Genomic DNA, 57,671 nt, shown 5'->3' with positions numbered 1-57,671 from the left:
CACAGGCGTTTCACAGCAGTCGCCACAGCAGGAGCACGTCCGTGTGCTGCTTCTTGCCAGTCAATATCGAGATAGTTATAGGCAAACACTGCACATCCCACCGGAGAAATTCCCACAGTTTTATCTTCCATACCCATTTCCTCAATGACTTCGGCAATGAGTTTGTGTACCACACCGTGACTGCAACCCGGGCAGTAGTGCATGGCGTTATCGTTCATCAGAGTCGGTTTTTTGTAAACCAGATTCTCGGGTTTGATTATTTCTTCTTTAGTCATAACTTCATCTCCTTATCTGTTGGTGAACCGTATAAAAAACTCCATCAGCTTGACAAAGATTGCCGCGCCGCATACGTAGATAAACATTTTGAAATCATCTTTTGCTACAAAGTAGGTGATGATGGCTGCAACAGCCAATATCATAAATAGGATGTTCAGTACGTTTCTTATTTTATCGGGATTCATTGTTTCGTTATTTGATTATTTTTTCTTTCAAGGCAGTTACAATTTCATCCGGATCGGGAACGATGCCACCTAGACGTCCGAAATGTTCTACCTTTACTTTACCGTTAACAGCGAGACGGACATCTTCAATCATCTGTCCGGCATTTAGTTCCGTAACGAGCATACCTTTTACTTTATCAGCGTATGCAGCAATCGCTTTGGTTGGGAACGGCCACAGTGTAATCGGGCGAAGGATACCTACTTTAATTCCTTTTTCACGGGCTAGTTCCATTGCTTTCTGGCCAATACGTGCCATTGAACCGAAAGCGATAATCAAATACTCTGCATCTTCGCAGTTGATCTCTTCGAAGCGTACTTCATTTTCTTCAATTTCACGATATTTAGCTTGAAAACGGAGGTTGTTGATTTCCATGGCTTCCGGTTTCAATTCGAGGGAAGTGATAATATTCGGTTTGCGGTCTTTTGCTTTTCCGGTAGCAGCCCATGGACATTGTTCAATTACTTCTGCTTCCGTGCGGCGTGGCTTTTGTGCAGGAAGAACAACCTTTTCCATCATCTGACCGATCACACCGTCGGCAAGGATAATAGCCGGATTACGGTATTTGAAGGCCAGTTCGAATCCTAATGCTACGAAATCCGCCATTTCCTGTACGGATGCCGGAGCGAGGGCAATCAGTTTGTAGTCTCCATGACCACCACCTTTCACTGTCTGGAAGTAGTCAGCCTGGCTGGGTTGGATAGTTCCCAATCCGGGACCGCCACGCATTACATTCACAATCAGACAAGGAAGTTCGGCACCGGCCAAATAAGAGATTCCTTCTTGTTTCAAGCTCACACCCGGACTTGAAGATGAGGTCATAACCTTCTTTCCGCTACCTGCACCTCCATATACCATATTGATAGCTGCCACTTCACTTTCCGCCTGGAGTACTACCATGCCGGTTGTTTCCCACGGTTTCAGTTCGGCAAGCGTTTCCAACACTTCCGATTGGGGAGTAATAGGATAACCGAAGTAACCGTCGGCACCGCAACGGATAGCTGCGTGGGCGATGGCTTCGTTTCCTTTCATTAATACAACTTCTTCTGCCATATTCTTTTCTTTTATTCTACTTTTACTTTATACACTGAAATACATCCGTCCGGACAAACCGTTGCACACGAGCTGCATCCGTTACAGGTATCTTCCTTCACTTGCCAGGCATAGTTATAGCCTTTCATGTTTACCTCTTTATTGAGGGCGATTACATCGAGCGGACACGCCACTACACACAGGTTGCATCCTTTGCAACGCTCCGTGTCGACTACGATTGCTCCTTTGATTTTTGCCATAATCTTTATTTTATTACGTTATCTTTGAGTACGGTTATTGATTATACATCTCTTTTATTGATTGAACATATCCTTGTGGTAGAAGTTGAGGATATCTATTACCATCTTCCTGGCCTGAACGGCAGGACTGTCCGGATTGAGCTCGATGGCATACTGGTAGTTGTCCAGTGCCCGCTTCCAATCTCCTTTCTTTCGGTAGGCATTTCCCCGTAAATAGTAAAGAGTATCTTTCTCTTTTTCGACAGAACTGTCTTGGAGAAGCTGGTCCAATTGCTTAATCGCTGTGTCCACATCCCCCTGATTGATAAGCTCTTTTAGGTTGTCTATTTGCTCCATTTCTTTTCGTCTTTCGGGATTCTGAAACGCAAAGATAGTTTTTATTTATGTAAACAGGGCAAATGAGGACGGAAATTTGCAACGTTTTGAGTTTATTGCATATTGTATAGTAGAGGTGGAATTTGCCTTTTTCTTGACATATCCGTAACTTTATTAATCAAAAAACGATATGAATCAGGAGTTATTATTGTTTTTGGAGTTGTAGTTTATTCATTATTTATATCCATGTCTAATCACTTTATATGGTTGAACTATTGTCAACAATATTCTGTGGCTTATCGAAATTAAGATAAATAGCCTTGCCTAAAAAGTCGTCAAAAGAGGGTGCTATATACTTAATAGAAGCTATATCTAAATCTCCTAAATCTACCCTATATATACTATTGTTTGGCAGGTGGAAAATATATCCAATATCACCATCCATGCCAAATGCTAAATACTCTTTTTGAAGATATTTGTGTATTCCATAGTCATTATTGTAAGCAACAATATCTTCAATAGCCCATATATAGATGTAGTTATCTCCTAATTTACCCTCGCCACCATTGCTCCATAACAGAAATCTTTTGTACTGATAGGGCAAGGTTGTATTTAGAAGTTTTTCTACGTCTTCAATAGACGCTGTATTTGCACCATTCTTTATTATACCATTTACTTTCTATTACTTCCATATTGATTTTGTTGTACTACTGTTAATGTGTTTCAGCTAACTGCTGTTTCCTCGTTTATTTTTTTATTTTGATAAATGTTAATCTCAGACGGATCATTTCTTTTAGGACAATTTACCCGTTTGTTACTGATATTATTTCGCTTGCTATTATTTTTCTTTGTTGCTTATTTATGTCCGAAGAGCAGTGGATGCAATTCATGGCATCCACTGCATATAGTTTTGTAGTATGCTTGGAAAGCGGTACACCTATTCTTTTTAATACTGGTTTAATCACTTCATAAATGATACTTATATCTGCATTACTGGTGATTCCCTGCTTTTTAACAAAATCTATTATGCAGTTCAATCTGCATATATATTCTTTATACTCCACATATTGATTTTCTTTTAAGATATAGTGCAATATGATTTTACTTTGCTTTTCGCAGATTCTTGCCGCTTGCTGTATCGATTGGCACATAAAATCTTTTTCTTCTTTTGTGGTAGTTTGAAACCACAAATCATTCTTACCCAATATTTCACCTATTCGTAAGTAACAATCCTGTGGCAATAATATAGGTGAATACATCGCCCATGTATATGACAATGCTGTATAAAATGAAACAGTTTTTCTTCTGTCTTGATACAAAGAAGAAGACTCAATACCTACACAGACTATTAAGCCATTATCCATTTCTTTATAAAAGACTTTATTGCGGTCTTTATTGTATGGCAATGGCAAATAGCCCATTGATAGCAGTTGATTATTTATAAAATCATTCTTTTTCATTTTATTATTGCACTATCGGTAATGGTTTGCGGCTTGCTGCCGTTTATGTGGTACAGGTGCTTGTTAGTAGCATCATTCCATTTTATACATTTTTTTCTCCCAACCTTTTAATTCTTGAAGAACAGGTTTAGGATTTTGTAATATCTGATTAAGAAATTCTATAAAGTTGGGTGCTAATACTTCTGTTTCAGGCGTTTCGTAATCAAAGAGAAGGATTTCACCTTCTTTATTCTCATCATCTGTCAATTTAAGAGCTATCACGCCATAATCAGAATATCGACCTATTGCAAAATACCCTTTGTTAAGAATTTCTTCTTGCAGTTCCTCATTATTTTCAATTAAGATTTTATTCCATGAATGAATGGGCTTTGGATATAGACGAACATCTAAATCCCAAAATATTTCATAAAAGTGTTTGTATTTCAAGTAGATCTTATATGAAAGCGGAAGAATAACATTTAATTTACTTTCTAATTTGGAAATATCCTCGTCTGAAATTTGATTATCTATCGCTTTCCATACATGGTCTTTTTCCGTAATAATGTCCACCATATAATTAGTATGTTCCGGTTGAGTGACATATATCTTAACCGATTTCCCTTGTGGTATAATATTATCAAATGTGTCCTGCATTTCAGGCTCTATGTGTTCTTCATAAGAAGGGACATACATAAGATATTCTCTGTGTTCTTGCACAAAGCCCCAACATTCATCTACATATTTTCTTATTACTTCTTCCATATTTATTTTTTCTAAATATTTTTTCACTCCGTTCTTGTCTATTTGATTACAATATTGGAGAATTTTACGCTGTACACTTCAACTCTTTATTCTGATCTTTCACATACATTCTGAAAATTCACCAATAACACTTGTATTACATATAACTTTTAGGCGATATATCCTTCACTGATACTTCTTCTGCTTTCATTAACTAGTTCCATTTTTTGTTTCATACCTTGAAACGAATGGTTTCCCGTAGTGAAACAGTTTGTTTCTCGGTGTGAAACGAATCGTTTCACCCTTTGAAACTTTTAGTTTCTAGCGCTTGAAACAAAAAGTTTCAGCAGGCTGGAAACTGGTTAGAACGCGGCTTTACCAATTATACTCATCCGTGTAACTGTCAAAGACCGGTTCTTCGGTGATACCTTTCCGGTGAAAAAGTTGGCGGATATAGTTTTGATCTGCGGGGCTTAGGAAGCGTTCTTCGCGATAAAAGCGATAGTAAAGCGTTTTTCCGAAATGTCCGATCAGTTGTTGCTTGATATTTGTTCCGTCCTTATAAGGTACGTTGTCCAGCAGGTGGCTGATACCCCATGCCACATGTATCTTTTCTGCGTTTTGGAAGTGGGGACAGTCAATGCCGGTGGCCGGAATACACATTGGGTTTACGATGCTGATGTAGGACGTGTCAGCGGTAGTGAGAAGTGCAGCCACCCGACGCAGGCAGTTACAAGCTTTCGGACATTGCTCGTTGTAGCAGCGGGCGTAGTTGAAAGGGACTGTTTTGTTTTTTAATTTATTGTCGTTCATTTTATATTGTATATTACATACATAATTGACAAAGGTAGTGCTTTTATTGTGGAAAGGTACAGTTTGAAAAAGAAAAAACGTGAAAGGATGGGTGAAGGGAACACCCTTCACCCATAAACTGCTTATAGATAGGATAATACAAGGAAAAGTGAAGGGTGAAGAGATTGTTCATTATAACTCTTCGCATACCCGCATTTCCATACCTTTATATACCACTACAATCTTGTGTAGTTGCGTGGAGCCAATAGCTTGTTTCACCGTGTCTGTGTCGGCATAGCGATTGGCCTGGGCGATGGCTTCTTGACGCAATTCCTCCACACGGTTTTCAGAATCGCGATATTTGGCGTATTTTAACTCAACGATGTAGCTGTGTTTCATGTCAGAATATATGTCCAACATGGGACAGAGGAAAATATCGACGTAACCCGCTTGTGTATCTTGCTCGGAGATAGGACGGTAGAAGCGGTTTTGCGCAGTCATGGCCAAGGTGAAGCCGTGAACGAAGAATTCGCCCTTTTGCTTGTCACGCTGGGATGCATAACGTTTCAGGCAGTCGGCAATGTAACCGAAATAGGCTTGCCAGTTGCCATCATAGGCGAGCTGGCTTGAAAGTTCGCTCTTTTCGTAGCTGCTGAAATTCAAATCTGCGTCGTTGTAGGTATTCAGCAAATAAGTGTAGAGCTGCTCTTGAACCACCAGGTTCGGAATGGTCAGTTTGGTCTTGCCTTTATCTATTCCGCTAATGGTCAACATTCCGAAATAGTATAGCAGGCTTATAAAATTGTCAGGATTGGTGATGTTGACAGCAGGGAAACCTTTCTTCAGTTCGCCAGTGATATAACCTTGACTCACTAAAGTTTGAATGACGGAAGCATCGTGTGCAAACTCCTTATCCTTTCGAATGAGCATACGCAGCTTTTCATAGTCGATACGTATATTATCTTCTATCATTTCTCGTGGCGCTTTGCCGTTATCTATGTAATTCTTCACGAAGTAGAGCACCATGTTGGAGTTGTACATGGTAGTTTCACCGTAACAATCCTGCGCGAAGCAATAATTGTCGTACCATGGTTTCATTATTTCTATCAGTTCGTCAACAGTATGGCGGAAAGGACTGTTCGTTGAATAATAAGTCAGCATTTCGCGCACTTCTTCTTCGGTGAACCCCATCATTTGGTTAAATTGGGGGGTAAGTGAGTAGTTCGTGCCGATGTTGAAGCCACTCGTCAGGTCATCCATCGTTACGGGGCTTACGCCGGTGATGAAACAACGCTCTATGCTGGAATAAGTTCCTGCCTTCACCTTATTGAAGAAAGCACGCAGATAACCTTCGCCATGCGTTTCATCAGTGTAGCGGTGCAAGCTTTTGGCATCAGAAAGGATGGCGTTGGTGAAGTGGTCGTATTCGTCAATGAAGAGATACATTTTCTGTCCGGCACGTTCGCAGGCTTGATAGAGGTAGTCCAACTGCTCTACGGCCCCATTCACTTGGCGTAGTTCTTCTAGAGTTTCCGGAGGCAGAAGGTCGGCATATATCTTGCAGAAGTTCATGAAAGTAATGCTGCAATGTGCATCCAATCCTTTTCGATAATCGTTCAGTTCGCCGGTGATGCCTGAAAAGTTAAGGTAAAGCACCAGATAGCTGTTACGGTTTGCTGTGGGATGCTTCCCGATGTAGAGGTCGCCGAATAAGTCGTTGAACTTATCGCGGGTACGCACATCGTAGTAGTGTTGCAGTACGTTCAGCGTGAGGCTTTTGCCGAAGCGGCGGGGACGGATGAAGAAAAAGAACCGGTCTGCCTGCTCTATCATAGGAATGAAGCGGGTTTTGTCTACATAATAATAGTCTTCGCGGCGGATGACTGCGAAGTTCATCATACCGTAAGGCAAACGCTTTCTGTTGGGTACTATATATTCCATTGGATCCATTTCCTGTCCTCCTGCTGATTTCTTATTTTATAACTTGCTTATTAATAGCGTTAACGACACAAAGATAGTAAAAGTTCTTGTTGGGTACGAGGCATCCTCAAAAAAGTATTGGAAAAACTCATTCACACAAAGAACTACAGCCCTGACAAAGCTATTCTGAAACAGCAGTGAAGTGGCGGAAATAATTCTTGAGGTTAGCTTGTATATATTGAAAGATACTGTATTTTTGTGCAGAACTAAAAAAAGAACAGACTATGCTGGACATTATTTTGATCGTAATTGGTGCCCTTTGTATGATAGCCGGGTTAGCAGGGTGTATTTTGCCGTTTCTTCCCGGTCCTCCTATTGCTTATGTGGGGTTGGTCATTCTGCACTTCACAGATAAGGTACAATATTCTACGACACAATTAATCGTATGGCTATTGATTGTAGCTGTTTTGCAGGTATTGGATTATTTCACTCCGATGCTGGGAAGTAAATATAGTGGCGGTAGTAAATGGGGGAATTGGGGATGTATTATAGGAACTCTTGTCGGTCTTCTTTTCTTGCCTTGGGGGATTATTCTCGGTCCGTTTCTAGGAGCGGTGATTGGTGAACTATTAGGAAATAAAGAGTTCTCGCAGGCACTCAAATCAGGTGTGGGCTCTTTACTCGGATTTATATTCGGAACTTTACTGAAGTTCGTTGTCTGCGGTTATTTTTGCTATCAATTTATCATAGGTCTTATTCGGTAACCTATTTGATGTTGTAAAACATTCGTAAGAATAACCTATCTATTGCCTTTACATAGAGTACTAAATCGATGTGTGTTCGTCTTTATTGAAGTAGCACATTGAGGTAGTACCATGAAAAAGACTTTTATTTATCTTTCTTTTATCATTTTCTTGGGGTGGTTTCCCTCGCTTTTTGCGGGAGAAATTTATGTATCCCTGCAGGGGAATGATAAGAATCCCGGGACAAAGGAAGCTCCGTTTTATACATTAAACCGGGCAATCAAGCAGGCTCGTGAATGGCGTAGACTGAATCGGCCGGAAGTAGCCGGAGGAATTTATATTCGTTTGGAAGAGGGTGTTTATGCCCAGCGCAATTCTCTGTTTCTTCGTCCGGAAGATAGTGGGACACCCGATTCTCCAACAGTGATTTGTGCAGTAGATGGTGCTCATCCTGTGATTAGTGGTGGAGTTGCTGTTACGGGGTGGAAGCGTGGATGTAATCATCCGGCAATTCCTGAAAAGCTAAGGCAGAAGATATGGTCGGCAGAGGCTCCCCTAATAGGAAACAGAAGAGTAGAAACCCGGCAGATGTGGGTGAACGGTCATAAAGTTCAAAGAGCTGCGCAATTTCCTGACGGAGGATTGGAACAAATGATTGACTTCAATCCGGAAGAACAAACAATAACGATCCCCGTTTCTCAAAATGTAAATCCGAAAAGACTTCAAAATGCCGGTCAACTGGAAATGATTGTCCATCAACGCTGGGCAATTGCTATTTTGCGCGTGAAAAGTATAGACGCGAAAGACGGACAAGCTGTAGTTCGCTTCCATGAACCCGAAAGTCACCTGGAGTTTGCGCATCCCTGGCCGCAACCCGTCATCGGAGGAGAGAAAGGAAATTCTTCCTTTTGCCTGACCAATGCACTGGAATTGCTGGACCAACCCGGTGAATGGTTTCAGGAATATCCTTCCGGCACGATTTACTATTATCCGCAGGCGGGCGAAAATATGGAAACTGCTGAAGTGATTATCCCTGCTTTGGAAACTTTAGTGACCATAGACGGTACATTGTCTCGTCCGGTAAAGCATATACAATTTAACGGAATTACTTTTGCGCATACCTCCTGGATGCGTCCTTCTTTTCAGGGGCACGTCACCTTGCAAGGGGGATTTCCTTTATTGGATGCCTATAAACTACAAGAACCGGGGCTTCCGGAAAAAGCGGAACTGGAGAACCAAGCCTGGATCATCCGTCCCGAAACAGCGATACGTGTAAGAGGTGCCGAACATATTGATTTCAAGCATTGCACGTTTCGTCATTTATCATCCACCGGACTGGATTATGAATGGGCAGTCACAGCATCGAGCGTCGAAGATTGTCAATTTACGGATATTGGAGGAACGGCTTTACTGGTCGGTGCATTTCCGGACGGAGGATTTGAGACGCACGTCCCTTTTATTCCTGCTGACGTACGGGAATTATGTTCCCATATTACTATCAGAAACAATTTCATCAGTAATGTGACTAATGAAGACTGGGGATGTGTAGGTATCGGCGCCGGATATGTCAGAAACATGGATATTTCTCATAATGAAGTCTGCCATCTGAACTATTCAGGGATTTGTGTAGGCTGGGGATGGACATCGCTGGAGAGCGGAATGTGTAACAACCGGATAGAAGCAAACTATGTACATCACTTTGCCCGTCGGCTATACGATGCAGGCGGTCTGTATACTCTTTCCAACCAGCCGGGTTCCGTCATGCGAAATAATCGGATCGAACATTTAATCGAAGCCCCCTACGCTACGAATGACCGTGCTTTTTATATCTATCTGGATGAAGCTACGGACGGATATACAATGGAAAACAACTGGTGTCCCACTGAACGTTTTGATTCGAACCGCCCCGGGAAAAAGAACGTGTGGAAGAATAACGGGCCTCAAGTGGCGGATAGTATTAAGTACAAAGCCGGAAGAATAAAGCAAGATTGAAACTCAATGGATTAACATAGTCATCAATGTACTAATATAGCAATCAATAAACTAGTGTAATAATCATTAGAACTAGACTAGTATGGTAACCATTCAAACTAATATGATAATTATAGTAATCAATAAACGATATTTAATCAATAAAATAGATGAAACCAACGAACTATCACTTATTTGATTTCCTTGATTTCGATACCGAGTTATCAAGGAATGAGTCGCTTTGGAAAGCATACAAGCCAACGGCTGTTTATGAAAAGGAAGGAGATATTTACGTAACAGTTCCCTTTCAGAAGCAAAAGCTGGCTAACGATATGATGGCGGATACCGATGTTCTCCAGGAGGAATATACGTTAATCATCCGTCAGTATAACATCGGCATCACCCGCCTGTTTCTTGGCTTCGGCGATTATGTACTGACAGATGAGTCGGAAATGCTACAATTCAGTGACCGGATTCAGAAAGTACCCCTGTTTATAAAAGAACAAAAAGGAAAATGGATTCTTTCGACGGAAGACGGAACGAAGCGTGCCGTTATCAATGTGGAAGAGCCTCTATTAGACCGATGGAGCGAATTGCTTCCCGACCCTCAAGAAACGCTTGACATCACTTTATACCCTGACGGAAAACGTGAAATCCGCTTGTCAGCCTACGATCATTTTTCGCCTCCCCGCTACGATGCGTTACCTGTTGCCTTTTGCAAACGCGACGGTCGGAAAGAACGTGCAACGCTTTCTTTTGAATGTAAGCCCGATGAATGTTTTGCCGGAACCGGAGAACGTTTCTTTAAAATGGACTTAAGCGGACATACTTTCTTCCTGAAAAACCAAGATGGGCAAGGAGTCAATAACCGGCGTACTTATAAGAATATCCCCTTCTATCTATCCAGCCGAATGTACGGAACATTCTACCACACATGTGCCCATAGCAAGCTCTCACTGGCCGGACATTCCACCCGTTCCGTCCAGTTTCTAAGCGACCAGGCATTGCTGGATGTATTTGTGATAGGCGGTGATACGATGGAAGATATTCTTCGCGGTTATCGTGACCTGACCGGCTATCCGTCTATGCCTCCTCTTTGGAGTTTTGGCGTTTGGATGAGCCGTATGACTTATTTCAGTGCCGATGAAGTAGACGAAATATGCGACCGCATGCGTGCTGAACACTATCCCTGTGACGTAATTCATCTGGATACGGGCTGGTTCCGTACCGATTGGCTCTGCGAATGGAAATTCAATGAAGAACGGTTCCCCGATCCAAAAGGATTCATCGGGCGGTTGAAAAAGAACGGCTATCGTGTCTCTTTATGGCAACTTCCATACGTTGCGGAAAATGCAGAGCAGATTGATGAAGCCAGAGCCAATGATTATATAGCCCCATTGACCAAACAACAAGCAACCGATGGTTCCAACTTCTCCGCCCTGGATTATGCCGGAACAATCGACTTTACTTATCCGAAAGCAACCGAATGGTACAAAGGACTATTGAAACAACTCCTGGATATGGGAGTAACCTGTATCAAAACCGATTTCGGTGAAAACATTCACATGGACGCCCTCTATAAAGGTATGAAGCCGGAATTGTTGAACAACCTGTATGCCCTGCTTTATCAAAAGGCCGCTTACGAAATTACGAAAGAAGTGACAGGTGACGGCATAGTCTGGGCACGTTCCGCATGGGCGGGATGCCAGCGTTATCCTTTGCATTGGGGAGGCGATTCCTGTAGTTCCTGGGATGGAATGGCAGGTTCTCTGAAAGGCGGTCTACATTTCGGCCTGTCGGGATTTGCTTTTTGGAGCCATGATGTTCCCGGCTTCCATACATTGCCCAATTTTATGAACTCGGTAGTAGCAGATGATGTGTACATGCGTTGGACCCAATTCGGCGTATTCACATCGCATATCCGTTATCACGGAACCAATAAGCGTGAACCCTGGCACTATCCCACCATAGCTCCGTTGGTGAAAAAGTGGTGGAAATTGCGTTATTCGCTCATTCCATACATCGTAGTACAAAGTAAACTAGCCATAGAAAGCGGCTATCCGCTCTTGCAGGCACTCATTCTGCATCATCCGGAAGATAAACTTTGTTGGCATATAGATGATGAATACTATTTCGGCAATGATTTCCTGGTAGCTCCGGTGATGAACAGCGAGAACCGTCGGGATATCTATCTTCCCGAAGGAAAATGGGTGAACTTCTTTACGGGAGAACGTCTGGAAGGAGCATGCTGGCTGAAAGACGTATACGTTCCATTGGAAGAAATGCCCGTATATGTGCGTGCAAATGCCGTGATCCCCATCTATCCGGAAGACGTGGACTGTACGGATGAAATGGATTTAAGCAAGAGCATGGCTTTACGCATAGATAATGATTATAAAGGATTTTGGAATAGATAAATAGAAATAACTCAAGTTTTGTAAGTAGCCTGAAAGGCTTACATAATATTGCGTAGAGTGATACCTTACGCTATATAGCAAGAGGCTTTCAACCTAATAAATTACTTCCGAAACTTGAGTAGAATAAATAAAAAATGGCAGAGTATGAAAACATGGAAGAGTAATTTAGAAGAAACAAAACAACGTTATATAAATTGGTGGAACCATAAAGGAATCATTCTCAATATGTGGGAACACTTCCAGGAAGGAGTACAACCACATGCAGAGATAACACCTCCCGCACCGGCAAAAGATTTGTCGCAAAAGTGGTTCGACCCTCAATGGAGAGCTGAATATCTGGACTGGTACGTAGCGCACAGCAGCCTGAAAGCGGATATTCTTCCGGTTGCGAATACCCAACTGGGTCCCGGTTCTCTAGCCGCCATTTTAGGCGGAGTGTTTGAAGGCGGGGAAGACACCATTTGGATTCATCCCAACCCGGATTTCACCGATGAAATAGTCTTTAACCCCGAACACCCGAACTGGATTCTTCATAAAGAACTCCTGAAAGCCTGTAAAGCGAAAGCCAACGGACACTACTTTGTCGGTATGCCCGACCTGATGGAAGGACTGGATGTTCTGGCCGCACTGAAAGGAACGGATAGGGTATTATTGGACACAGTGATGCAGCCTGAAATCCTGGAACAACAGATGCAGCAAATTAACGACATCTACTTCAAAGTATTTGATGAACTATACGACATCATCCGTGAAGGCGACGAGATGGCTTTCTGTTATTTCTCGTCCTGGGCTCCCGGAAAGATGAGTAAACTGCAAAGTGATATTTCGACCATGATTAGTCAGGATGATTATCGCCGGTTTGTGCAACCTTTTATTCGTGAACAATGTCAGAAGATTGATTATACCCTTTATCATCTGGATGGAGTGGGAGCCATGCATCACCTGCCTGCCTTGCTTGAAATTGAAGAATTGAATGCGATTCAATGGACTCCCGGAGTGGGCGAACCACAAGGAGGATCTCCCAAATGGTACGATTTGTATAAGAAGATTCTGGCAGGCGGAAAGAGCGTGATGGCTTGCTGGGTGACATTAGACGAACTAAAACCTCTATTGGATCATATCGGCGCGGACGGTGTACATTTGGAAATGGATTTTCATAACGAAAAGGAAGTGGAACAGGCCATGCGGATTGTTGAAGAATATACCGGTTCTTCTACCTCTGTAAATACCAATGAACATCAACAGGATGCCGACATGGCAGCTACTGGACAGGAACGTATTTGTATACGGGAAGAACAACACCTGGAAGAGGATAAACTGAAACCTCTGTATGAAGCCATTGTTGCCGGGAAACTGGAACCTGCGGTTGAAATCACCCGGCAAGCCATTGCGGAAGGAGTAGCTCCCCAAATGATTATCAATAATTATATGATTAAAGCAATGGGCGAAGTGGGACAACGTTTCCAGGATGGAAAAGCTTTTGTTCCTCAACTGTTGATGGCAGGACGTGCCATGAAAGGGGCTTTGGAGCTACTGAAACCTTTATTGACAGGAAGTGCTTCCACTACAATCGGTAAGATTGTCATCGGTACAGTGAAAGGAGATCTCCATGATATTGGTAAAAACCTGGTGGCTTCCATGCTGGAGGGTTGCGGCTTTGAAGTCATAAATATTGGTATTGATGTGACTTGTGACAAGTTTGTGGAAGCCGTGAAGGAAAACCATGCTGACATCTTGTGCATGAGCGCATTGCTGACTACTACCATGACGTATATGAAAGAGGTTATCCAGGCATTAGAAGAGGCCGGTATTCGTAATCAAGTGAAAGTGATGATTGGCGGAGCACCCGTCAGTCAGGGGTTTGCTGACGAAATCGGTGCGGACGGATATAGTGATAATGCGAATACAGCCGTAGCAGTTGCCAAAGAACTGATTGGAAATAAAAAATAGAATAAAAAGGCACGGATTACACGGATCAACACGGCTCTTAATTACATAGCCTATCAAAACCGTGAAATCCATGTAATCCTTGCCTAAAGAAAATTAGATTTAAACTTACGTTACTTATTTAATACTTGAATTATGCATGTGAAATTCTTAGAGACATTAGATTGGAGTATTCTGATTGCCTACTTCCTTATTTTGATAGCTATTGGTATATGGGCAAGTTCAAAACGAAAAAAGGGGAGTAGTCTTTTCCTTGCGGAGAATTCGCTGAAGTGGTATCATATCGGCTTTTCCATGTGGGGGACGAATGTGGGACCTTCCATGTTGATAGCTTCCGCAAGTGCTGGATTTACTACCGGTATTGTTTCGGGGAATTATGCCTGGTATGCATTTGTCTTTATATGTCTGCTTGCTTTTGTCTTTGCTCCCCGATATTTGGGTAGTCGCATTACGACATTGCCCGAATTTATGGGAAAACGTTTCGGACAATCTACCCGTAACATCCTTGCTTGGTATACCATTATTACCATTCTTATTTCATGGCTTGCATTGACTTTATTTGCCGGTGGAGTCCTGATCCGTCAAGTCTTCGATATTCCTATGTGGCAATCAGCATTGCTGTTACTTGTCATCTCCGCTTTCTTTACAATGCTCGGCGGACTGAAAGCTGTGGCCTACACGAATGTATATCAAATGATACTGTTGATTGTAGTATCAGCCACACTGGCTATCATGGGAATCTATAAAGTGGGCGGTGTAGGCGCACTGGTGGACGTCGTTCCGGCGGATTACTGGAATCTTTTCCGTTCGAATGACGACCCGGCTTTTCCCTGGCTACCTATTATCCTGGGTTATCCTATTATGGGAGTTTGGTTTTGGTGTACGGATCAGTCGATGGTGCAACCGGTTCTTGCTGCCAGGAATCTCAAAGAAGGACAGATGGGAACCAACTTTACCGGATGGTTGAAAATATTAGATGTACCTCTTTACATTCTTCCCGGCATTATCTGCCTCGCTTTATTCCCACAATTGGAGAATCCCGATGAGGCTTACATGACAATGGTGACTCATTTGTTCCCGACAGGAATGGTCGGCTTGGTATTGGCTGTATTGACGGCAGCATTGGTAAGTACTGTCGGCTCTGCTTTGAATGCATTAAGTACGGTATTCACGATGGATATCTATGTGAAGAAAATCCGACCGCAGGCCAAACAGAGAGAGATTATCAGAGTGGGACAAGTGGTTACGGTAGTCGGTGCACTGATCTCTGTGATAATAACCATAGCGATCGACAGCATCAAGGGACTGAATCTGTTTAATGTTTTCCAGTCTGTACTGGGATTTATAGCTCCTCCGATGGCAGCTGTATTTCTCTTTGGCGTGTTCTGGAAACGCACCACTACTCTGGCTGCTAATATGGCTCTGACATTGGGAACAGTGTTCAGCATCGGAGTGGGAATCTTGTATTTATGGGTGTTTCCGGCAGAACAATATGATGTATGGCCCCATTTTATGCTGCTTTCCTTCTACTTATTCGTTATCATCGGAATAGGCATGATAGTAGTCAGCCTGTGGGATAAGTCTCCGCAATTGGGCATCTTGAATATGGAAAAGATAGAGGACAAACCTGCACGAATTGTTCTTATCCTATGGGGATTACTTATTGTGACCATGATTGGGCTTTACATCTTCTTCAATGGCCACTAATTTTTATTCACCACAGAGAACGCAGAGGACACAGAGATTATTATCTAATAATAAAAGACTCTGTGTCCTCTGCGTTCTCTGTGGTGAAACTATTTTCTGCGAAAACAATTCTCATACGTACACAGCCCGCAGGTATATTCCAGCTTACGGACATGAGAACCCACTCCAATAATACCACTTACAGATTTGATGGGAATCATCAGGCTGGAATCTGTCAACTGAATACCACAAGGCGAAGCAACCGGAAATAAGGAGAATAGTTTTTGTTGTTCCGATACGTGCCATCCGCAATAACCGGGGCTATACCTATTAGTGTGTTTCCAACCTCTTTTTTCGATAAATACAGCCAACTCCTCTTCCATGCAATCAGCAGCCTTTTCTGCAATGATGCTCCCCAATGAATCTGCTATATATATTTTCACCATGTCATCCTTTTGCTGGAGGAGATGTTGGAACTCCTCAAATTCAACTCCGGCAGTTGCGGTAAAAAAGGCAAAAGCTTCCGAACCCCGTAATTGGCGGGCAATGGTTTTACCGATTGAGAGAACCGTATCTTTTACAGTCAGTGTTGCTTTTTCAGTGTCAAGCAGTCCGTCAGTGAGGAAAAATAAAAAACGGGGACGAAGAAGGGGAGTGATACAGTCAAGTAACGTATTTATTTCTTCTATGACCATTCCATCCGGCATAGAATCTTTATATCCCATCGCCTCGTAAATATCAGATGATGGGATTTGCAGTTTTTGATAAGTAAGCTCCTGTTCAACCATTGGTGGATGCATTGAAATATATAGGTTGTTGTAATCCTGCGGACACAGAATTAAACTTGTGTCTTATTGAATTCTTCCAATGCAGTATAAAATGCATCTATATTAACAGAAGACGTATGTGGCGGAATATCACAACCACTTGACAATACGAAATTCGGATATGCACGGGTAGCCTCCAATAGTTGCAAAGTCGCTTCCTTCATAGTCTCCGGACCTGCCATTTTGAAAAGGCTCACCGGGTCCAGATTTCCCATTGCCAGTGCATCGGTCGGAACCTCTTTCAACGCTTCCTCCATTTTGATTTTATTCCCGAAATGATAAGCGGCTGCACTGGTATAAACCATCGCTTGCGTGCAATTCCCTGTGTTTCCGCAATTATGAAGCACTACGGCAAAGTGATCATCCTGTACCTTCTCTATTATTTCTTTCACAAATAAAGAAGAATATTGCAGGCAATCTTCGTTGGATAACAGTCCTGCAGCAGGTTCAGCCATGACTACACCGTTCACACCAGTTGCTTTCAATGCCATGCAATAGCGGGTGATGAAGTCACTGCATTTTCTTAATAACGTATTGGCTGCATCGGGATTAATATAAATCAGCATCATGATTTCCGACATATCATACAAACGTCCGGCCAGCGAATAAGGACCGATGCAACCGGCAAAAACCGGACGATCTGTTACATTTCTGGCTGTCAGCATATTTGCTTTAAGATATTCCGGGATTCTTCCTTTATTCAACGCCGGAACTTCCAGCTTTTCAATAGCAGCTTCATCCGCCAGTAAACGGCCGGACACACTGGGCACCTCATTTTCCGGAAAGAGAATCTCTGCCCCGAAAGCTTCCGCTTCTACCGTCAGATCCATGATAACGGTTGCTGCCGCAGCCGGATACTTGTCACAAAGAGCCTTGATAGCCTCATAATGAACCTGTCCGTTTGTTACCGCATCATGCACCGTTTTCCCGATAAATTCGATACCCGGATGTGTCATGATCGGAATTGCAATCGTTTCCTTACGTTGGATCGTTTGGCTGATCCATTCTTTCATATTCAGTTTACCCATAATTTCAGTTTTTAATATCGTCTTGTAATAAAGACGAAGTTGCCCTTCTTTTGTAATCTCGTATATGATAAAATCTTATACCGGTATAAAAATAAAGCTGTCCTTCAAAAAGAAGAACAGCTTTACACCTATTTGATTTATCTTCGAGCTTTATTTTACCGGAATCTTATCAATACGGTTCTGATGGCGTCCGCCGTCAAATTTGGTAGAGAAGAACTCTGTCAAAATCATGTCCGCTTCTTCAGTGCTGATGAAGCGTCCTGGCATAACCAATACATTAGCGTCATTGTGCTGACGAGCCAGGTGTGCGATTTCTGCATTCCAGCAGAGAGCGGCACGAACCCCTTGGTGCTTGTTCAGCGTCATATTGATTCCGTTTCCACTGCCGCAGATAGCGATACCGGGATAACATTCTCCCGATTCCACTGCAAGAGCCAGCGGATGAGCATAATCCGGATAGTCTACGCTTGCGGTAGAGTTAGTTCCGAAATCCTTGTAAGCCCAGCCTTTTGCTTCCAGCCAGCCGCGAACATATTCTTTCAGTTCAAAACCGGCATGGTCGCATGCTAATCCGATTGTTTTCATTAGAGCATTGCTTTTACTTGATTATATACGTTCTCGGCAGTAAATCCAAGTTTCTCATCCAATACTTTATAAGGAGCAGAGAAACCGAAAGATTCCAATCCCCAAACTTTACCGTGGCAACCTACCAGACCTTGAAGAGTGACAGGCAGACCGGCAGTCATACCGAAAATCTTCGCATCTGCCGGAAGGATAGCTTCCTGATATTCTTTCGGTTGGTTGCGGAACAGACCTTCAGACGGAGCAGATACAATGCGTACCTTCACGCCATCTTTGCGAAGTAACTCTGTGCCGGCTACCAATGTAGCTACTTCAGAACCTGAAGCCACCAGGATAACATCCGGATTTTCGTCGGAACCTGCTACGATATAAGCACCCTTGGCTGCCTGTTCGTAATCTGTTCCTGCCGGTAAATTGGCAATATTCTGACGAGAGAAGATCAATCCTGTCGGAGTAGACATATTTTCCATAGCAAGTTTCCAAGCGATGGTTGTCTCTTCTGCATCAGCCGGACGAAGTACCAACATAGAGTTGTGTCCCTTATGGTTTTTCAGTTTTTCCATCAGGCGGATTTGAGCTTCCTGTTCTACCGGTTCGTGAGTAGGACCGTCTTCACCTACGCGGAATGCGTCGTGTGTCCAGATAAATTTCACCGGTTGTTCCATCAAAGCAGCCATACGTACGGCAGGTTTCATGTAGTCGGAGAATACGAAGAAGGTACCGCAAGCAGCGATCACACCACCGTGGAGAGACATACCGATACAGATACAAGCCATTGACAATTCAGATACACCTGCTTGGAAGAATGCTCCGCTGAAATCACCTTTCTTGAAAGAATGAGTCTTTTTCAGGAAACCGTCAGTCTTGTCAGAGTTAGAAAGGTCGGCCGAAGCAACGATCATGTTTTCTACCTGTGTAGCAAGTGCGCCCAATACGGTTGCAGATGCAGCACGAGTAGCGCTACCTGCTTTCTGTTCGATAGCAGCCCAGTCCACTTTCGGAGCTTTGCCCGAGAAGAAGAGTTCCAGTTTTGCTGCCAGTTCCGGGTTTGCTTTCGCCCATGCAGCTTTCTTTGCATACTTTTCAGCAACGATCTTTTTCAGTTCTTCTGCTCTTTTTGCATACAGTTCGGCTACTTCCGGGAATATAACGAACGGGTTGGTAGGATCACCACCCAGATTCTTGATTGTATTTACATAAGCGTCGCCACCGAGAGGAGCACCGTGTGTAGCGCAGTTAGCTTCATAGCTGCTGCCGTCTGCCTTGCGTGCACCTTTACCCATTACGGTTTTACCGATAATCAGTGTCGGACGTTCTTTTTCAGCTTGTGCTTCTTTGATTGCCGCACGGATTTCGTCAGGATCATTACCGTTGATACTAAGTACGTTCCATCCCCATGCTTCATATTTCATGGCAGTGTCTTCAACGGTTACGTCTTTCGTTTCTGTAGAAAGCTGAATATCGTTGGAGTCATAGAACATAATCAGGTTGTCCAGTCCCAGTGCACCGGCAATACGTCCGGAACCTTGAGAGATTTCTTCTTGAATACCACCGTCAGAGATGTAAGCGTAAATAGTCTGATTCATCACCTCGTCGAAACGGGCTTTCAAGAATTTGGCAGCGATAGCAGCACCTACTGCAAAAGTGTGTCCCTGTCCCAGCGGACCGGAAGTATTTTCGATGCCACGCATGATGTCCACTTCAGGATGTCCCGGAGTAGGGCTTCCCCATTGACGGAATTCTTTCAGCTCGTCCAGCGTGAATTTTCCTGTCAATGCCAACGTAGAATAAAGCATCGGAGACATGTGGCCCGGGTCGAGGAAGAAGCGGTCACGTCCTTCCCAACGGGGATTTTCAGGATCGTATACTAGAAACTCAGAGAAGAGTACATTTACAAAATCAGCACCACCCATGGCGCCACCCGGGTGACCGGAATTGGCTTTCTCAACCATTGAAGCAGCAAGAATACGGATGTTATCCGCTGCACGATTCATAAGTTTGTTATCGTTCATATCATTAAAATTTAATTGATTTCTGTCAGATTGTTCGCAAAGATAACTCTTTATGTGGATTTAACAATCCAAAAGAGCTATCTTTTTTATCGACAATTTTACGGTCTTCTTGTTTGTGATACAATAAGTAATTGCTCTAAAATTACTGTAACTCTAAAGTAACAATGGACTTAGCAGGAAGTTTTACCTTCATTGTACCTTTATTGATTTTTACCTCTTTGAAAGGTGCCGGTTTTACAATATTAGGTTTTTCAAAAGAATTGTAATCGGTCAGTTTGGAAGCGGTCAGAATCTCTCCGATAGCTTTCTTGGCTTTCGTATCACCCAGATTGATGGTGATTTCCTGCGCTTCATCAGCATCTACATTGGAAAGAGAAATATGGATTACCCCATCTTTGTTTTTGGAAGCTGTGGCGCTCACCATCGGTACAGTGCGGTTATCACGTACATTTATCTTTTCGCAAGTCAGGTCGATAGGAAGATAAGTGGCATCCTGGTGTACTTTATACATCTTGAAGACATAATAAGTAGGCGTCAACACCATTTCTTTGTCTTTCGTCAGAATCATCGATTGAAGTACATTGACAATCTGTGCGATATTTGCCATCTTCAGGCGGTCTGTATATTTGTGGAATACATCAAGACTTAAAGAAGCCACGAAAGCATCACGAAGTGTGTTCTGCTGATACAGATGTCCTTTGATGGTTCCCGGTTCTTCATCCCACCAGGTTCCCCATTCGTCCAGTAAGAGGGCGATTTTCTTGTCCTTGTCATATTTGTCCATGATGGTACAATGTTTCTTGAGTACATCTTCCACTTCCAGACATTTGCCCATCGTCCAGTAATAATCATCCTTGTTGAATTGAGTGGCTGATCCTTTGCTGCCACTCCATCCGGTTACGGTATAATAGTGCAGAGAAAGACCGTCCATCCGGTGTCCTACGCGATTCATCAATACATCTGTCCATTTGTAATCATAGTCACTTGCGCCACTGGCAATCTTGAACAGACGGTTGCCGTCATAATTACGGCAATAAGTAGAATAACGACGATATAAGTCTGCGTAATATTCCGGACGCATGCTGCCACCGCACCCCCAGCTTTCATTTCCTACACCGAGATATTTCAGTTTCCATGCTTTGTCGCGACCATTCTTACGGCGAAGGTTGGCCATAGGCGAGTCTCCATCAGAAGTCATATATTCCACCCATTTGGCAAGCTCTTCCACTGTGCCGCTACCTACATTTCCACTCACGTATGGTTCGCAACCCAGCATTTCGCAAAGATTCAAAAACTCGTGCGTTCCGAAACTATTATCTTCAATGGTTCCGCCCCAGTTGTTATTCACCATCTTCGGACGGTTCTCTTTCGGACCAATGCCGTCCATCCAGTGGTATTCATCGGCAAAGCATCCGCCCGGCCAGCGAAGAACGGGAACGGACAAGTCTTTCAGTGCATTGAATACGTCTGTGCGATATCCCTTGATATTAGGAATATCCGAGTTTTCGCCTACCCAAAGACCGCCGTAGATACATGAACCCAAGTGTTCGGCAAACTGGCCGTAAATTTCCTTCGGTATGATTTCTTTGCCTTGATCGGCATGTACGGTTATGGTAGCACTCTTTTGTGCAGAAAGAGATACAGATGCTGCCAGAAAAGCCGTGCTGACTAATAGTTTTGCTTTCATAAATGGTATTTGTTTAATGATTATTTTTTACCACAGATTACGCAGATTATCACAGATTGATTTTATTCTGACTACTATCATGTTATAACCCATAAATAATCTGTGTTAATCCGTGTAATCTGTGGTGACTTCTATTTTAGTAAACGAACTTCATAAACGGCAGAGGTCCATTCCGTCCTGTCAGGGATAAAACGTATCGGACAACTACCCGTATTCAATTTTTGAGGCAAAACGTATGAAAGGGTTATGAAACCGTCTTTATCCGCTTCACTGACAGTTGGATGAATAGCCAACTTTTCGTTATTCAAAAGAATAGCCACTTTATTGCGGTCATCTTTCCGTACCGTAATCAGGAGGCGGCTTGCTTCTTCTTTCACTTTCAACTGATAGCCGAACCAACCTTTAGCACGTCGGAAATGCCGGTCTTTATTCGTCCCTGTTTCTGCCTGCTCATACTGGATGCCATGATCAGACTCCGGCTGCTGTTCGCCAGGGAAGATCAGGTCAATGGTTTGATTAGCTAATTCCGTTGCTTTTCGTTCAGCCGTTGCCATCTCTTCCTGAATCGCTTTAAACTGCTCTTCGCTTGCCTGTCGGAAATAAACGGCATAACGGGAATTATGCAGGCGGAAGAACGGGACGAGTTCCAATGCTTTGCCTTGTGCAGGATAAACCTCTCCGTTATAGCTGAAAGTAATCCGGCTATTCTGTTCTTTCTGAAGAGATTTGCAGATTGAATCTGGATTTCCTATCAGCATCGGGACTTCTTGCAAAGGAATTTGTTTGCCATGAGCGATATGTCCGCCACGGCTGTCATCGGCATATAAACCGTCAAGATGTTCTGTGCCTGTGGAAGCTGCAAGAACGATCGGACCATATAAGAAAGCATAATAATCTTTCTTGTCGGGAATCTGTTCCACGCTGACTTTCATAGGCAAGTGGAAAGTAACGACATCTCCTTTTTTCCATTTGCGGGAGAGAGGAAGATATTGGTTACCTTTTGCCATAATGAACATTTTTCTTTTTCCATTGATGCTGACGCTATATCCTTTGGATTGGTTCGCCCATTCCGGAATACGTATCATTAAAGTACGTTTTTTCTTAGGCGCTTCATCTATTCGCAAAGTTACCTTGCCGTCATCAGGGAAACAGGTTTCCTGTGTCAAAGTAATGCCTTGCTCTTTCCAGGTCAGTTGTGAAGGAATGAAGAGATTGACATAAAGAGTGTCTTTCCGATACGCATAGATAAATTCACCGTATTTGGTATGATTCTCCAAGCCTGAACCTACACAGCACCACATGGATGTTTCCGGTTGTGAGTACACACGATAGTGTCCCGGACGCATAGGAGTGAAGTAGACAAATCCACCTTTATCCGGCTCTTGTGACGCTAGAATATGATTGTAAAGCGCACGTTCGTAATAGTTTACGTAGTTGGGATCAGGTTCGTTTGTTTGATTCGGATTGTGAGAATTCTGATAAAGCATTTTGGTAAGACGGAGCATGTTGTAAGTATTACAGGTCTCCGGTCCTTGAACGTCGTTCAGCATGGACGTGAAGTTATCCGACGGATGGAAATGTTCGCGGACGCTATTTCCTCCGATGCAGACAGAACGGTGATTGACTACCGTGTTCCAGAAAAAACGGGCGGCATGATCCCATTCTGCAGCATGATTCCAATTCTTGTCGTCTTGTGAAAGTTCGGCTATTCGCTTGTAGCCGATCACTTTCGGAATCTGTGTGTTGGCGTGCATCCCCGTCAATTTGTCTTCTTCTTTGATAAGCGGGTCTAAGATGAGCTTGTGAGAGAAACGGCGTGCCAGTTCCAGATACTTCTTGTCGCCTGTGATTTCGGCTACGTCAGCGAACGTTTCGTTTAATCCGCCATGTTCGCTACGAAGCATATCCTGCATTTGTTCGTCGCTCAAGCCGGAAGTGATATCGATCATCCAATCTGTAAAAGCGATAAGCATTTGGCGTGCAAGGTCGCTTCCTGCATAGAGATATGCATCCCGCAATCCGGCGTAAGTCTTATGTATATTGTATAGAGGCACCCATTTGCCGTTAAGGTCGAAACCTCCGGCACGGATCTTTCCTGCTTTTATATCTTTCCAAAGTTGAAGGCTTCCCGGAGTTCCTCCGATGAATCCTGTGCCGACAGTTTGTTGTGCCCGGTTCAACTCATTCAGCATGTAGTTGAGGCGATTATAGACTGCGGTATCTCCGGTGGCGGCATACATCATGGAAAGTGCGGATAAATAATGTCCGCCGATATGTCCGTCCAATCCGGTATTTTCCCAATTGGTGTAGCTGGGGGCTTTAGGCTGTAACCCTGCTTCGCGGAGAAAAGGAGCGAGCAGACGGTCGGGGTCTAATGCAAGTATGTAATGTAAATCAGTCTGTTGAGCTTGCAGAAACGGACTATCCAATAGTTTCACATTCTGTAAAGGGAAGTAAGACACTTGTGGGGCGTTTTGAGCTTTGCCCAGTGAGATGGACAGCACAAGTGCAAGTATGAACGAGGTGGTTTTCATGATAATAGTCTCCCCATCTCCCTCTCCAAAAGAGGAGAGGGGTGGAGATAATTAATGTTAATACTTAGTTAGAATTGGCTCTTGATAAACAGCGATTTATCGGCAATCTCTGATGAACAACAATGGATTGCCGACTGTCAATTATTTAAATTTGACTGCTGCCTCTTCGATAGGCAATCCTGCCTTGTAATTTTCGATGTATGCATTGAAGCCGGCTACATCTTCGGGCGTAGGTGATACCTCGATACCCGCGTCACCGACAAATACGCTTTCATCCAGAAAATCGGCAAGAGATTGTTTCTTTTCATTGTTCACGAGGTAAGAACCTAACAGGGCAATACCCCAGGCACCACCTTCACCGGCTGTTTCCATCACGGAAATAGGCGAGTTGATGGCTGCAGCAAGTATTCTTTGGCCTACTCCCTTTGTTCTGAATAATCCTCCGTGACCAGTAATTCTGTCCACTTTGATTTTTTCTTCGTTGAACAGGATGTCGTTACCAATCTTGAGTACTCCTACCGAAGCATACAAGTGAGTCCGCATAAAGTTTGCCAGGTTGAACTTGTCATTTGCCGAACGTACAAACAAAGGTCTTCCGTCAGCAAGTCCTGTTACAGGCTCGCCTGAAATATAATTGTATGAAAGCAAACCTCCACAATCAGTATCACCAGTGAGCGCAATATTGTAGAGTTTACTATAGATTTCATCTATATCTACAGGTATGCCCAGAAGCTCCTGGTATTCCTTGAACAAGTTAACCCATGCGTTGAGATCAGAAGTGCAGTTGTTGCAATGCACCATGGCTACCAGACTTCCGTCAGGAGTTGTCACCATGTCAATCATTTCGTATGGCTTCGACAGTTCTTTCTCCAATACAATCATTGAGAATGAAGAGGTACCTGCGGATACATTTCCGGTACGTTGTTTGACTGCGTTAGTCGCAACCATTCCGGTACCTGCGTCTCCTTCCGGCGGACAAACCGGTATTCCTGCCTTCAAATGACCCGATGCATCGAGTTTTTTACTTCCTTCCGGAGTGAGGACACCGGCATTTTCACCAGCTGACAATACTTTAGGCAGAATATCTTCCAGTTTCCAGTTATATTCTTTCGGAGCAATCAGTTTGTTGAACTTAGCCACCATTTCAGCCGAATAGTTATGGGTAGTCGGATCAATAGGAAGCATACCTGATGCATCACCTATTCCCAGCACCTTTTCGCCTGTGATCTGCCAATGCACATAACCTGCTAGAGTGGTCAGGAAGTCGATTTCATTAACGTGTGATTCATTGTCTAAAATAGCCTGATACAAGTGGGAAATGCTCCAACGCAGAGGGATATTATAGACAAATAGTTCGGATAAAGCAGCCGCTGCGCGACCTGTATTAGTGTTTCTCCAAGTGCGGAAAGGCACGAGGATTTCTTCTTTTTTGTTGAATGGCATATAACCATGCATCATAGCGCTGACACCGATGGCAGCCAGAGTCTCGATCTCTATGCCGTATGCATTCTTTACGTTAGTACGAAGATCAGCATAACAATCTTGCAGCCCTGACCAGATGGCTTCAATGCTATACGTCCAAAGTCCGTCAACTAACTGGTTTTCCCAAGTGTGGCTACCTTGAGCAATAGGCTTGTTTTCCTGGTCGATCAAGACAGCTTTTATTCGTGTAGAACCGAGTTCTATACCAAGAATTGCTTTACCTGCCTCGATGGTTGATTTTGCATCTAATTTCATGTTGAAATCAATATTTTAAGGTATAACGATCATTATAAAAAAATCAAGTTTCGCAAAAACTTAACGAAATAATTAAGCCATGCGAAACTTGAATAATTGTTTTTAGCAAAGTGCTTTATTCAACATGTAATAAACTTCGTTCATGCGCAGTTCTTTCTTGAAGCAGCTGATCGTAGTATCCTTGTTAATATGCACCATTTCGATACCTGCGATTTCAGCATAATCTTCCCAATATTCTGCTGTCAGGTCGTAAGAGAAGCAAGAGTGGTGAGTTCCACCAGCCAGAATCCATGCACCTGCACCTACTTCAAGGTTTGGCATCGGAATCCAGAGAGCAGAAGCAACCGGCAACTTAGGCAGCGGTTTCGGCTCGATACATTCTACGTCGTTCACGATCAGACGGAAACGGTTACCCATATCTACAACAGTAGCAGTACAGCCTGTACCTACTTTTGAAGTGAAGACCAGACGTGCAGTCTGACTCTTGCGGATACCTATACCGAGGAAGTGTACTTCCAGGCGAGGTTTGTTGGCTGCGATAAGCGGACAGATTTCCAACATGTGTGACTGAAGGATAGAGCTGTTTGCACCATCGAAGTTCAGTGTGTAATCTTCCAGGAATGAACAGCCTTTAGGAAGACCCTGATTCATTACCCATACAGTGCGGTACAGAGCAGCCGATTTCCAGTCACCTTCAGCACCGAATCCATAACCTTCCGCCATCAGACGTTGTGAAGCAAGACCCGGGATTTGATCGAAACCATTGTATTCAATGTCGCCCAAATCGTCGAAGTTGGTAGTAAATCCTTTGGCACCTTTTGCTTTCAGGATAGCACGTATAGCCAGTTCAGCCTTGGCAGCATTCCATACTTTCTGGTAAGCTTCAGTTGATTTATCTTCCAGAGAAGCATCGTGATCGTATTCCTTGAAGTAAGTAGCTACCAATGCATCTACCTCTTCATTTTTGATATCCTTGTGATATTCCATCAATTCGCTTACCGGACAGTAATCTACGTGGTAACCCATACGTTGTTCAGCTTCCACTTTATCACCATCGGTTACAGCTACGTTGTTCATCTGATCGCCGAAACGGATAATCAGCATATCCTGTGAATCTGCCCAACCGGCACAAACACGCATCCAAACGGCAATCTTATGCAAAGTCTCTTCCTCTTTCCAGTAACCTACCACTACTTTACGACGGATACGCATACGGGTGCAGATATGTCCGAATTCGCGGTCACCGTGAGCAGACTGGTTCAGGTTCATGAAATCCATGTCCATTGTATCCCAAGGAATTTCCTTGTTGAATTGAGTATGCAGGTGCAACAAAGGCTTCTTCAACTGTTGCAAGCCGTGAATCCACATTTTAGCAGGAGAGAACGTATGCATCCAAGTGATAACACCGACACACTTTTCGTCATTATTGGCTGCTTTGAAAACAGCTTCCACTTCTTTAGAAGAATTAGCTGTTCCTTTGTATACCACCTTTACAGGAAGTTTACCGGATTCGTTCAATCCGTTAACCATTTCATTAGAGTGTGCATCTACTGCGATTACTGCGTCACCTCCGTACAAAAGCTGTGCTCCTGTTACGAACCATACTTCATATTGATTAAATGCGTTCATAATGTTATTGCTTTAATTGTTATTGTTCTAATTTTTAATCTTTAATTATTTCTGTCCGTAATAAGCATTCGGACCATGCTTGCGGCTGAAATGTTTTTCTATCAGCAGCGGATTCATTGTTAAATTGGGATTCACCGCATAAGCGATACTTGCCATTTTAGCTACCTGTTCCATAACCACAGCATTGTGTACGGCATCATACGCGTCTTTTCCCCAAGAGAAAGGACCATGATTTTTCACCAATACTCCCGGTGTATGTACAGGGTTCAAGCCTTCAAAACGTTTCACTATCACATTACCGGTTTCCAGCTCGTAAGCACCTTTCACTTCCGCTTCTGTCATATCCGCTGTGCAGGGAATGGCATCATGGAAATAATCTGCATGAGTGGTTCCGATATTCGGAATGTCACATCCGGCTTGTGCCCAGGCTGTAGCATAGGTAGAGTGCGTATGTACCACTCCTCCGATCTCCGGAAATGCTTTGTAAAGTACTACGTGAGTAGGAGTATCCGAGGATGGCTTCAGCCGTCCTTCAACGACCTTGCCATCCAGATCCACTACTACCATATCTTCGGCTTTCATATCATCATAACTTACACCACTGGGTTTGATTACTACCAATCCGCTTTCACGGTCGATGGCAGAAACATTTCCCCAAGTAAAGATGACTAATCCATGCTTTACCAATTCGAGATTGGCATGAAATACTTTTTCTTTTAGTTCTTCCAGCATAATGATTATAATTTAAATTTCGGGTCCTTGCGGTAAGCCTTGCTATTGAACTTATATAAGGCAGCACCACGTTTCGAACCCAGTTTGTCAATTTTATCAGTCTTTTCTATATAATCCATTTCAGCCACTCTTTTACGGAAATTCCGTTTATCCATTGTTTCACCGTAAATGGCTTCATATAAACTTTGTAATTGGGATAATGTAAATAGCTTCGGCAATAGATTGAAACCGATGGGCTCTACAGATGCTTTCTGTTTCATCAGTTCCCGTGCTTTTTCTACCATTTCAGGATGGTCGAAGATAAGCGGGGGAAGTTCATTTATATTCACCCAGTAAGCATTGTGTTTCTGAACCTGTTTCCGGTCATACTCATTGATGTTAATCAATGCATAATAAGCCACGGAGATAACCCGTTCACCCGGATCGCGATCGATAGCTCCAAAAGCTCCCACCTGTTCCATGTAAACGTTTTCCAGTCCGGTAAGCTCATGCAATACACGTTTAGCGGCATCATCCACACTTTCATTGTTTTGTACAAATCCTCCCATCAGTGACCATTCACCCATTGCCGGCTCGAAGTTTCTCTTTAACAATAACAGGCTGATTTCCCCTTCGTAGAAACCGAAAATGATACAGTCTATGCCGACATAGAAGGCCGGATTCGAGCTATAATAAACCTTTTCCCGCCCCTTTTCCAAAGAGGGGGAATTAGAGGTTATCATTGGCTCTTGTGAATTATCTTTATCCATTTAGATTGTGATTTTAGTTATAATAAAACAGTCTTTCCGTAGATAAGACTATTTTCAGGCTTCTCTTTCAACCCTTCCCTAAGAGGAGGGTTGAAAGAGAAGCTTATTTTTACCAGAAATACCAGTAGAAAGCAGCAGTAATGGCCAGAATAATTACCGTATGAATAATATCCCAGTGATTCCAGCTTGCACGTGTAGCGGCTTTTTGTTCCTTAGTAGCCGTACCGAATACTAGTCCCTGAATCTTTTCTGCAGTTGGAGCTTCTGTTGCCAGACTGACTACGATTACTACAATAATACAGAACAGGAACATCCATCCACAGAAGAATAACCAGTTCATGTCATAGAACAAATATTTGAATGTAGAATCAGCTACTTCACCTGCGTTGCTATAATATACTTTTGCGCCGAGGCGGGTCAACCCGATTACCATGCCGGAGATCAATCCCCACATACCACCCTGGGCGGAAGTACGTTTCCAGCAGATCCCCAGTAAGAAAGCGGCAGCGATACCTGGTGCCAATACAGACTGAACATCCTGCAAGTAAGTATAAAGTACATCACCTACACTACGCATGATAGGAATCCAAAGAATACCTAAAACAACGATTACAATTGTTGCAATCTGACCGATACCCACCAGCTTCTTTTCCGGAGTTTCCGGTTTGAAACGTTTGTAAAAGTCGATAGTAAACAACATGGCTGATGAGTTAAACAGAGATGCAAGGGAACTCATCAAAGCGGCAAGAATACCACATACTACCAAACCTTTCACGCCCGCAGGAAGTAATTTGGCTACTAATGTCGGGAAGGCGGCATCAGCATTTGCTGTTCCGTTAGCCAGCATCGGTAAGAAACCTTCACCACCGGCACCGATATATTTTTGATGTAATGCAAATGCAATCATACCAGGAATCAAGAAAAGGAATACGGGTAGCAGTTTCAGATAAGCACCGAAAATAGTACCACGACGAGCTTCCATTTCATTTTTACCTGAAAGTACACGTTGTACGATGAACTGGTCGGTACACCAGTACCAGAAACCGATAATAGCCGAACCGATCAAAGCACCCAACCAAGGGAAGTTTGCATCATCGTTGCTACGAATCAGGTTAGTCATTGTATCACCGTAATCATTTACAGTAACAGCGCCGCAGACTCTCATCATTTCGTCCCATCCACCTAATTCTTTGAAACCGAGCACTAGAATTATTAATGATCCTAGCAGTAGGATAGGGGTTTGAAGAACAGAAGTGTAAAGAACTGATTTCATACCACCGAAGATAGTATAAAGCGCAGTTAACACTACCAGACCGATAGCTGCAATCCAGAAGAAATCAATTCCCCAAAGCTCTTTGATGCCGAATACTTGTTGGAATACGAGGCCACCGGCATAAACAGTTACGGCTACTTTGGTCAATACATAACTTACAAGAGAAATTACAGATAAAATAGTACGTGATTGAGGATTATAACGACGCTCCAGGAATTCCGGCATTGTATATACCATGCTTCGTGTATAGAAAGGAACGAATACCCATCCCAAAATCAAGATCATCCATCCCTGGATTTCCCAGTGTGCCATAGCCATACCACTGGATGCTCCGGCTCCTGCCAGTCCGATCAAATGTTCCGAACCAATGTTTGATGCAAAGATAGAGGCACCGATTGCAAGCCATGTTGCGTCGCGTCCACCCAAAAAATAATCCGCCGAGTCATTTTGTTTTTGTCTGACTACCCAAACAATAATACCGATCAGAGCCAGAAAAAAGACTCCGATTACTAGCCAATCTAATGCTTCCACAATAAATATGATTTATAAGTTAATATTATTTCTCTACAGAGAATTTGAAAATACATTCGCTATTATAAGTTTGTCCCGGTTCCAGTACAACAGAAGGCCAGTCTGCCTTGTTGGGGCTATCTGGATAGTGTTGTGTTTCCAGGCAGACAGAAGCACGTTGGTTGTAAACGATACCTTTCTTTCCGGTTACGGTTCCATCAAGGAAGTTTCCTGTGTAAACCTGTACACCCGGTTCGTTGGTATATACTTCCAGAGTGATGCCGCTTTCAGGTGAAGTTAGTTTGGCTGCTACTTGAGAAAGATCTCCCTTAGTGTTGAGCACCCAGTTGTGGTCATACCCTTTTCCGTTCTTCAGTTGAACGAAATCATAATTGTTGATCTCTTTACCTACCGCTTTCGGAGTGGTGAAGTCCATCGGAGTGTCTTTTACCGGAGCGATTTCGCCTGTAGTCATAAAAGTACTGTCTACCGGAGTATAATAGTCTGCGTTCACATACAGTATGTTGTCAGTTGAAGCTTTTGACGGATCACCAGCCAGGTTGAAGTAAGAATGGTTGGTCATATTGATGATCGTCTTTTTATCGGTAGTTGCGCTATATTTGATGTCGATAGCGTTGTCTTCAGTTAGTTTATAGGTCACTTTAGCTGTTACATTCCCCGGGAAGTTTTCGTCTCCGTCCGGTGAGACAAGTGTCAGTTCCAACGTTGTCGGATCAATCAGATTAGCTTCATAAACTTTGTATTGCCAACCTTTCGGACCTCCATGCAGGCAGTGGCCGAAATTGTTTTGCGGCAGTTGGATGGTATCACCGTCCAATGCGAAACGTCCCTGGTTGATACGGTTTGCATAGCGTCCGATAGAAGCACCAAAGTCGCTGGGTACATTAATATAGTCAGCAATGCTGTCAAAACCTAAAACTACATCCTGCATCTTACCGTTCTTATCGGGTACCATGACAGACACGATACGTCCTCCGAAGTTAGTGATGCATACTTCCATACCTGCCTTGTTCTTTAAGGTATAAAGAGCTGTTTGGGCATTGTTCACTTCTGTTTGAAATTTTACCGGGTCGAGACCGGACAAGGTCAGCTCGGAAGCCGGCTTGTTATTGCACGCAGCCAGCATCAGCGCGGCAAATCCTGCAAGTAGAAAATGTTTTTTCATGGTTTTATTTTTAATGTAAATGAGATGCTTATCTTATTTTGGGTGTAAAAGTAACACTTTCGTTTGGTGTATCAAATACACTCTTATATGTTGTGCAGCATAAATGGTGTATTTTATGATTTTCCATACACCTTATTATATATAAATGTACGCTTTCCATCCGTTTGTTTTTCATATAATAGAGCGTGCAAATAGGTGCTTTTTAATCTGGTTTCGTATTATAAATATCAGATGCGGATGGAAAATTGTGCAAATGAATGGAATTTGATCCTTTTTGACCGATAAACACCTATTAATGATAAATTTGGGTACGGAGAAAATAGAGAATCTGATTATCTTTGCATTTTAACTATATATAATTTTTTATTGAGAACCATGAGAAGATACGCAAATTTATTGGCAGTATTAGCCTTGTCTACTAACCTTGCCCTTCATGCTCAAACCAATGAGTTGGTGATACAGACGAAGAAGCTGGGTGCAGAAATCCAACCTACTATGTATGGACTCTTTTTTGAGGACATCAACTACGCTGCCGACGGCGGACTTTATGCCGAACTGGTGAAGAATCGTTCCTTTGAGTTTCCACAACACCTGATGGGATGGAAAACGTATGGAAAAGTGTCATTAATGAACGATGGTCCTTTTGAGCGTAATCCGCATTATGTGCGCCTTTCCGACCCCGGACACGCACATAAGCATACCGGATTGGATAACGAAGGTTTCTTCGGCATCGGTGTCAAGAAGGGAGAGGAGTATCGTTTCTCTGTTTGGGCGCGTTTGCCGCAAGGAAGTACGAAAGAAACATTGAGAATCGAACTTGTAGATACCCAATCAATGGGCGAACGTCAGGCACTTGTTGCAGGGAATCTTACGATTGATTCTAAGGACTGGAAAAAATACCAGATGATCTTGAAGCCCGGCAGTACTCATCCGAAATCCGTACTCCGTATTTTCCTTACCTCCAAAGGAACAGTAGATTTGGAGCACGTCTCCCTTTTTCCGGTTGATACCTGGAAAGGACATGAAAATGGGCTTCGTAAAGATTTAGCACAAGCATTGGCGGATATTCATCCCGGAGTCTTCCGCTTTCCCGGTGGTTGCATCGTAGAAGGTACCGACTTGGAAACTCGTTACGACTGGAAAAAATCAGTTGGCCCGGTAGAAAACCGTCCCTTAAATGAAAATCGTTGGCAGTATACTTTTACTCACCGATTCTTCCCTGATTATTATCAAAGCTATGGATTGGGATTCTACGAATATTTCCTGCTGTCTGAAGAAATGGGTGCGGCACCTCTGCCGATTCTGAATTGCGGACTTTCCTGCCAATATCAGAATAATGATCCGAAAGCTCACGTAGCAGTTTGTGATTTGGATAACTATATTCAGGATGCACTCGACCTGATTGAGTTTGCTAATGGAGACGTGAATACTACGTGGGGAAAAGTACGTGCCGATATGGGACATCCTGCTCCGTTTAACCTGAAGTTTATCGGTATCGGTAACGAACAATGGGGGAAAGAATATCCCGAACGTCTCGAACCGTTTATCAAAGCCATTCGTAAAGCTCACCCGGAAATCAAAATAGTAGGTAGCTCCGGTCCGAATTCCGAAGGAAAAGATTTTGATTATCTGTGGCCTGAAATGAAACGTCTGAAAGTTGATTTGGTGGACGAACATTTCTATCGTCCTGAAAGCTGGTTTCTGGCTCAAGGCGCCCGCTATGACAACTACGACCGTAAAGGTCCGAAAGTATTTGCCGGTGAATATGCCTGCCATGGAAAAGGAAAGAAATGGAATCATTACCATGCTGCTTTGCTAGAGGCTGCTTTTATGACCGGATTGGAACGTAATGCTGACATCGTTCACATGGCTACCTATGCTCCGCTTTTCGCTCATGTGGAAGGATGGCAATGGCGTCCTGATATGATTTGGTTCGATAACCTGAACTCTGTGCGTACCACTAGCTATTATGTACAACAACTGTATGCGCAGAATAAAGGAACAAATGTGCTTCCCCTTACCATGAATAAGAAAAATGTAACGGGAGCCGAAGGGCAGAACGGACTCTTTGCCAGTGCTGTTTACGATAAGGATAAGAATGAACTGATTGTAAAGGTTGCCAATACTTCCGCCACAATACAGCCAATTTCCTTGAATTTTGAAGGATTGAAAAAACAAGATGTACTGTCTGATGGCCGTTGTATCAAACTTCGTTCGATTGATTTGGATAAGGATAATACACTTGAGCAACCTTTTGCCATCGTTCCGCAGGAAACTCCGGTATCTATTGAAGGCAACGTGTTTACTACCGAACTGGAACCCACTACGTTCGCGGTATATAAGTTCACGAAGAAATAAGTAGAACTAATTAGATGTTATTAGACCAATAGGTTCTAGATTTTTGTTAATTGTAAAAAGTAAGGGCGGCTCCCATCACGGAAGCCGCCCTTCTTGATGTATAGTTATGTTATGATCATAATAACTTTTCAGGATGAGTTAGTTCTTCTACTAGCTCATATACAGTAGTACAAGGCTTGTGAGCCGCATAATCTGTTCCCGAAAATGATTCTCTTAAGCGTTGAGCGTGTTTGATAGCTAATGATTCATCTCCTATACGTTGTAATATGTCGAAAGTTTCCGGTGATTTCTTTTTATATCGGTAGTTTGAATCATTTGTTCTATTTTGTATTTCCCTTTCTATTTTCTCAATGTATTGAGAACGGGATATGCCGGTATCCAAATATTGAAAATGTAGATAATACCAAAGTTCGAATGACTCATTAGACCATGCGCAAAGAATATGATTCTTTTTTGCAAGCTGTATGGCGTCATTGAAATCATTAAAGTCATCCTTATCAAAAACAGCCCATACCCTGTCAAACTCTTTATTTGATTTATCACGAATAGCTATGGTTTCTTTGATAAGACTGACTGTACCTTGTCCCTTACCTTCAATTGTAACCTCACGGATATCCGAATAACGGTCTTTTATTAAAGCCTTGAAATAGTTAGGTTCAGTTCTTTCACCTTCACATACGATAAGGAAACTAACAGATACATTGCGTACTGCTACTTTTCTTCTTTTATCCAGTTTTGCCTGTCTTTGTTCTCTTTTTATTTCCTCAAACCGATGTTTCGGCAGCAGTCTACTCATTGTGTATTAATCTTTAATATATGGAATTGCGCCGTAACGTCCGTTGATATAATCTTTTTCAAAACTACGGTCTTTCCGAATCTTGTTTCCTTCCGGTTCTCTGAATTCTGCTAATGAATAGAGGTCGGTAGCTTCCGAATGATCTTTTTCCGTAAACCAAATCTGATCCCTACGGAATGTTTTTACATTCAGTAAATTGGTGTCGTGGGTAGCAAATATTAGTTGAGCTCCCTTGGGATTTGTTTTTGGATTGTTGAAAAGTTTAATAATATGTTGAGTCAGTAATGGATGGAGCTTGGAATCGAGTTCGTCTATAACTAGTAGACCTCCCAACGCCAATTGACCAATAACTAAGGCGGCCAAATCGAATAGTTTGTTAGTACCCGATGACTCATGCTCTTTCATGGAAAAGCGGGTTTCTCCAATGACTTCTTCCTGTTCATTATACAAATTATGTATGGTGTATGCTTTTACTTCTTTTGCCAACTTTTCATCTTCGGGAAGTTCAAATCTGTTAAACCCTACATTCATAGATTTCAAGAAATCTTGAATCTCTTGTTGAAAGCTAAGTTCTGGATTTTTATTATTACACATATCATTTGTAAATACAGACCAAGATTCATGGTCGATACCTGATATTACCCAGATACAGTCAATTTTATGAATAATTTTTTTGGCAATTTCACCGTTAAAAGAATCAATTGTAGATAAAAATAGTCCATTGTCACGTACCTTTTCTTCCAAACCTTTGCCTTCATTATACTCGTCAGCTATTCCGATTCCTTCTTCTGTACGAACAAATAAGCATTTTTCCTTTTTTGCTTTTCCCTCTTTTATATATAACCACTCTTCATAAACCTTCAGATTGTCTGCGGTAAAGCCATACGTATATGTTTGGTTATCTATCAGTATTTCTATTTCAAAAAATGATGGTTCTTGAGTTGATTTTTGGTTTAATAAGAAAGGAGTAATATTTAATTTATCTGTAGAACTCATTTTAGAAGAATAGTTGACTATCTCTCCAAATTTGCCAATCGCTTTTAAAAAGTTACTTTTTCCACTTGAGTTAGCTCCATAAATAACAGCTGATGGAAGTAGTCTATATCCTTCTTTTTCTATAACAGATTCATTCAATTCTTTAATAGCGGTAGCTTCCATGCTCAAAACCTTTTTGTCTTTGAACGAACGATAGTTGCCTACTGTAAAATTGATTATCATATTGTTTTTATATTAAGTTGTCTATTCTATAGAACATGGCAAAGATACGAATAGTTTTAGATAATTCTCTTAAAATGAGAATTTTTCTCATTTTAAGAGAATAGAGTTGAGATTGTGTGTTATTATGCCGTGTAAAAAATAAGGGCGGCTCCTATCACGGAAGCCGTCCTTATTACTTATTTAATAACGAATAAATTCTTATTCCAATCTACGAGAACCGTCACCGATTACTACGTCATACACTTTCGGGCTTCTGCCGAATTTAGCTTTGAAAGCAGCTTTTGTTTTTTCAACGAAGTTGTCATACAACTCATCCTTAACAAGGTTGATCGTACAACCACCGAAGCCACCACCCATTACGCGTGAACCGGTTACGCCGTATTCTTTAGCGCAGTCATTCAGGAAGTCGAGTTCTTCGCAGCTTACTTCGTACAGCTTGCTCATGCCGTGATGAGTTTCGTACATCTTCTGGCCAACAGTTTCGTAATCATCCTTTTCCAATGCTTCGCAAACATCGAGTACACGTTGGATTTCTTCAATTACATATTCTGCACGCATATAGTCTTCAGCGCTGATATCAGCTTTCGCTTCTTCCAGCATAGCCATCGTACAGTCGCGCAGGAATTCTACGTGCGGATGTTTTTTCTGGATAGCGGCAACAGCAGCTTCACAGCTTTGGCGACGCTTGTTGTAAGCAGAAGAAGCCAGTTCGTGTTTAACCACTGAATCCATCAGAACCAGACGATAGCCTTCCGGATGGAATGGGAAATACTGATATTCCAGTGAACGGCAATCCAGACGGATCAAGCTGCCTGCTTTACCGAACACAGAAGCAAACTGGTCCATGATACCGCAGTTAACACCGCAGTAGTTGTGTTCTGTTGCCTGGCCCACTTTAGCCAATTCAAATTTATCTATTTTGTTTTCACCGAACAGTTCGTTCAATGCGAAAGCATACGTACTTTCCAAAGCAGCAGAAGAAGACATACCTGCACCCAGAGGCACATCACCTGCAAAAGCAGTATTGAATCCCTTCACGTCAACGCCACGTTTAATCATTTCACGGCATACACCGAAAATATATCTTGCCCAGCTGGCACGTGGAGCATCCTCTTCGTTCAGACCAAATTCTACATAGTCTTTCAAGTCGATAGAGTAAGCTTTAACCTTGTCAGTGCCGTTTGGTTTGATTTCAGCAATCATGCCTTTGTCTACGGCTCCCGGAAATACGAATCCACCGTTGTAGTCAGTGTGTTCGCCGATCAGGTTGATACGGCCCGGAGAAGCATATAAAAATCCAGTAGTTCCGTCAAAGTGTTTAATGAAGCGACTTCTTACGTATTCTGTATCCATGATATTTATATTTTAAAGGTGAATAAATTGAATTCTATTCTATGTGATTATTCCACAGGAATATCCTTATTTACATTCTTGCAACCTACCAAGCCGTAGAACAACAGGTAAGCCAGAGCAGCGATAATCAACCAGTAGCTAGCCATATAACCTACAGAGTCAGAGATACTTTGTTGGATCAACGGCAATACACCACCACCAACAACCATCATCATAAAGATACCGGAAGCCTGTGCTGTATATTTTCCTAAGCCTTCTACTGCAAGGTTGAAGATACCACCCCACATTACAGAAGTACAAAGACCGCAAAGTACAAGGAACAAGGCACTTACAGGAACCTGTGCCATCATAAAGCCTTCACCTACAGTATAACCCGGCATTGAAACCGTTACATCTTTCGGAGTGAAGATAGCGATCAATACGAAAATGATAGCAGTAGCAGAAACAGCGATCAACTGTGCACGGCTGGAAACCTTACCACTGATAGCACTACTTGCAGTACGTCCCACAAGCATCAGCAACCAATAGATAGCAGCGATAGCACCACCGATAGCAGCACCGTTCATCATGATACCGGCACCTTTATCGCTTGAATCGGCAAGATAGAAGTTCAGTGTACCCGGGATACCAATTTCAATACCTACATAAATAAAGATACCGATTACACCCAGTAAAGTGTGACGGAAGCTCCATGGACTGTGAGAGAATTTTTCTTTCTTCACTCCACCTTTCTGAAGGTGTGGTTCAGGAATAGCAACAAATGAGATAACGATAAATGCAGCAACGAATACACCCATAGCAACGAAGAGCAGAGGAGCAACGTCAGACATAGCAGTACTTGAAGTAACAGTACCGATCAAAGCACCTACGAAAAGCGGAGTCAATGTACCAGACAAAGAATTAAGAGCTCCACCAGTCTGAATCAACTGGTTACCTTTGTTACCACCGCCACCGAGAAGGTTCAACATCGGGTTTACCACTGTGTTAAGCATACAAACGCAGAAACCGCAGATAAATGCACCAAGCAGATAGATTACAAAGTTTAATTTGATAACATACTCACCGAATGCAAATACTTCAGCACCTGCTCCGAATAAGCTGGAAAGATACTGTGTGAACAAACCGAGGAAACCGACTGCCATTGCAATCAAAGCAGTCTTCTTGTAACCGATCTTAACGAGCATGTTACCGGCAGGAATTCCCATAAACAGGTAAGCCAGGAAGTTCATCATATTTCCCATCATACCTAAAGTGTTCGAACCCGCATATTCATTTCTCCAGATTGTTCCGAATGGAGCAGCGAGGTTTGTTACGAAAGAGATCATCGCAAAGATGAAGAACATCGTGATAATTGCGACGAGATTACCGTTCTTTTTTTCTTGTGTCATGGTTCAAAAAAAATGTTAGTTTATAAAATTAGGTTAGTTATTTTTCAAATCTTATTCTTCTACCGTAAATTTGTAGACAGTGATCTGTTGGTATTCATCACCCGGCAGCAAGGTAGCCGATGGAAAATGAGGTTTGTTCGGAGTATCCGGGAAACACTGTGCTTCAAAGCAGATAGCGCTTCTGGCAGGGAATGTAGCTCCGTGTGCACCTTCAAATCCGTTGAGCCAGTTGCCCGTATAGAGTTGTACCCCCGCTTCGGTGGTATATACTTCCATGATACGTCCGCTTTCCGGGTCCTTGCAAGTGGCAGCCAGGTCGAGCGAACCGCTTTCCATCTTGTTCAGTACATAACAGTGGTCATATCCTGCACCGAAAATCAGTTGCTGGAATTTGTCGTCGATACGTTCGCCTACAGTGTGCGGAGCACGGAAATCCATCGGAGTACCTTCTACTTTGGCAATTTCACCGGTAGGGATAGAAACTTCGTCGATAGGCGTATAGAAATCAGCGTTGATCGTAACGATGTGGTTGTTAACGGTAGGAGTAGGGTTGGAAATACCGGCGAGGTTGAAGAAACCGTGGTTAGTCAAGTTAACGACTGTAGCTTTGTCGGTGGTAGCGCGGTATTCGATAGTCAGTGCATTTACTTCATTTTCCAGGCGGTAAGTCATTTCCACTTCCAGATTGCCGGGGAATCCCTCTTCGCCGTCAGCAGAAACATAGTTGAATTGCACTGTGCTCTCATCAATCTGGACAGCATCCCAAACACGGGCGTGGAAACCGGTAGGTCCACCATGTAGAGAGTTAGGTCCGTTGTTAATCGTGAGTTCATGTTCTTCGCCGAACAAGGTGAATTTTCCTTTGGCGATGCGGTTGCCGTAGCGTCCGATAGTAGTGCTTAGGAAAGGTTCCGGGCTGTTGATGACGTGGTCGATGCTGTCGTGTCCGAGGATTACATTAGCATACTTACCGTTTTTGTCCGGTACCATGATAGAAAGAATGGCGCATCCGTAATTGGTTACAGCTACTTCCATTCCCTTTGTGTTTTTGAGGATAAATAAATCAGTTTTCTTATCATTTATATCCTTTTGGAAATCTTTCCGGCTGAGCCCTGATAGATTCCCTTCTGTTGGGAATGTGTTATTCATGTCTGGTATTATTAAAAATTTCCTGCAAATAAAGGGAAATTCTTTCTTACTCACAAATTATTCCGACTAAATATGACAGGTGCTTTAGGAAAGTTTAGCTTTATTACTTCATCTTCTTTGGATGCAAGGACAAAAGATGATTTCTTAAATGAATTTTCATCCTCCTTTTCTTAAAAACTGAACTATTTTTTGTATGTTTGTTCCCGGATTGTAACAATCCGAGCGAATTTAATCTAAGTTTATAACAAGAAAAACAAAAATGTATCCATTAAAATTCGAACCTATTCTGAAGCAGACGCTTTGGGGGGGCGACAAAATTATTCCGTTCAAGCATTTGAATTCAGACTTGAAAGGAGTAGGAGAAAGCTGGGAGATTTCCGGTGTTGAGAACAATGAATCCGTAGTGGCTAATGGCCCGGATAAAGGTTTAACCTTGGCCGATATGGTAAGAAAGTATCGTGAGGAACTGGTTGGTGAAGCGAATTATGCCCGTTTCGGCAATAAATTCCCACTGCTCATTAAGTTCATCGACGCCAAACAGGATTTGTCAATCCAGGTACACCCAACAGATGAGTTGGCGAAGAAACGCCATAATTCGATGGGAAAAACCGAGATGTGGTATGTGGTAGATGCCGACAAAGGAGCTAAATTGCGTTCAGGATTCTCTGAACAGATTACCCCGAAAGAATATAAAGAACGCGTGTTGAACAATACGATTACCGACGTATTGCAGGAATATGAGATCCATCCGGGTGATGTATTCTTCCTTCCTGCCGGACGTGTGCACAGCATCGGGGCAGGTTCTTTCATCGCCGAGATTCAGCAAACTTCTGATATAACTTATCGTATCTACGATTTCAACCGTAAAGATGCGAATGGTAAAACCCGCGAACTTCACACCGATTTAGCCCGTGAAGCCATCAACTACGAAGTATTGGATGACTATCGTACTAAATACGAACCGTTGAAGGACGAACCGGTAGAACTGGTTGCCTGCACTTACTTCACGACTTCTCTGTATGACATGACTGAAGAAATCAGTTGTGACTATTCCGAACTCGATTCATTCGTGATCTTTATCTGTATGGAAGGATCATGTACAATGAGAGACAATGAAGGTAATGAACTGACTGTTAGTGCAGGAGAATCTATCCTGTTGCCTGCTACCACGCAAGATGTCACTATCACTCCCGAAGGAGGAAGTGTGAAATTGCTGGAAACATACGTATAAGATAATAGCGTACAAAATGAAGGTCATCCGACTTTGTTTCATCCTCATGATGGGCAAAGCCGGATGACTTTTTTTATTACTAATAGAATAAAAACGGCAAAAAACTCTTTAACTATATTTATTAAAAAGTTTATCTGGAACACACAAAAAGATTCGTTCTTTTGCCGCTTGCCAAATGGCATAATATATAAAATAACTAGTGATGTAATGAGGAACAAAAATGGATTTAGCCGATGTGCAGAGTTCTACATCGGCCGTTTGCGAAAGGAGGGACGCTATTCTACGGCGCATGTCTACAAGAATGCCCTCTTCTCTTTCAGCAAGTTTTGCGGCACGCTCAATGTGTCGTTCAGACAAGTCACCCGGGAAAGTTTACGACGCTACGGGCAGTATCTTTACGAGTGTGGCTTGAAACCCAACACGATCTCTACGTATATGCGTATGCTTCGTAGTATTTATAACCGGGGAGTAGAAGCGGGCATTGCGCCTTATGTGCCGCGACTGTTTCATGATGTTTATACCGGTGTCGATGTTCGCCAGAAGAAGGCCCTGCCTGCTGTCGAATTGCATAAGCTTCTGTATGAGGACCCCAAGTCGGAGCGTTTGCGTCGTACACAGGCTATTGCTGCCCTGATGTTCCAGTTTTGTGGAATGTCGTTCGCTGATCTGGCTCACCTGGAGAAATCAGCTTTGGAACAGAATGTGTTGCGATACAACCGTATCAAAACTAAAACCCCGATGAGTGTGGAAGTGCTTGATACAGCCAGAGAAATGATTAACCAGCTTCGCAATAGGGAAGATGCACAACCCGATTGTCCGGATTATCTGTTTGACATCCTTAGCGGCGATCAAAAACGTCTGGATGAAAGAGGGTACCGGGAATATCAGTCCGCTCTTCGCCAATTCAATAATTGTTTGAAGGACTTGGCAAGAGCCTTGCATTTGCAATCTCCAGTCACTTCCTATACACTTCGCCATTCTTGGGCAACGACAGCGAAGTATCGGGGAGTACCTATTGAAATGATTAGTGAATCATTGGGCCATAAATCTATAAAAACCACACAAATCTATTTGAAAGGCTTTGGACTTAAAGAACGTACAGAGGTAAATAAAGGGAATTTATCTTACATTAAAAACTGTTGTGTAGGCAGGGCAAAAAGTGCAAAGTATTAGTATTCAGAACTAAAGTATGTGTGTTACTTCTTAGGTAACGGAACTTAAATTTGACGCAAAGATAGACAAAAACATAAATAGTAAGCAAATATTCTTCCACTTTTTTTCGTTTTATCTGAAATATAGGAAAAAAACCATCCGAACATGAAATAACTTTATTTTCATGTTCTAAACTTTTTATTGCCTAATCTCTGGATTTTTCCTGTTGAGTATTAGGCAGTTCCTTTCTTGTGCCCTATTCCTATATGTGATTTCCATTTTTATAGAGACGCGCGCCTTGTGTGTGTATTGTCCGTTACCTAAGAAGTAACGGAATAACATGGGGTAAAAAAACATGATTTTAACAAAACCAAAATCACTTAGTGCTGGGCCTAGCGATGGGACAGGGGAAGGCGTAGCACACTCTAAACGCTGGTATGTTGCTCTGGTTCGTATGCACCACGAGAAGAAGGTAGCCGAACGTTTAGACAAAATGGGGATCGAGAATTTCGTCCCTGTCCAACAAGAAATTCATCAGTGGAGTGACCGGCGCAAGGTAGTTGAGTCTGTCCTTCTTCCAATGATGGTGTTTGTGCACGTAAATCCGAAAGAACGCAAAGAAGTTCTGGGTTTTTCTACAGTGAGCCGTTATATGGTGATGCGTGGTGAGAGCTCTCCGGCGGTGATTCCAGATGAGCAGATGGCTCGTTTCCGTTTCATGCTCGACTATTCCGAGGAAGCTATTTGTATGAACAGCTCTCCTTTGGCACGTGGTGAGAAGGTCCGTGTTGTGAAAGGACCTCTGACCGGGCTGGTTGGTGAACTGGTCAATGTCGATGGCAAAAGCAAGATTGCCGTCCGGCTGAATATGCTGGGATGCGCTTGCGTTAATATGCCTATTGGCTATGTCGAGGCTGTCTGCGAGAAAAACTAATCCCGTCATCATTTATCCACCATTTACATGAATACGAAATTATCCGGTGCTTTTGCACTGATATTCTTTTTCTTCTTTCTCTCGGCTTGCCAGTCCTATAAGAAAGTACCTTACTTGCAGGATGCGGAGATTTTGAAACAGGCGAATACGCAAGTTGCGCCTGTTCAGGACGCAAGACTGATACCGGGTGATGAAGTTTCCATTCTTGTTTCCACTTCCGATCCGGTTGTTTCGCAGCCTTTCAATGCGCAAGGCAGTACGTTTCTATTGGACGATCAGGGAAATATCAATTATCCGGTTTTAGGTAAACTTCCTTTGAACGGTTTAACAAGTCGTGAAGCTGAAAACCTGATAACGGATAGACTGAAATCTTACGTGAAAGAAAGACCTACGGTAGTAGTCCGTATGTCCGGTTTTAAAATTTCCGTTTTGGGCGAAGTGGCCTCTCCCGGTGTTTATCCGGTAGTGAATGAGCAGATCAATGTGCTCGAGGCCCTTGCCATGGCAGGAGATTTGACTATTTATGGTGTTCGTGATAATGTAAAACTAATCCGCGAAGACAGGAATGGGCATAAACAGTTTGTTACACTCAATCTGAACGACGCGGATTTGTTATTATCTCCTTACTATCAGTTGCAACAGAATGACATCCTGTATGTCACTCCTAATAAAACCAAAGCGCAGAGCGCAGACATCGGAACAAGTACGACGATGTGGGTTTCGGGATTTTCCATTCTGGTATCTATTGCCAGTTTGCTGGTCAATATACTTAGATAATACCATCTAATTCCCGGTACTCCTCCGTACAATTAAAACACGGACACTCCTTTATCGGATTCAAATCATGATGGCCTACAATCAACGTCTTAGGAAATATTTTCCTCAATTCGCGGAGCAGACCGAGCAAAGAAGCCCGTTGTGCCAATGTACGCGTGTCTTTGGGACGTCCCGCCATATCCAGCCCTCCTTCGTAACAAATACCTATCGAATGGGTGTTATGGTCACGGCAGTGTGCCCCGACCTTTTCCAGAGGACGGCCTTGGTAGATTTCTCCATCCCGGGTGATGTAGAAATGATAGCCGATGTCACGGAATCTCCGGTGAAGGATATGATCTTGACGGCAAGCCTCCGCCGAAAGGGACTTTCCTTCCGGCGTGGCACTGCAATGAATGATAATCAGAGTGATGGTACGCATAAGGCTACATACAGCTCTGTACTCCGATCAGACCTCCGATAGCGGTGGCAACGGTGATAATCACTTTGATGATGAAGCTCCATACGGAGCGGGGAGAAGATGAATTACTCATGATGTTACTTTTTTAAAGATTAAAAATAAAGGATTTAGGATTAAGCAGCCGGATCAGGCGCTTCACCGCCACCATCCGGTTTCGGATCAGGGGTATCACCCGAATCAGAACCTCCTCCGGCAGTTGTTGGTTTCTGATATTCGGCCTGCTGTTTCAACTGGCTGTCGAGTTTCAGGTTGGTGGTTGACAAATTACCGGTAGCACGGGCTTTCAGACGCATACCAGTGATGTTTTTCTCCAATGAGAAATCTTCCAGCGTATCAGCTGCCTTACTGCGGATGCCCACACCAAAGATGGCAAGGTCGTCGATTTTCACACATTTGCCGTCGAGCAGCAGTTCCTTGATGCAGTCTACCATGTCGGAAAGCACACCTTTGATGACACCACCGGAATACGGTGAATTGTGTTTTGACATGTGTTCGGCAAGCTTAGCCAAATCAAACGTCTCGTCGCTTACCGCACGGGCGAACCACTTGCCTGCATTCAGGCCTTTTTGCTGTTGGTTTTGATAAATTTTGTAACGAATCATAAAACAATAAATTAAAGGGTTAAACATTGTGTCCGGGGGATTCTTTTCCCTTTCGACGATACAAAGATACAACCCTGAAACCCGCAGAAATCAATAGTCTACAGTTGCACGCGATTGTTGTCAATTATGCGCAGTAACGGTCGGTTATTCAATGGAAAAACGTAGGATATGTGAATATGTTTTGTTATTTTTGTAATTGTAAATCAGAAACTTATTCATCATGAACGAATTCAAAATACGCGCCTACGGTCGCATGGAACTGGCTCAACTTTATTCTCCGGAACTAACTGACATTGCTGCATATCGAAAGATGAAGAAATGGATCTCTTTATGTCCCGGACTTCTGCAACGCCTGTACGACTTAGGTTACGAATCAAAGCGCCGCTCATTCACCCCGTTGGAGGTGAGAGTGATTGTAGATGCCTTGGGAGAACCTTAGAAGAGCGGAAAAGTAAAGCACCGCTTTAGCAATCGTAAAGCTATGCTTTACCACCTCTAAAGCGCCGCTTTAGGATTCATGAAACGTCCTGTTGTTATATAAATGCAAAAAATGCACTTTTTCCGAGGGTTCCCTAACACACGCACACATGCGTGCGCGTATAAACGCCTTTATCGTCTGTATTGATAAGCAATCCTTTTTTTATCAGACGGTTCAGCCAGCTAAGAGCAGTGTTAGGTTTGATTTTCATCTTTTCAGCCTGCTCCAACAACTGTGCGCGGGTGAACTGGTTGCCCATCATTTCAAAAAGTGCATCCCGGTCGGCATTGGCTCTATGTTTGACCTCTGTGGAAGGAAGAAAAGACAAGATATGTGTGGCATGACGATAGAGCGGAGTTACAAGCTCCAGCACCGCATGGAAATCTTCAGCGGTGATTGTCACATCCCAACGGGTGATAATGCCGTCTTTGATATTATCGGCGGCAATCTCCTTGTCAGGGGTCAGCAGAGGGGAGGAAGAATCCTTGAACTGATAAGGCTGGTCGCATTCCAATGCACGAATCATAGCTATTTCTGCCATGATACGGCATGTATTGACAGCCAGTCGGGCTATGGAACTGCTCATTTCGTTATCGTTGGCAAGTCCCGAGCGGAAAAACAGATCGGCAAAGAGGGCATTGAACTCTTGCTTTTGCTCATCAGTGAGCCGGAGCGTATGAAGCCCGTGTGCTTTCATCAGGTCCAGTTGCTTTTTCCATTCCAGGCCTATGCCTGTGAAGATGGCTTCCAGATCGGTTTCGCCACTTTCAAACTGGTTGATCCATGTCCATATGCCGTGCATATAATAAAACAGCTGGCGCGAGAAAAGACCGTTCTCTGTCGAGGGAATGAGTGGTTTTACTTGTGCGGGTGTGCCGGAAAGCAGGAGGGAGAGATAGCTTTTCTTTACCTCCCGGTATTCCTGGTCGGTGCGCCGGTTGTACGACAGACGATCGTGGTCGAATGCTTTGCGGAGTGTATCGCTCCAGTGTCCGTATTCAGAACCGATAGCAGCGGAGATGGTATCCGCTTCGGTTTCGCAGATAAGTCCTGTGCCGTTGGCATCCATGATATTTTGCAGAATACCTGTTCCGGTGTTATTGCCCGAGATGAGAAACATTTTATTCTTGGGCATTTGAGGAGCTTCCACTTTGCAGCGCTCCTTTCCCATGGTATCATAGGCGGCTTTCTCTTTTTTGTAGGCCTTGACCTCTTCCACTACTTTTTGGCGGATCTCGTCATGAATAGGCTCTACAAGCAGCCGGATGAACGAAAGAATTCCCTTACCCGAGGCGGAAGGAGCCACAATAAAACTTTGCAGGCAAGGAGACTGGAGTTTGCCGGCGTATGGACATCTCACATATCGCTCCATGCTGGCACCTATGGCGGTCAATGCTCCGAGCAGCATGACATCGCGTTGTGTGGGGCTGGTGGCATAACTCATGATGAGCAACAGGATTTTCGGCCAGTCCGCTTCGGTGAAAGAGGGCAATGGTTGGTTCGGGTCACTCCCGTCCTGCAGCTCTTCGGATTCGTCCGGTTCTTCATTGTCCACCTTATTATACACGTGCGTGTGTGTGAGATTTTTGGACGGTGCATTTCCTGCATTTTTTGCATTTTTCCGGTGGTTCATCATTTCCTCTTTGCAGAGAGTCACACCCGCCCTTTCAGCAAGATGGAATGCAGTGCCCAGATGGACATCTCCATGCCGGGTAGTAAGTGCGTTAGAGAATATCCGTTCGGCATGTTCCCGTTCGTACTTGGCAGACACCCGGCACAACCGATGGAAAAACTCGCGTCCCGCTTCTCCGCAATCCGTTGCGATGGCGAACGCCAGTTGTACATATTCAGCATACGTAGGGGCAATATCCGCTCCTGCAGTTTCAACCGCCTCACAGAGGCGGCATAACGATTCAATTTCGTCCATAATTTTAATTTATAGTTTTTAATATCTAATTATTTGTTGTTTCTAAACAACGCTCCCGGATCATGACTAAGAAAACAAGACCTAACAATGTCCTTACCGGAAAAGTCTACCCCTTTGCGTTTTTCTCCGAATGGAGGAGGTGTTTCAGTACCATAGAGCAACACAGTGAACATCATTGCCAGTTTCATATTTTCGATGATACTGTTTGTGTCGTTAGCAATGGGTAAATGATCGTAGGGTACGAATGCTTTCACACCCCGTCCGCTGGGACTGATAAACGTGAGTACAGGATGCAGAAGGTGGTCATTAAACAATGTACTGCGCATTTCCACTGCCTCCTGATAGGAATCGAGATGGTCGATATCTACCACCACCAGATGTGAAGAAGCTACGAAACATTTGCTGTTGCGACGCGAGAACGTACCACAGGGAGTCACATAAGGCAATAGTGATGCTTTTGCTGTCCGTATATCTCCGGAATTGCGTACTTGCTCGGTCAGAATTTTGAGATTCTCGTTGCAGGTTATCATTTGAAAAACTTGTTCTACGGAGACTTCGCAGGAGGGAATAAGTGTTGCAGGAGTAACAATCCGCCCCAGTTCATTTTTGATGGGAGCAATGGGAGGCATGAAATAAGACATTCTGAAATCGTTTGTCATAACATTTATATTTTTTGATTATCGTCTTGAATTTTCAAAACGCGAGGCGAAGGTAGAAATAGCTTTTAAATATATCGTTCAGACATGTCTGAACGGATATGCATAAAATTAACATATAATACAATGTATTTAACAACTAATAAAATTATAAACATGAAAAAATTTAATCATCCCGTACTGGGCCATTTCATCGCAGAGCAGTTTGAACGTGCTCACTTGTCAATAGAGGCTATGCGTAAAGAAATCCACATGGGAAAACCCACTTATTACAAGATGATATCTGGGGAGATTTACGTCTAAGTGATTTTACCCGTCTTTTTTCCTATTACTATGACAATCTCACAAAAGAAGAGTTTCGAGCCAAAATGGTAGAATGGGGAGAACTTTATATTGAGTATAGGGAGAAAAATGAGGATATGGATGAAAATCTAAATCAAGAATAAAGTAATGCAGGAAGTCCAACGTTTTAATAAAGTCTTAAAATCTTTTGTCCTTTCAGGGGACATCATCTTACTGAACTTACTGTTGTGGGTGTTTGGTTCTCTTTGGGGAAACCGTTCTCCTTTTGAGTTTTCCATGCCTCTTTTCCAGAACATGGCTTTGATGACTTTATGTTATCTGGTTTGCAACATTCGTTCTGGAGTGATTCTTCATCGTCCGGTGGTTCGTCCGGAGCAAATAATGCTTCGGGTGGCACGGAACATGATTCCTTTTGTATTGATAGTACTGGGACTTTCGTACATATTCCATTTTGAATGTGTTAACCTGCGTCAGCTGGGGGCATTTTATGTAGTTCTCATTATCGTTATTATTTCTTATCGCCTGACGTTTCGCTATATTCTGGAGCTTTATCGCAAAAGTGGGGAAAATGTCCGAAAGGTAGTACTGGTGGGTAGCCATGAAAATATGCAGGAACTTTATCATTCCATGACGGATGATCCGACATCAGGATATCGTGTACAGGGGTATTTTGAAGATTTCCCATCAGACCGCTATCCTATGAATATTGCATATTTGGGGCAGCCGTGCGAAGCTGTTGATTATTTGACCCGTAATGCGGGAAAGGTAGACCAACTTTATTGCAGTCTTCCTTCCGCCCGTAGTGCTGAAATTGTGCCGATTATCAACTATTGCGAGAATCATCTAATTCGTTTTTTCAGCGTTCCCAATGTCCGGAACTATCTGAAACGGAGAATGTATTTTGAAATGTTAGGTAATGTCCCGGTACTTTCTATCCGTCGTGAGCCACTTGAGTTATTGGAAAATCGTATTGTGAAACGTAGCTTTGATATTGTTTGCTCGCTACTATTCCTTTGTACTCTTTTCCCGATTATATACATCATTGTGGGACTGGCTATAAAGATAAGTTCTCCTGGACCTGTCTTTTTCAAACAGAAACGAAGTGGTGAAGATGGTCGTGAATTTTGGTGCTATAAGTTCCGTTCGATGCGGGTGAATGCTCAATGTGATACGCTTCAGGCTACGGAATGTGATCCTCGTAAAACCCGTATCGGTAATCTGATTCGCAAGACGAATGTGGATGAACTTCCCCAATTTATTAATGTACTGAAAGGGGATATGTCTTTAGTGGGTCCCCGTCCGCACATGTTGAAGCACACAGAAGAATATTCCCATTTGATAAATAAATATATGGTTCGTCATTTTGTTAAACCGGGTATTACAGGTTGGGCACAGGTGACAGGTTTTCGTGGAGAAACGAAGGAACTTTGGCAGATGGAAGGACGTGTGCAACGTGACATCTGGTATATCGAGCATTGGACGTTCATTCTGGACTTATATATCATGTATAAGACTGTATATAATGTAATCCGTGGGGATAAAGAGGCTTATTAGGTGAGGAATTGGAAATTGAGTAAAAATTAAATCAATAGTTGTAAAATTACATGAGTAGGTGGTTATGAGAAAACTGAAACGATTGACTTTGGGTGTGTTACTTGCTTTTTTGCTGGTATCCTGCCAATCATATAAGAAAGTGCCTTATTTGCAGGATACGGCTTTTGTGAATGATACAGAACAGAGTGTTCGTCAGACAGGTGTGAAGGTTATGCCCAAGGATTTGTTGACGATTGCCGTGTCTTGTTCTACTCCGGAATTGGCTGCACCTTTCAATCTGGTTCGTTCGAAGACTGCAGGTGGATTGGAGGAAAAGACGGCGGGACAAGGAACCACGCCCTCTGCTCTGCAACAATATTTAGTAGATAATCAAGGGAATATCAATTTTCCAGTGTTGGGCGAGATTCATGTGAGTGGATTGACCAAACTGGAAATAGAAAACCTGATTATAGATAAGCTGAAGGTTTATTTGAAAGAAGCGCCGATTGTAACTGTGCGTATTGTTAATTACCGAATTTCGGTATTGGGGGAGGTTGCCAAGCCTGGTAGTTTTGTGATCTCTAATGAGAAGATTAATTTGCTGGAAGCACTCGCTATGGCAGGTGATTTGACTATTTATGGTATGCGTGATAATGTGAAATTGATCAGGACAGGGCAAGATAACAAGCAGGAAATTATTACTATGGACTTGAATAAGGCTGAAACGGTACTGTCTCCTTATTATCAGTTACAGCAGAATGATATAATTTATGTGACACCTAATAAGACTAAGGCTAAGAATTCGGATATAGGAACCAATACGGGATTATGGTTTTCTGCTACTTCTATCTTGGTTTCACTTGCAAATATATTGGTAATTTTATTAAATAAGTAATTAGTAATGAAAGAGAATGAGAATTCGTATAACAATAATATGAGTGAATTAGACGAAGAGAAAGTAAATTATCAGGAAATTCTCTTTAAGTATATCATTCACTGGCCTTGGTTTATTGCTTCGGTTTTAGCTTGTTTGATTGGCGCTTGGGTGTATTTGCATTTTCAAACTCCTGTGTATCAGGTCTCTGCATCTATCATGATAAAGAATGATAAAAAAAATGGTGGTGGAAATACTGCAGATTTGGAAAGCTTGGGATTAGGTGGGGTGATTACTTCTACGCAGAGTATTGATAATGAGATAGAAGTGCTACGCTCAAAAACAATACTGAAAGAGGTCGTTAATAATCTGGAACTTTATATTACTTACTATGATGAGGATGAGTTTCCTAAAAAGGAACTGTATAAAACCTCTCCCGTAATTGTGAATTTGACGGCACAAGAGGCGGATAAATTGCCAAATGTAGCTTTGGTTGATATGAAGTTATCTCCAGAGGGTGGTCTGGATGTGAATCTAAAGATAGGCTTGAATGAATATAATAAGCATTTTGATAAACTTCCAGCAGTGTTACCTACGGATGCAGGTACATTTGGGTTTACATTGAAAGATTCTTTATCAAATGGGAAGATAGTAGGGCAAAGTGTAGTACGAAATATCAGCGCTGTAGTTAGTCAGCCTTTTGGGGTGGCAAAAGGATATCAGTGGGCATTGGAAATAGCACCTACCTCAAAAACGACTTCTGTAGCAGTTGTTTCATTGATGAATACGAATATACAGCGGGGACAGGACTTTATTAATAAGTTAATGGAAATGTATAATCGGAATACGAATAATGATAAAAATGAGGTTGCCGAAAAGACGAGAGAGTTTATCAATGAACGTATTAAGATTATTGATGAGGAACTTGGCACTACAGAGGATAAGCTGGAAGCTTTTAAAAGAAATGCAGGATTGACGGATATCAGTAGTGATGCCCAATTAGCAGTATCGGGAAATGCTGAATATGAAAGAAAACGTGTAGAAAATGGAACTCAAATTAATTTAGTTCGTGATCTTAATAAATATATCAATAATCCGTCGAATGAGTATGAAGTATTACCTAGTAATATTGGTTTATCCGATAATGGTTTAACTACTCAAATAGATCGTTATAATGAATTGATTATTGAACGTAAGCGTTTACTTCGTACTTCTACGGAAAGCAACCCGATGATTGTAAATCTGGATACAAGTATTCGTGCCATGAAAGCAAATGTAAAAGCTGCTATTGATGGGACTTTACAAGGCTTGCTTATCGTGAAGGCTGATCTGGATCGTGAGTCCAGTCGTTTTTCCCGTCGTATCAGTGATGCTCCGGGACAGGAGCGCCAGTATGTAAGTATTGCACGTCAGCAGGAAATCAAGGCTGGGCTTTATCTGATGCTTTTGCAGAAACGTGAAGAGAATGCTATTACTTTAGCCGCTACTGCGAATAATGCGAAGATTATTGATGAGCCAGCAGCTGAAGGTGCTCCAGTTTCTCCTAAGCCTAGGATAATCTACTTAATTGCTTTAGTGGTAGGAGTGGGATTGCCTGTTAGTATTATTTTTTTAATTGGTTTGACTAAATTTAAAATAGAAGGGCGTGGTGATGTAGAGAAGTTAACAAGTCTGCCTATTGTAGGTGATGTACCGTTGACAGAAGAAGCAAACGGTTCTATTGCTGTGTTTGAGAATCAGAATACTTTAATGAGTGAAACTTTCCGTAATATCCGTACTAATCTTCAGTTTATGCTTGAGAATGATCAGAAAGTGATTTTAGTGACTTCGACGGTTAGCGGTGAAGGTAAATCTTTTATTTCTTCAAATCTAGCGATTAGTCTTTCTTTATTAGGAAAGAAAGTGGTGATTGTGGGGCTTGATATTCGTAAGCCTGGTTTGAATAAAATTTTTAATCTTCCGCGGAAAGAGCAAGGGATTACTCAATATCTGTCGAATCCAGAAAAGAATCTGATAGATTTCGTTCAGCCTTCGGATGTTAGTAAGAATTTGTTTATTCTTCCAGGAGGAACTGTACCACCTAATCCAACAGAGTTATTAGCTCGTGATAGTTTGGATAAAGCGATTGAGGTATTGAAAAAGAACTTTGATTATATAATTTTGGATACTGCCCCGGTTGGTATGGTGACTGATACTTTGCTCGTAGGTCGTGTCGCTGATTTGTCTGTTTATGTATGTCGTGCAGACTATACTCGGAAAGCTGAATTTACCTTGATTAATGAATTGGCTGATAGTAATAAGTTACCCAATCTTTGTACTGTAATCAATGGTCTTGATCTTCAGAAGAAAAAGTACGGTTATTATTACGGTTATGGTAAGTATGGCAAATATTATGGCTATGGTAAGCGTTATGGGTATGGGTATGGGTATGGCTATGGAGAGCATACAATAAAGGAAGAATAAATATCTAAAATAGTAAGTACTTAACAATAATAATATATGAATATAGCAATTGTAGGCACGGGTTATGTTGGCTTGGTGTCCGGTACTTGTTTTGCAGAAATGGGTGCCACTGTGACTTGCGTGGATGTAGACGCAAATAAAATAAACAAACTGAAAGTTGGTGAGATGCCTATTTATGAACCGGGGTTGGAAGAATTGGTGAAGCGTAATGTAAGTTATGGGCGGCTGAATTTCACGACAAACTTGACCGAAGTCTTGGATGATGTAGAAGTAGTCTTTTCTGCTGTAGGAACTCCTCCTGACGAAGATGGAAGTGCTGACTTAAAGTATGTACTTGCTGTAGCTCATCAATTTGGACAAAGTATTAACAAGTACACAATTTTAGTGACCAAATCAACTGTCCCCGTAGGTACTGCTCGAAAAGTGAAAGCTGTCATTCAGGAGGAACTAGATAAGCGTGGGGCGGATATATCCTTCGATGTAGCCAGTAACCCTGAATTCCTGAAAGAGGGAGCGGCTATCAAAGACTTTATGAGTCCTGACCGAGTGGTAGTAGGTATTGAGAGCAAGAAGGCCGAAGAGGTGATGACTAAGCTTTATCAACCCTTCTTACTCCAGAACTTCCGTGTGATCTTTATGGATATTCCTAGTGCAGAGATGACTAAATACGCAGCGAATGCGATGTTGGCTACCCGTATTAGTTTTATGAATGATATAGCTAATTTATGTGAACGAGTAGGAGCTAACGTAGACCATGTACGTAAAGGTATTGGAGCCGATGTGCGTATTGGCCAGAAATTTCTTTATGCCGGTTGTGGATATGGCGGTAGCTGTTTTCCGAAAGATGTGAAAGCTTTAGTGCATACAGGCATCGAAAACGGCTATCACATGGAGGTGATTGAAGCAGTAGAGCGTGTTAACGATCGTCAGAAGAGCATTGTGTATGATAAACTGACTCGTTTGATGGGTGATGTAAAAGGTAAAACCATTGCTATGCTAGGTTTAGCCTTTAAACCTGATACAGACGATATGCGCGAAGCTCCCGCTTTGGTGGTTATTGATAAGTTGCTGAAGGATGGTGCTATCGTTAGAGTCTTTGACCCCATCGCTATGCTTGAATGCAAACGTCGTATTGGTGAGGTGGTAACCTACACTGAAAATCTATATGACTGTGCCGATGGCGCTGATGCGTTGTTGCTAATGACTGAATGGAGACAATTTCGCTTACCCACTTGGAACGTGATTCAGAAAGTAATGACTGATAAATACATTGTAGATGGACGTAATATTTGGAATCGTGCGGAATTGGAAGAGTTGGGATTTAGTTATACGAGAATAGGGGAAAAGTGATTTTTTATTCTTCATATTGAATAGCATAGATATTATAGTATAGCTGAATGATGATGACGCAGAGTAATAATAAAAGAATAGTTAAAAATACACTTTTCTTATATATTCGTATGTTCCTGATGATGGGCATAAGTTTATATACAAGTAGAATAATATTAGCTACATTAGGTGTAACAGATTATGGTATTTATAATGTAGTTGGCGGAGTAGTAACTATGCTTGGTTTTCTTACTGGTGCAATGAGTTCAGCAACTCAACGCTTTTTGTTAGTTAAATTAGGGATTAATGATGTGGAAGGACTTAGAACAACCTTTCATTCAGCTTTATTAATTCATTTCATTATAGCATTTATAGTATTATTCTTAGCGGAAACTATTGGGCTGTGGTTCTTGAATGTGCAAATGAATATCCCCGTCACAAGAATGGAAGCAGCCAATTGGGCCTATCAAGCAACGGTGATATCTTTTGCTTTTTCGTTATTCATTGTACCATATAATGCTTCTGTCATTGCTCATGAAAGAATGGGTGCCTTTGCATATATTGGAATATTTGATGCTGTAGCAAAGTTAGCGATTGCTTATCTATTATTAGTTATTGGTTATGACCATTTAATAGTATATTCAATTTTGTTGTTATTGGTAGGTATCATTAGTAATCTGCTTTATATTATATATGCTCGTACTCATTTTACAGAGTGTACAATGAACTTTTCTTTGGATAAAGAGTATTTTAAGTCCATAATGAATTTTGCGGGGTGGAATTTGATAGGAAATTTAGCATATGTCGTAAAATCACAAGGAATCAACATTCTTATTAATATTTTTTGCGGCCCGGCTATCAATGCGGCAAGAGGTATTGGATTTCAAGTGAATCAAGCTGTAACTTCATTTGTAACCAACTTCCAAATGGCTTTGAATCCCCAGATTACAAAGTCTCATGCACAGGGTGACATGGATTATCTTAATGAATTGATATTTAGAGGCACTTTGTATTCTTTCTATTTAATGTTGTTTTTATCGATGCCTATATTGGTGAATACTCATTTTATACTATCAATATGGTTGGTAGAAGTTCCACAATATTCAGTAGAATTTGTACAATTGGCAATTATTCTTTCTTTGTGTGATACGCTATATAGACCATTGCTTACTGCCCATTTGGCTACAGGAAAAATAAAAAATCTACAGATCATAGTAGGTGTTGTCAATCTCTTGAATTTACCTGTTTCGTATTTTCTATTGAAGATGGGATTTAATGTTTTATGTACGATGTGGGTTGCGATAGCCATATCATTAATTACTCTATTGTTGCGAATATTTTGTTATTGTAGTATCGAAGTGTTCCCTGTACTAAATTTTGTAAAGCAAGTTTTGCTTAGAGTATTGTTAGTTTCTCTATTTGCTATATTCTCAACATTTATTTTGCAATTTATGCATTCAGATGGCTGGTCATATTTCTTTTTATCTTCTTTCTATTGTGTTGTTTGTATCACAATAATCACCTATGTAATAGGGTTAGATAAAAGAACTAAAGATTTCTTGAAGAAAAAAATTAGAGTTATTATGTATCATGAGTAAGAAAGTAGTTCGAATTTTAAGATTGTTGATAGAGTTGAGGTATAAATATTTGTTTCAATTCTCCATTGTAATAGTGGAACGTGGATCTAAATTGGAAGTTGGAGAGAATACTAAGATTATTAAATCAAAGATTGTAGTCAAAAATCGACATAATTTGCAAATTGGCAATTCTTGTATTATAAAAAAATGCACTCTTTCCTTTTATAGTGATAACGGTTGGAGAGAATCATCAATAGGCAGTAATGGAAATTTCAATGGTGTATACCTACAAGCTTATGGTAGTTTCAAGTGTGGTGATTGGAATATTTTTGAGCAGAAAAGTAATACTCCGATGCTTACCGTTTTTAATGGGAGCTTAGATATCGGACATCATAATCGTTTTATGAATCGTTTTTGGATTCGTTATAATGCAAACGTAAGAATTGGTAATTATAATAACATCAATGAAAGATCTTGGTTGAGAGCTGATGAACAAATTACTATAGGTGATTATAATCAAATCTCTTATAATGTAATGATTTGGGATACTAATACACATAATATATATACACCATCAAAAAGAAGAGAGTTAACAGAAAAATATTATCCGTTTTTTGGATATGAATATGAAAAGCCTTCAACGAAACCTGTCAAGATAGGTTCTGATTGCTGGATTGCCCAAAATGCTGCAATATTAAAAGGAACAGAGTTGGAGGATGAAGTGATTGTAGGTTTTTGTACCATATTGTTAGGTACAAGTATCCCTTTCGGAACTACGGTGGTGAATAAGGTAGAATACCGATTTGTGTAAAATATAGACTTAATAGATATATGTGTTTAATTTAATTTATTGATTATGAGTAATTTAC

General features: G+C 42.2%; 50 protein-coding genes (1 of these 50 running past the window's edge). 18 read left to right on the top strand and 32 right to left on the bottom strand.

Annotation, left to right across the window (positions count from 1 at the left end):
• The 10 genes from LPH68_RS04105 to LPH68_RS04060 form a co-directional block, all read right to left on the bottom strand.
• Positions 1-275, bottom strand: the start of a protein-coding gene (locus tag LPH68_RS04105; RefSeq protein ID WP_004297416.1) for a thiamine pyrophosphate-dependent enzyme. Its footprint begins 490 nt before the window's first position; 275 of the gene's 765 nt are visible here — the first part of the coding sequence; the start codon lies at positions 273-275; its stop codon lies off the left edge, out of view.
• Between the two features lie 12 nt (positions 276-287).
• A complete protein-coding gene (locus tag LPH68_RS04100; RefSeq protein WP_004297417.1) occupies positions 288-461 on the bottom strand; it encodes a hypothetical protein in 174 nt (57 codons plus the stop codon).
• 7 nt (positions 462-468) lie between these two features.
• Complete coding sequence (locus tag LPH68_RS04095; RefSeq protein WP_004297418.1) at positions 469-1,551, bottom strand: 3-methyl-2-oxobutanoate dehydrogenase subunit VorB; 1,083 nt, start codon at positions 1,549-1,551, stop codon at positions 469-471.
• Positions 1,552-1,562: 11 nt separating this feature from the next.
• Entirely contained in the window at positions 1,563-1,790 is a 228-nt protein-coding gene (locus LPH68_RS04090) for a ferredoxin family protein (protein ID WP_004297419.1), read from the bottom strand.
• Between the two features lie 54 nt (positions 1,791-1,844).
• Positions 1,845-2,126: a tol-pal system YbgF family protein gene (locus tag LPH68_RS04085; RefSeq protein ID WP_009040829.1), complete on the bottom strand. Its 282-nt coding sequence runs from the start codon at positions 2,124-2,126 to the stop codon at positions 1,845-1,847.
• Between the two features lie 238 nt (positions 2,127-2,364).
• The gene (locus LPH68_RS04080) at positions 2,365-2,769 is read right to left on the bottom strand and encodes an SMI1/KNR4 family protein (protein WP_225449825.1); all 405 of its coding nucleotides are present in this window, start codon (positions 2,767-2,769) and stop codon (positions 2,365-2,367) included.
• Between the two features lie 139 nt (positions 2,770-2,908).
• Entirely contained in the window at positions 2,909-3,565 is a 657-nt protein-coding gene (locus LPH68_RS04075; protein WP_015531589.1) for a hypothetical protein, read from the bottom strand.
• A gap of 72 nt (positions 3,566-3,637) precedes the next feature.
• Positions 3,638-4,306 carry an SMI1/KNR4 family protein gene (locus LPH68_RS04070; RefSeq protein WP_015531590.1) on the bottom strand — a complete coding sequence of 223 codons (669 nt, stop codon included), beginning with the start codon at positions 4,304-4,306 and terminating at the stop codon, positions 3,638-3,640.
• 354 nt (positions 4,307-4,660) lie between these two features.
• Entirely contained in the window at positions 4,661-5,098 is a 438-nt protein-coding gene (locus LPH68_RS04065) for a DUF6078 family protein (RefSeq protein WP_008644027.1), read from the bottom strand.
• Between the two features lie 171 nt (positions 5,099-5,269).
• Positions 5,270-7,027, bottom strand: coding sequence for an AAA family ATPase (locus LPH68_RS04060; RefSeq protein ID WP_117514915.1), 1,758 nt, complete (start codon positions 7,025-7,027; stop codon positions 5,270-5,272).
• A 254-nt stretch (positions 7,028-7,281) separates the two neighbouring features.
• Here LPH68_RS04060 and LPH68_RS04055 point away from each other — a divergent pair, with 254 nt between their 5' ends.
• From LPH68_RS04055 to LPH68_RS04035, 5 genes are all read left to right on the top strand, one after another.
• On the top strand, positions 7,282-7,761 hold the full coding sequence (locus LPH68_RS04055; protein WP_049703038.1) for a DUF456 domain-containing protein: 480 nt from the start codon (positions 7,282-7,284) through the stop codon (positions 7,759-7,761).
• 111 nt (positions 7,762-7,872) lie between these two features.
• Positions 7,873-9,732, top strand: coding sequence for a right-handed parallel beta-helix repeat-containing protein (locus LPH68_RS04050; RefSeq protein ID WP_117514916.1), 1,860 nt, complete (start codon positions 7,873-7,875; stop codon positions 9,730-9,732).
• Between the two features lie 149 nt (positions 9,733-9,881).
• Positions 9,882-12,128: an alpha-xylosidase gene (locus LPH68_RS04045; RefSeq protein WP_117514917.1), complete on the top strand. Its 2,247-nt coding sequence runs from the start codon at positions 9,882-9,884 to the stop codon at positions 12,126-12,128.
• A 144-nt stretch (positions 12,129-12,272) separates the two neighbouring features.
• Positions 12,273-14,078 (top strand): corrinoid protein, encoded by a 1,806-nt coding sequence (locus LPH68_RS04040; protein WP_151923061.1) that lies wholly within the window; start codon positions 12,273-12,275, stop codon positions 14,076-14,078.
• Positions 14,079-14,210: 132 nt separating this feature from the next.
• Positions 14,211-15,782, top strand: a complete 1,572-nt coding sequence (locus LPH68_RS04035) for a sodium:solute symporter (RefSeq protein WP_151923060.1) — start codon at positions 14,211-14,213, stop codon at positions 15,780-15,782.
• Between the two features lie 89 nt (positions 15,783-15,871).
• On the opposite strand, the gene LPH68_RS04030 is transcribed toward LPH68_RS04035, so the two are convergent.
• From LPH68_RS04030 to LPH68_RS03975, 12 genes are all read right to left on the bottom strand, one after another.
• A complete protein-coding gene (locus LPH68_RS04030) occupies positions 15,872-16,549 on the bottom strand; it encodes a vitamin B12 dependent-methionine synthase activation domain-containing protein (protein WP_151923059.1) in 678 nt (225 codons plus the stop codon).
• A gap of 50 nt (positions 16,550-16,599) precedes the next feature.
• The gene (locus LPH68_RS04025) at positions 16,600-17,616 is read right to left on the bottom strand and encodes a uroporphyrinogen decarboxylase family protein (protein ID WP_151923058.1); all 1,017 of its coding nucleotides are present in this window, start codon (positions 17,614-17,616) and stop codon (positions 16,600-16,602) included.
• A 150-nt stretch (positions 17,617-17,766) separates the two neighbouring features.
• Positions 17,767-18,201, bottom strand: a complete 435-nt coding sequence (rpiB, locus tag LPH68_RS04020) for a ribose 5-phosphate isomerase B (protein WP_004297448.1) — start codon at positions 18,199-18,201, stop codon at positions 17,767-17,769.
• The gene (locus tag LPH68_RS04015) at positions 18,201-20,210 is read right to left on the bottom strand and encodes a transketolase (RefSeq protein WP_151923057.1); all 2,010 of its coding nucleotides are present in this window, start codon (positions 20,208-20,210) and stop codon (positions 18,201-18,203) included. Before LPH68_RS04015 ends, rpiB begins: the two co-directional genes overlap by 1 nt.
• Before the next feature lie 142 nt (positions 20,211-20,352).
• Positions 20,353-21,897 carry an alpha-N-arabinofuranosidase gene (locus LPH68_RS04010; protein WP_151923056.1) on the bottom strand — a complete coding sequence of 515 codons (1,545 nt, stop codon included), beginning with the start codon at positions 21,895-21,897 and terminating at the stop codon, positions 20,353-20,355.
• A gap of 131 nt (positions 21,898-22,028) precedes the next feature.
• Positions 22,029-24,431, bottom strand: coding sequence for a glycoside hydrolase family 127 protein (locus LPH68_RS04005; protein WP_151923055.1), 2,403 nt, complete (start codon positions 24,429-24,431; stop codon positions 22,029-22,031).
• A gap of 141 nt (positions 24,432-24,572) precedes the next feature.
• Entirely contained in the window at positions 24,573-26,168 is a 1,596-nt protein-coding gene (locus LPH68_RS04000) for a xylulokinase (RefSeq protein WP_230296866.1), read from the bottom strand.
• Between the two features lie 102 nt (positions 26,169-26,270).
• The gene (gene araA / locus LPH68_RS03995) at positions 26,271-27,797 is read right to left on the bottom strand and encodes an L-arabinose isomerase (RefSeq protein ID WP_009041110.1); all 1,527 of its coding nucleotides are present in this window, start codon (positions 27,795-27,797) and stop codon (positions 26,271-26,273) included.
• 45 nt (positions 27,798-27,842) lie between these two features.
• Positions 27,843-28,529, bottom strand: a complete 687-nt coding sequence (locus LPH68_RS03990; protein WP_008648247.1) for an L-ribulose-5-phosphate 4-epimerase — start codon at positions 28,527-28,529, stop codon at positions 27,843-27,845.
• A 5-nt stretch (positions 28,530-28,534) separates the two neighbouring features.
• Positions 28,535-29,251: an NUDIX domain-containing protein gene (locus LPH68_RS03985; RefSeq protein ID WP_049703387.1), complete on the bottom strand. Its 717-nt coding sequence runs from the start codon at positions 29,249-29,251 to the stop codon at positions 28,535-28,537.
• A 136-nt stretch (positions 29,252-29,387) separates the two neighbouring features.
• Positions 29,388-31,082, bottom strand: a complete 1,695-nt coding sequence (locus LPH68_RS03980; protein WP_004297459.1) for a sodium:solute symporter — start codon at positions 31,080-31,082, stop codon at positions 29,388-29,390.
• A 25-nt stretch (positions 31,083-31,107) separates the two neighbouring features.
• The gene (locus tag LPH68_RS03975; RefSeq protein WP_004297460.1) at positions 31,108-32,247 is read right to left on the bottom strand and encodes an aldose epimerase family protein; all 1,140 of its coding nucleotides are present in this window, start codon (positions 32,245-32,247) and stop codon (positions 31,108-31,110) included.
• 375 nt (positions 32,248-32,622) lie between these two features.
• Here LPH68_RS03975 and LPH68_RS03970 point away from each other — a divergent pair, with 375 nt between their 5' ends.
• Positions 32,623-34,605, top strand: coding sequence for an alpha-L-arabinofuranosidase C-terminal domain-containing protein (locus tag LPH68_RS03970; RefSeq protein WP_151923054.1), 1,983 nt, complete (start codon positions 32,623-32,625; stop codon positions 34,603-34,605).
• Between the two features lie 115 nt (positions 34,606-34,720).
• Here LPH68_RS03970 and LPH68_RS03965 read toward each other — a convergent pair whose 3' ends face one another.
• From LPH68_RS03965 to LPH68_RS03945, 5 genes are all read right to left on the bottom strand, one after another.
• Positions 34,721-35,401 carry an RloB family protein gene (locus LPH68_RS03965; protein ID WP_004314125.1) on the bottom strand — a complete coding sequence of 227 codons (681 nt, stop codon included), beginning with the start codon at positions 35,399-35,401 and terminating at the stop codon, positions 34,721-34,723.
• 6 nt (positions 35,402-35,407) lie between these two features.
• Positions 35,408-36,559, bottom strand: a complete 1,152-nt coding sequence (locus LPH68_RS03960) for an ATP/GTP-binding protein (protein ID WP_225449765.1) — start codon at positions 36,557-36,559, stop codon at positions 35,408-35,410.
• 258 nt (positions 36,560-36,817) lie between these two features.
• Positions 36,818-37,972 carry a galactokinase gene (gene galK / locus LPH68_RS03955; protein WP_004314127.1) on the bottom strand — a complete coding sequence of 385 codons (1,155 nt, stop codon included), beginning with the start codon at positions 37,970-37,972 and terminating at the stop codon, positions 36,818-36,820.
• 47 nt (positions 37,973-38,019) lie between these two features.
• Complete coding sequence (locus LPH68_RS03950; RefSeq protein WP_004309167.1) at positions 38,020-39,360, bottom strand: MFS transporter; 1,341 nt, start codon at positions 39,358-39,360, stop codon at positions 38,020-38,022.
• A 51-nt stretch (positions 39,361-39,411) separates the two neighbouring features.
• Positions 39,412-40,509 (bottom strand): aldose epimerase family protein, encoded by a 1,098-nt coding sequence (locus tag LPH68_RS03945; protein ID WP_004307294.1) that lies wholly within the window; start codon positions 40,507-40,509, stop codon positions 39,412-39,414.
• Between the two features lie 259 nt (positions 40,510-40,768).
• Here LPH68_RS03945 and LPH68_RS03940 point away from each other — a divergent pair, with 259 nt between their 5' ends.
• From LPH68_RS03940 to LPH68_RS03925, 4 genes are all read left to right on the top strand, one after another.
• Positions 40,769-41,740 carry a type I phosphomannose isomerase catalytic subunit gene (locus LPH68_RS03940; RefSeq protein WP_004309166.1) on the top strand — a complete coding sequence of 324 codons (972 nt, stop codon included), beginning with the start codon at positions 40,769-40,771 and terminating at the stop codon, positions 41,738-41,740.
• Between the two features lie 207 nt (positions 41,741-41,947).
• Complete coding sequence (locus LPH68_RS03935) at positions 41,948-42,913, top strand: tyrosine-type DNA invertase cluster 3b (RefSeq protein WP_004307292.1); 966 nt, start codon at positions 41,948-41,950, stop codon at positions 42,911-42,913.
• Positions 42,914-43,247: 334 nt separating this feature from the next.
• Positions 43,248-43,826 (top strand): UpxY family transcription antiterminator, encoded by a 579-nt coding sequence (locus LPH68_RS03930; protein WP_004307291.1) that lies wholly within the window; start codon positions 43,248-43,250, stop codon positions 43,824-43,826.
• Positions 43,827-43,853: 27 nt separating this feature from the next.
• Positions 43,854-44,603, top strand: a complete 750-nt coding sequence (locus tag LPH68_RS03925) for a polysaccharide biosynthesis/export family protein (RefSeq protein ID WP_004307290.1) — start codon at positions 43,854-43,856, stop codon at positions 44,601-44,603.
• Here LPH68_RS03925 and LPH68_RS03920 read toward each other — a convergent pair.
• From LPH68_RS03920 to LPH68_RS03910, 3 genes are read right to left on the bottom strand one after another with little or no spacing between them, the layout of a single operon-like run.
• Positions 44,596-45,021, bottom strand: a complete 426-nt coding sequence (locus LPH68_RS03920) for an N-acetylmuramoyl-L-alanine amidase (protein ID WP_004307289.1) — start codon at positions 45,019-45,021, stop codon at positions 44,596-44,598. The genes LPH68_RS03925 and LPH68_RS03920 overlap by 8 nt on opposite strands.
• A 4-nt stretch (positions 45,022-45,025) precedes the next feature.
• Positions 45,026-45,133, bottom strand: coding sequence for a smalltalk protein (locus LPH68_RS03915; protein WP_004297473.1), 108 nt, complete (start codon positions 45,131-45,133; stop codon positions 45,026-45,028).
• Between the two features lie 40 nt (positions 45,134-45,173).
• Complete coding sequence (locus tag LPH68_RS03910; protein ID WP_004307288.1) at positions 45,174-45,662, bottom strand: DNA-binding protein; 489 nt, start codon at positions 45,660-45,662, stop codon at positions 45,174-45,176.
• A gap of 220 nt (positions 45,663-45,882) precedes the next feature.
• Between LPH68_RS03910 and LPH68_RS03905 the strand changes: the two genes are divergently transcribed.
• Positions 45,883-46,101, top strand: coding sequence for a DUF4248 domain-containing protein (locus tag LPH68_RS03905; RefSeq protein WP_004297475.1), 219 nt, complete (start codon positions 45,883-45,885; stop codon positions 46,099-46,101).
• Between the two features lie 133 nt (positions 46,102-46,234).
• Here the strand turns inward: LPH68_RS03905 and LPH68_RS03900 are convergent, their stop codons facing one another.
• Both LPH68_RS03900 and LPH68_RS03895 read right to left on the bottom strand, forming a co-directional pair.
• Entirely contained in the window at positions 46,235-48,067 is a 1,833-nt protein-coding gene (locus tag LPH68_RS03900; RefSeq protein WP_151923052.1) for a DUF3987 domain-containing protein, read from the bottom strand.
• Between the two features lie 29 nt (positions 48,068-48,096).
• The gene (locus LPH68_RS03895; protein WP_120080411.1) at positions 48,097-48,726 is read right to left on the bottom strand and encodes a BT4734/BF3469 family protein; all 630 of its coding nucleotides are present in this window, start codon (positions 48,724-48,726) and stop codon (positions 48,097-48,099) included.
• Between the two features lie 153 nt (positions 48,727-48,879).
• Here LPH68_RS03895 and LPH68_RS03890 point away from each other — a divergent pair, with 153 nt between their 5' ends.
• The 7 genes from LPH68_RS03890 to LPH68_RS03860 all read left to right on the top strand — a co-directional run bounded on the left by LPH68_RS03890 (position 48,880) and on the right by LPH68_RS03860 (position 57,613).
• Positions 48,880-49,026: a hypothetical protein gene (locus tag LPH68_RS03890; RefSeq protein ID WP_165863272.1), complete on the top strand. Its 147-nt coding sequence runs from the start codon at positions 48,880-48,882 to the stop codon at positions 49,024-49,026.
• A gap of 147 nt (positions 49,027-49,173) precedes the next feature.
• Entirely contained in the window at positions 49,174-50,580 is a 1,407-nt protein-coding gene (locus LPH68_RS03885; RefSeq protein WP_004307284.1) for an undecaprenyl-phosphate glucose phosphotransferase, read from the top strand.
• A gap of 64 nt (positions 50,581-50,644) precedes the next feature.
• Positions 50,645-51,454, top strand: a complete 810-nt coding sequence (locus LPH68_RS03880) for a polysaccharide biosynthesis/export family protein (RefSeq protein WP_008651614.1) — start codon at positions 50,645-50,647, stop codon at positions 51,452-51,454.
• A gap of 6 nt (positions 51,455-51,460) precedes the next feature.
• Positions 51,461-53,896, top strand: coding sequence for a polysaccharide biosynthesis tyrosine autokinase (locus LPH68_RS03875; protein WP_151923051.1), 2,436 nt, complete (start codon positions 51,461-51,463; stop codon positions 53,894-53,896).
• A gap of 36 nt (positions 53,897-53,932) precedes the next feature.
• The gene (locus LPH68_RS03870) at positions 53,933-55,246 is read left to right on the top strand and encodes a UDP-glucose/GDP-mannose dehydrogenase family protein (protein ID WP_151923050.1); all 1,314 of its coding nucleotides are present in this window, start codon (positions 53,933-53,935) and stop codon (positions 55,244-55,246) included.
• A 47-nt stretch (positions 55,247-55,293) separates the two neighbouring features.
• Positions 55,294-56,823: a lipopolysaccharide biosynthesis protein gene (locus tag LPH68_RS03865; protein ID WP_151923049.1), complete on the top strand. Its 1,530-nt coding sequence runs from the start codon at positions 55,294-55,296 to the stop codon at positions 56,821-56,823.
• Positions 56,816-57,613 carry a hypothetical protein gene (locus LPH68_RS03860; RefSeq protein WP_151923048.1) on the top strand — a complete coding sequence of 266 codons (798 nt, stop codon included), beginning with the start codon at positions 56,816-56,818 and terminating at the stop codon, positions 57,611-57,613. Before LPH68_RS03865 ends, LPH68_RS03860 begins: the two co-directional genes overlap by 8 nt.
• The last annotated feature ends 58 nt before the right edge of the window (positions 57,614-57,671 follow it).

Source organism: Bacteroides sp. 1_1_30, from assembly GCF_020982715.1.
Classification (GTDB): Bacteria; Bacteroidota; Bacteroidia; order Bacteroidales; family Bacteroidaceae; genus Bacteroides; species Bacteroides xylanisolvens.
The sequence above is the reverse complement of the archived record's forward strand: the minus strand, read 5'-3'. Positions and strand labels throughout refer to the sequence as shown.

Excerpts from the sequence above, each read along its gene's own strand:
- LPH68_RS03970 (WP_151923054.1), top strand. The coding sequence starts at position 32,623 with ATGAGAAGATACGCAAATTTATTGGCAGTATTAGCCTTGTCTACTAAC.
- LPH68_RS03920 (WP_004307289.1), bottom strand. The coding sequence starts at position 45,021 with ATGCGTACCATCACTCTGATTATCATTCATTGCAGTGCCACGCCGGAA.
- LPH68_RS03910 (WP_004307288.1), bottom strand. The coding sequence starts at position 45,662 with ATGATTCGTTACAAAATTTATCAAAACCAACAGCAAAAAGGCCTGAAT.
- LPH68_RS03890 (WP_165863272.1), top strand. The coding sequence starts at position 48,880 with ATGAAAAAATTTAATCATCCCGTACTGGGCCATTTCATCGCAGAGCAG.
- LPH68_RS03905 (WP_004297475.1), top strand. The coding sequence starts at position 45,883 with ATGAACGAATTCAAAATACGCGCCTACGGTCGCATGGAACTGGCTCAA.
- LPH68_RS03945 (WP_004307294.1), bottom strand. The coding sequence starts at position 40,509 with ATGAATAACACATTCCCAACAGAAGGGAATCTATCAGGGCTCAGCCGG.
- LPH68_RS04065 (WP_008644027.1), bottom strand. The coding sequence starts at position 5,098 with ATGAACGACAATAAATTAAAAAACAAAACAGTCCCTTTCAACTACGCC.
- LPH68_RS03950 (WP_004309167.1), bottom strand. The coding sequence starts at position 39,360 with ATGACACAAGAAAAAAAGAACGGTAATCTCGTCGCAATTATCACGATG.
- LPH68_RS04085 (WP_009040829.1), bottom strand. The coding sequence starts at position 2,126 with ATGGAGCAAATAGACAACCTAAAAGAGCTTATCAATCAGGGGGATGTG.
- rpiB (WP_004297448.1), bottom strand. The coding sequence starts at position 18,201 with ATGAAAACAATCGGATTAGCATGCGACCATGCCGGTTTTGAACTGAAA.
- galK (WP_004314127.1), bottom strand. The coding sequence starts at position 37,972 with ATGGATACAGAATACGTAAGAAGTCGCTTCATTAAACACTTTGACGGA.
- LPH68_RS04030 (WP_151923059.1), bottom strand. The coding sequence starts at position 16,549 with ATGGTTGAACAGGAGCTTACTTATCAAAAACTGCAAATCCCATCATCT.
- LPH68_RS04040 (WP_151923061.1), top strand. The coding sequence starts at position 12,273 with ATGAAAACATGGAAGAGTAATTTAGAAGAAACAAAACAACGTTATATA.
- LPH68_RS03915 (WP_004297473.1), bottom strand. The coding sequence starts at position 45,133 with ATGAGTAATTCATCTTCTCCCCGCTCCGTATGGAGCTTCATCATCAAA.
- LPH68_RS04015 (WP_151923057.1), bottom strand. The coding sequence starts at position 20,210 with ATGAACGATAACAAACTTATGAATCGTGCAGCGGATAACATCCGTATT.
- LPH68_RS04095 (WP_004297418.1), bottom strand. The coding sequence starts at position 1,551 with ATGGCAGAAGAAGTTGTATTAATGAAAGGAAACGAAGCCATCGCCCAC.
- LPH68_RS04025 (WP_151923058.1), bottom strand. The coding sequence starts at position 17,616 with ATGGGTAAACTGAATATGAAAGAATGGATCAGCCAAACGATCCAACGT.
- LPH68_RS04075 (WP_015531589.1), bottom strand. The coding sequence starts at position 3,565 with ATGAAAAAGAATGATTTTATAAATAATCAACTGCTATCAATGGGCTAT.
- LPH68_RS03865 (WP_151923049.1), top strand. The coding sequence starts at position 55,294 with ATGATGATGACGCAGAGTAATAATAAAAGAATAGTTAAAAATACACTT.
- LPH68_RS03990 (WP_008648247.1), bottom strand. The coding sequence starts at position 28,529 with ATGCTGGAAGAACTAAAAGAAAAAGTATTTCATGCCAATCTCGAATTG.
- LPH68_RS03895 (WP_120080411.1), bottom strand. The coding sequence starts at position 48,726 with ATGACAAACGATTTCAGAATGTCTTATTTCATGCCTCCCATTGCTCCC.
- LPH68_RS04055 (WP_049703038.1), top strand. The coding sequence starts at position 7,282 with ATGCTGGACATTATTTTGATCGTAATTGGTGCCCTTTGTATGATAGCC.
- LPH68_RS03965 (WP_004314125.1), bottom strand. The coding sequence starts at position 35,401 with ATGAGTAGACTGCTGCCGAAACATCGGTTTGAGGAAATAAAAAGAGAA.
- LPH68_RS03985 (WP_049703387.1), bottom strand. The coding sequence starts at position 29,251 with ATGATAACCTCTAATTCCCCCTCTTTGGAAAAGGGGCGGGAAAAGGTT.
- LPH68_RS03860 (WP_151923048.1), top strand. The coding sequence starts at position 56,816 with ATGAGTAAGAAAGTAGTTCGAATTTTAAGATTGTTGATAGAGTTGAGG.
- LPH68_RS04010 (WP_151923056.1), bottom strand. The coding sequence starts at position 21,897 with ATGAAAGCAAAACTATTAGTCAGCACGGCTTTTCTGGCAGCATCTGTA.
- LPH68_RS04070 (WP_015531590.1), bottom strand. The coding sequence starts at position 4,306 with ATGGAAGAAGTAATAAGAAAATATGTAGATGAATGTTGGGGCTTTGTG.
- LPH68_RS03975 (WP_004297460.1), bottom strand. The coding sequence starts at position 32,247 with ATGAAAAAACATTTTCTACTTGCAGGATTTGCCGCGCTGATGCTGGCT.
- LPH68_RS03880 (WP_008651614.1), top strand. The coding sequence starts at position 50,645 with ATGAGAAAACTGAAACGATTGACTTTGGGTGTGTTACTTGCTTTTTTG.
- LPH68_RS04100 (WP_004297417.1), bottom strand. The coding sequence starts at position 461 with ATGAATCCCGATAAAATAAGAAACGTACTGAACATCCTATTTATGATA.
- LPH68_RS04090 (WP_004297419.1), bottom strand. The coding sequence starts at position 1,790 with ATGGCAAAAATCAAAGGAGCAATCGTAGTCGACACGGAGCGTTGCAAA.
- LPH68_RS03875 (WP_151923051.1), top strand. The coding sequence starts at position 51,461 with ATGAAAGAGAATGAGAATTCGTATAACAATAATATGAGTGAATTAGAC.
- LPH68_RS04035 (WP_151923060.1), top strand. The coding sequence starts at position 14,211 with ATGCATGTGAAATTCTTAGAGACATTAGATTGGAGTATTCTGATTGCC.
- LPH68_RS04045 (WP_117514917.1), top strand. The coding sequence starts at position 9,882 with ATGAAACCAACGAACTATCACTTATTTGATTTCCTTGATTTCGATACC.
- LPH68_RS03960 (WP_225449765.1), bottom strand. The coding sequence starts at position 36,559 with ATGGAAGCTACCGCTATTAAAGAATTGAATGAATCTGTTATAGAAAAA.
- LPH68_RS04005 (WP_151923055.1), bottom strand. The coding sequence starts at position 24,431 with ATGAAAACCACCTCGTTCATACTTGCACTTGTGCTGTCCATCTCACTG.
- LPH68_RS03930 (WP_004307291.1), top strand. The coding sequence starts at position 43,248 with ATGATTTTAACAAAACCAAAATCACTTAGTGCTGGGCCTAGCGATGGG.
- LPH68_RS04050 (WP_117514916.1), top strand. The coding sequence starts at position 7,873 with ATGAAAAAGACTTTTATTTATCTTTCTTTTATCATTTTCTTGGGGTGG.
- LPH68_RS04000 (WP_230296866.1), bottom strand. The coding sequence starts at position 26,168 with ATGAAATTAGATGCAAAATCAACCATCGAGGCAGGTAAAGCAATTCTT.
- araA (WP_009041110.1), bottom strand. The coding sequence starts at position 27,797 with ATGAACGCATTTAATCAATATGAAGTATGGTTCGTAACAGGAGCACAG.
- LPH68_RS04060 (WP_117514915.1), bottom strand. The coding sequence starts at position 7,027 with ATGGATCCAATGGAATATATAGTACCCAACAGAAAGCGTTTGCCTTAC.
- LPH68_RS03940 (WP_004309166.1), top strand. The coding sequence starts at position 40,769 with ATGTATCCATTAAAATTCGAACCTATTCTGAAGCAGACGCTTTGGGGG.
- LPH68_RS03900 (WP_151923052.1), bottom strand. The coding sequence starts at position 48,067 with ATGGACGAAATTGAATCGTTATGCCGCCTCTGTGAGGCGGTTGAAACT.
- LPH68_RS03885 (WP_004307284.1), top strand. The coding sequence starts at position 49,174 with ATGCAGGAAGTCCAACGTTTTAATAAAGTCTTAAAATCTTTTGTCCTT.
- LPH68_RS03870 (WP_151923050.1), top strand. The coding sequence starts at position 53,933 with ATGAATATAGCAATTGTAGGCACGGGTTATGTTGGCTTGGTGTCCGGT.
- LPH68_RS03935 (WP_004307292.1), top strand. The coding sequence starts at position 41,948 with ATGAGGAACAAAAATGGATTTAGCCGATGTGCAGAGTTCTACATCGGC.
- LPH68_RS03925 (WP_004307290.1), top strand. The coding sequence starts at position 43,854 with ATGAATACGAAATTATCCGGTGCTTTTGCACTGATATTCTTTTTCTTC.